General features: G+C 36.7%; 51 protein-coding genes and 4 pseudogenes. 31 read left to right on the top strand and 24 right to left on the bottom strand.

What is annotated here, in order from left to right; genetic code table 11:
- Positions 1–430: 430 nt before the first annotated feature.
- A complete protein-coding gene (locus ACIQ0C_RS10590) occupies positions 431–607 on the bottom strand; it encodes a hypothetical protein (protein WP_202316052.1) in 177 nt (58 codons plus the stop codon).
- Positions 591–2,015, bottom strand: coding sequence for a recombinase family protein (locus ACIQ0C_RS10585; protein WP_403059584.1), 1,425 nt, complete (start codon positions 2,013–2,015; stop codon positions 591–593). The genes ACIQ0C_RS10590 and ACIQ0C_RS10585 overlap by 17 nt, the downstream gene beginning before the upstream one ends.
- 247 nt (positions 2,016–2,262) lie before the next feature.
- On the opposite strand from ACIQ0C_RS10585, the gene ACIQ0C_RS10580 reads away from it, so the two are divergent.
- Positions 2,263–2,505 (top strand): peptidoglycan-binding domain-containing protein, encoded by a 243-nt coding sequence (locus ACIQ0C_RS10580; RefSeq protein WP_403059581.1) that lies wholly within the window; start codon positions 2,263–2,265, stop codon positions 2,503–2,505.
- A 297-nt stretch (positions 2,506–2,802) separates the two neighbouring features.
- Positions 2,803–3,549: a collagen-like triple helix repeat-containing protein gene (locus ACIQ0C_RS10575; protein ID WP_403059578.1), complete on the top strand. Its 747-nt coding sequence runs from the start codon at positions 2,803–2,805 to the stop codon at positions 3,547–3,549.
- Between the two features lie 170 nt (positions 3,550–3,719).
- On the opposite strand, the gene ACIQ0C_RS10570 is transcribed toward ACIQ0C_RS10575, so the two are convergent.
- The 4 genes from ACIQ0C_RS10570 to ACIQ0C_RS10555 all read right to left on the bottom strand — a co-directional run bounded on the left by ACIQ0C_RS10570 (position 3,720) and on the right by ACIQ0C_RS10555 (position 8,569).
- On the bottom strand, positions 3,720–3,929 hold the full coding sequence (locus ACIQ0C_RS10570; RefSeq protein WP_403059575.1) for a hypothetical protein: 210 nt from the start codon (positions 3,927–3,929) through the stop codon (positions 3,720–3,722).
- Positions 3,930–4,270: 341 nt separating this feature from the next.
- Positions 4,271–5,851, bottom strand: a complete 1,581-nt coding sequence (locus ACIQ0C_RS10565; RefSeq protein WP_403059572.1) for a PhoX family protein — start codon at positions 5,849–5,851, stop codon at positions 4,271–4,273.
- A gap of 383 nt (positions 5,852–6,234) precedes the next feature.
- Positions 6,235–7,080 carry a helix-turn-helix domain-containing protein gene (locus ACIQ0C_RS10560; protein ID WP_403059569.1) on the bottom strand — a complete coding sequence of 282 codons (846 nt, stop codon included), beginning with the start codon at positions 7,078–7,080 and terminating at the stop codon, positions 6,235–6,237.
- 121 nt (positions 7,081–7,201) lie between these two features.
- Positions 7,202–8,569 (bottom strand): hypothetical protein, encoded by a 1,368-nt coding sequence (locus ACIQ0C_RS10555; RefSeq protein WP_403059566.1) that lies wholly within the window; start codon positions 8,567–8,569, stop codon positions 7,202–7,204.
- Between the two features lie 343 nt (positions 8,570–8,912).
- On the opposite strand from ACIQ0C_RS10555, the gene ACIQ0C_RS10550 reads away from it, so the two are divergent.
- Both ACIQ0C_RS10550 and ACIQ0C_RS10545 read left to right on the top strand, forming a co-directional pair.
- The gene (locus ACIQ0C_RS10550) at positions 8,913–9,056 is read left to right on the top strand and encodes a phage holin (RefSeq protein WP_403059987.1); all 144 of its coding nucleotides are present in this window, start codon (positions 8,913–8,915) and stop codon (positions 9,054–9,056) included.
- 179 nt (positions 9,057–9,235) lie between these two features.
- On the top strand, positions 9,236–10,258 hold the full coding sequence (locus ACIQ0C_RS10545) for a peptidoglycan-binding protein (protein WP_483878361.1): 1,023 nt from the start codon (positions 9,236–9,238) through the stop codon (positions 10,256–10,258).
- Positions 10,259–10,586: 328 nt separating this feature from the next.
- Here the strand turns inward: ACIQ0C_RS10545 and ACIQ0C_RS10540 are convergent, their stop codons facing one another.
- The gene (locus tag ACIQ0C_RS10540; RefSeq protein WP_403059560.1) at positions 10,587–10,805 is read right to left on the bottom strand and encodes a hypothetical protein; all 219 of its coding nucleotides are present in this window, start codon (positions 10,803–10,805) and stop codon (positions 10,587–10,589) included.
- A 68-nt stretch (positions 10,806–10,873) separates the two neighbouring features.
- On the opposite strand from ACIQ0C_RS10540, the gene ACIQ0C_RS10535 reads away from it, so the two are divergent.
- The 3 genes from ACIQ0C_RS10535 (at position 10,874) to ACIQ0C_RS10525 (ending at position 14,236) form a co-directional block, all read left to right on the top strand.
- A complete protein-coding gene (locus tag ACIQ0C_RS10535) occupies positions 10,874–11,242 on the top strand; it encodes a hypothetical protein (RefSeq protein WP_403059557.1) in 369 nt (122 codons plus the stop codon).
- Positions 11,243–11,876: 634 nt separating this feature from the next.
- A complete protein-coding gene (locus ACIQ0C_RS10530) occupies positions 11,877–13,205 on the top strand; it encodes an HYR domain-containing protein (RefSeq protein ID WP_403059554.1) in 1,329 nt (442 codons plus the stop codon).
- A 791-nt stretch (positions 13,206–13,996) separates the two neighbouring features.
- Entirely contained in the window at positions 13,997–14,236 is a 240-nt protein-coding gene (locus ACIQ0C_RS10525; RefSeq protein WP_403059984.1) for a peptidoglycan-binding domain-containing protein, read from the top strand.
- A 270-nt stretch (positions 14,237–14,506) separates the two neighbouring features.
- Here ACIQ0C_RS10525 and ACIQ0C_RS10520 read toward each other — a convergent pair whose 3' ends face one another.
- The 3 genes and pseudogenes from ACIQ0C_RS10520 to ACIQ0C_RS10510 all read right to left on the bottom strand — a co-directional run.
- Positions 14,507–15,214, bottom strand: coding sequence for an SMI1/KNR4 family protein (locus ACIQ0C_RS10520; protein WP_403059551.1), 708 nt, complete (start codon positions 15,212–15,214; stop codon positions 14,507–14,509).
- A complete protein-coding gene (locus ACIQ0C_RS10515) occupies positions 15,177–15,317 on the bottom strand; it encodes an SMI1/KNR4 family protein (RefSeq protein ID WP_403059548.1) in 141 nt (46 codons plus the stop codon). The genes ACIQ0C_RS10520 and ACIQ0C_RS10515 overlap by 38 nt, the downstream gene beginning before the upstream one ends.
- 215 nt (positions 15,318–15,532) lie before the next feature.
- Positions 15,533–16,080: pseudogene (locus ACIQ0C_RS10510) on the bottom strand (helix-turn-helix domain-containing protein); the annotation flags it as partial.
- Positions 16,081–16,321: 241 nt separating this feature from the next.
- On the opposite strand from ACIQ0C_RS10510, the gene ACIQ0C_RS10505 reads away from it, so the two are divergent.
- The 3 genes from ACIQ0C_RS10505 (at position 16,322) to ACIQ0C_RS10495 (ending at position 18,989) form a co-directional block, all read left to right on the top strand.
- Positions 16,322–16,774 carry a XoxI protein gene (locus tag ACIQ0C_RS10505; RefSeq protein ID WP_403059545.1) on the top strand — a complete coding sequence of 151 codons (453 nt, stop codon included), beginning with the start codon at positions 16,322–16,324 and terminating at the stop codon, positions 16,772–16,774.
- Between the two features lie 70 nt (positions 16,775–16,844).
- The gene (locus ACIQ0C_RS10500; protein WP_403059542.1) at positions 16,845–17,804 is read left to right on the top strand and encodes a hypothetical protein; all 960 of its coding nucleotides are present in this window, start codon (positions 16,845–16,847) and stop codon (positions 17,802–17,804) included.
- Positions 17,805–18,587: 783 nt separating this feature from the next.
- Positions 18,588–18,989: a hypothetical protein gene (locus ACIQ0C_RS10495; RefSeq protein ID WP_403059539.1), complete on the top strand. Its 402-nt coding sequence runs from the start codon at positions 18,588–18,590 to the stop codon at positions 18,987–18,989.
- Between the two features lie 470 nt (positions 18,990–19,459).
- Here ACIQ0C_RS10495 and ACIQ0C_RS10490 read toward each other — a convergent pair whose 3' ends face one another.
- Together ACIQ0C_RS10490 and ACIQ0C_RS10485 are read right to left on the bottom strand one after the other, a co-directional pair.
- The gene (locus tag ACIQ0C_RS10490; protein ID WP_403059536.1) at positions 19,460–19,675 is read right to left on the bottom strand and encodes a hypothetical protein; all 216 of its coding nucleotides are present in this window, start codon (positions 19,673–19,675) and stop codon (positions 19,460–19,462) included.
- 462 nt (positions 19,676–20,137) lie between these two features.
- A pseudogene (locus ACIQ0C_RS10485) lies at positions 20,138–20,414 on the bottom strand (hypothetical protein).
- A gap of 502 nt (positions 20,415–20,916) precedes the next feature.
- On the opposite strand from ACIQ0C_RS10485, the gene ACIQ0C_RS10480 reads away from it, so the two are divergent.
- Positions 20,917–21,324 (top strand): DUF4183 domain-containing protein, encoded by a 408-nt coding sequence (locus ACIQ0C_RS10480; protein ID WP_403059533.1) that lies wholly within the window; start codon positions 20,917–20,919, stop codon positions 21,322–21,324.
- A gap of 93 nt (positions 21,325–21,417) precedes the next feature.
- On the opposite strand, the gene ACIQ0C_RS10475 is transcribed toward ACIQ0C_RS10480, so the two are convergent.
- Both ACIQ0C_RS10475 and ACIQ0C_RS10470 read right to left on the bottom strand, forming a co-directional pair.
- Complete coding sequence (locus ACIQ0C_RS10475; RefSeq protein ID WP_402838872.1) at positions 21,418–21,702, bottom strand: DUF4183 domain-containing protein; 285 nt, start codon at positions 21,700–21,702, stop codon at positions 21,418–21,420.
- Between the two features lie 325 nt (positions 21,703–22,027).
- Positions 22,028–22,247 (bottom strand): annotated as a pseudogene (locus ACIQ0C_RS10470) (helix-turn-helix domain-containing protein); the annotation flags it as partial.
- A gap of 191 nt (positions 22,248–22,438) precedes the next feature.
- Between ACIQ0C_RS10470 and ACIQ0C_RS10465 the strand changes: the two are divergent.
- From ACIQ0C_RS10465 to ACIQ0C_RS10445, 5 genes are all read left to right on the top strand, one after another.
- The gene (locus ACIQ0C_RS10465; protein WP_403059530.1) at positions 22,439–22,756 is read left to right on the top strand and encodes a hypothetical protein; all 318 of its coding nucleotides are present in this window, start codon (positions 22,439–22,441) and stop codon (positions 22,754–22,756) included.
- 88 nt (positions 22,757–22,844) lie between these two features.
- A complete protein-coding gene (locus tag ACIQ0C_RS10460) occupies positions 22,845–23,261 on the top strand; it encodes a UvrD-helicase domain-containing protein (RefSeq protein ID WP_403059527.1) in 417 nt (138 codons plus the stop codon).
- 420 nt (positions 23,262–23,681) lie between these two features.
- Positions 23,682–24,392, top strand: coding sequence for a 4'-phosphopantetheinyl transferase family protein (locus tag ACIQ0C_RS10455; protein ID WP_403059524.1), 711 nt, complete (start codon positions 23,682–23,684; stop codon positions 24,390–24,392).
- Between the two features lie 53 nt (positions 24,393–24,445).
- Positions 24,446–24,874 (top strand): MarR family winged helix-turn-helix transcriptional regulator, encoded by a 429-nt coding sequence (locus tag ACIQ0C_RS10450; protein WP_402838885.1) that lies wholly within the window; start codon positions 24,446–24,448, stop codon positions 24,872–24,874.
- Between the two features lie 119 nt (positions 24,875–24,993).
- The gene (locus ACIQ0C_RS10445) at positions 24,994–25,650 is read left to right on the top strand and encodes a carboxymuconolactone decarboxylase family protein (protein ID WP_402838938.1); all 657 of its coding nucleotides are present in this window, start codon (positions 24,994–24,996) and stop codon (positions 25,648–25,650) included.
- Positions 25,651–26,117: 467 nt separating this feature from the next.
- On the opposite strand, the gene ACIQ0C_RS10440 is transcribed toward ACIQ0C_RS10445, so the two are convergent.
- Positions 26,118–26,258 carry a hypothetical protein gene (locus tag ACIQ0C_RS10440; protein ID WP_402838887.1) on the bottom strand — a complete coding sequence of 47 codons (141 nt, stop codon included), beginning with the start codon at positions 26,256–26,258 and terminating at the stop codon, positions 26,118–26,120.
- 84 nt (positions 26,259–26,342) lie between these two features.
- Between ACIQ0C_RS10440 and ACIQ0C_RS10435 the strand changes: the two genes are divergently transcribed.
- The 8 genes from ACIQ0C_RS10435 to ACIQ0C_RS10400 all read left to right on the top strand — a co-directional run bounded on the left by ACIQ0C_RS10435 (position 26,343) and on the right by ACIQ0C_RS10400 (position 37,049).
- The gene (locus ACIQ0C_RS10435) at positions 26,343–27,941 is read left to right on the top strand and encodes an MFS transporter (protein ID WP_403059521.1); all 1,599 of its coding nucleotides are present in this window, start codon (positions 26,343–26,345) and stop codon (positions 27,939–27,941) included.
- A gap of 145 nt (positions 27,942–28,086) precedes the next feature.
- The gene (locus ACIQ0C_RS10430) at positions 28,087–29,286 is read left to right on the top strand and encodes a LuxE/PaaK family acyltransferase (RefSeq protein WP_403059518.1); all 1,200 of its coding nucleotides are present in this window, start codon (positions 28,087–28,089) and stop codon (positions 29,284–29,286) included.
- A 406-nt stretch (positions 29,287–29,692) separates the two neighbouring features.
- Positions 29,693–30,064: an iron-sulfur cluster assembly scaffold protein gene (locus ACIQ0C_RS10425; RefSeq protein ID WP_403059515.1), complete on the top strand. Its 372-nt coding sequence runs from the start codon at positions 29,693–29,695 to the stop codon at positions 30,062–30,064.
- Positions 30,058–31,248, top strand: coding sequence for a cysteine desulfurase family protein (locus tag ACIQ0C_RS10420; RefSeq protein ID WP_403059512.1), 1,191 nt, complete (start codon positions 30,058–30,060; stop codon positions 31,246–31,248). The genes ACIQ0C_RS10425 and ACIQ0C_RS10420 overlap by 7 nt, the downstream gene beginning before the upstream one ends.
- A gap of 14 nt (positions 31,249–31,262) precedes the next feature.
- Positions 31,263–31,559 carry a phosphopantetheine-binding protein gene (locus ACIQ0C_RS10415; protein ID WP_403059509.1) on the top strand — a complete coding sequence of 99 codons (297 nt, stop codon included), beginning with the start codon at positions 31,263–31,265 and terminating at the stop codon, positions 31,557–31,559.
- A gap of 22 nt (positions 31,560–31,581) precedes the next feature.
- Positions 31,582–33,360 carry a fatty acyl-AMP ligase gene (locus ACIQ0C_RS10410; RefSeq protein ID WP_403059506.1) on the top strand — a complete coding sequence of 593 codons (1,779 nt, stop codon included), beginning with the start codon at positions 31,582–31,584 and terminating at the stop codon, positions 33,358–33,360.
- Between the two features lie 15 nt (positions 33,361–33,375).
- A complete protein-coding gene (locus ACIQ0C_RS10405) occupies positions 33,376–35,931 on the top strand; it encodes a type I polyketide synthase (protein ID WP_403059503.1) in 2,556 nt (851 codons plus the stop codon).
- A gap of 23 nt (positions 35,932–35,954) precedes the next feature.
- The gene (locus ACIQ0C_RS10400; RefSeq protein ID WP_403059500.1) at positions 35,955–37,049 is read left to right on the top strand and encodes a flavin-containing monooxygenase; all 1,095 of its coding nucleotides are present in this window, start codon (positions 35,955–35,957) and stop codon (positions 37,047–37,049) included.
- A gap of 162 nt (positions 37,050–37,211) precedes the next feature.
- Here the strand turns inward: ACIQ0C_RS10400 and ACIQ0C_RS10395 are convergent.
- A pseudogene (locus ACIQ0C_RS10395) lies at positions 37,212–37,918 on the bottom strand (IS6 family transposase).
- Between the two features lie 169 nt (positions 37,919–38,087).
- Here ACIQ0C_RS10395 and ACIQ0C_RS10390 point away from each other — a divergent pair.
- On the top strand, positions 38,088–38,393 hold the full coding sequence (locus ACIQ0C_RS10390; protein WP_403059497.1) for a peptidoglycan-binding domain-containing protein: 306 nt from the start codon (positions 38,088–38,090) through the stop codon (positions 38,391–38,393).
- A gap of 65 nt (positions 38,394–38,458) precedes the next feature.
- On the opposite strand, the gene ACIQ0C_RS10385 is transcribed toward ACIQ0C_RS10390, so the two are convergent.
- Entirely contained in the window at positions 38,459–39,091 is a 633-nt protein-coding gene (locus ACIQ0C_RS10385) for an MOSC domain-containing protein (protein ID WP_403059495.1), read from the bottom strand.
- A gap of 96 nt (positions 39,092–39,187) precedes the next feature.
- Positions 39,188–39,814, bottom strand: coding sequence for a LysE family translocator (locus ACIQ0C_RS10380; protein WP_403059492.1), 627 nt, complete (start codon positions 39,812–39,814; stop codon positions 39,188–39,190).
- Positions 39,815–40,360: 546 nt separating this feature from the next.
- Between ACIQ0C_RS10380 and pdxR the strand changes: the two genes are divergently transcribed.
- The gene (gene pdxR / locus ACIQ0C_RS10375; RefSeq protein WP_403059489.1) at positions 40,361–41,782 is read left to right on the top strand and encodes a MocR-like pyridoxine biosynthesis transcription factor PdxR; all 1,422 of its coding nucleotides are present in this window, start codon (positions 40,361–40,363) and stop codon (positions 41,780–41,782) included.
- Between the two features lie 141 nt (positions 41,783–41,923).
- On the opposite strand, the gene ACIQ0C_RS10370 is transcribed toward pdxR, so the two are convergent.
- A complete protein-coding gene (locus tag ACIQ0C_RS10370) occupies positions 41,924–42,838 on the bottom strand; it encodes a LysR family transcriptional regulator (RefSeq protein ID WP_403059486.1) in 915 nt (304 codons plus the stop codon).
- Positions 42,839–43,063: 225 nt separating this feature from the next.
- On the opposite strand from ACIQ0C_RS10370, the gene ACIQ0C_RS10365 reads away from it, so the two are divergent.
- The 3 genes from ACIQ0C_RS10365 (at position 43,064) to ACIQ0C_RS10355 (ending at position 45,567) form a co-directional block, all read left to right on the top strand.
- On the top strand, positions 43,064–43,588 hold the full coding sequence (locus ACIQ0C_RS10365) for a cupin domain-containing protein (protein ID WP_403059483.1): 525 nt from the start codon (positions 43,064–43,066) through the stop codon (positions 43,586–43,588).
- Positions 43,589–43,762: 174 nt separating this feature from the next.
- Positions 43,763–44,560 (top strand): dihydrodipicolinate synthase family protein, encoded by a 798-nt coding sequence (locus ACIQ0C_RS10360; RefSeq protein ID WP_403059480.1) that lies wholly within the window; start codon positions 43,763–43,765, stop codon positions 44,558–44,560.
- A gap of 875 nt (positions 44,561–45,435) precedes the next feature.
- Positions 45,436–45,567, top strand: a complete 132-nt coding sequence (locus ACIQ0C_RS10355) for an anti-repressor SinI family protein (RefSeq protein ID WP_402838907.1) — start codon at positions 45,436–45,438, stop codon at positions 45,565–45,567.
- 17 nt (positions 45,568–45,584) lie between these two features.
- On the opposite strand, the gene ACIQ0C_RS10350 is transcribed toward ACIQ0C_RS10355, so the two are convergent.
- Entirely contained in the window at positions 45,585–46,700 is a 1,116-nt protein-coding gene (locus ACIQ0C_RS10350; RefSeq protein WP_403059477.1) for a response regulator, read from the bottom strand.
- Positions 46,701–46,789: 89 nt separating this feature from the next.
- The gene (locus ACIQ0C_RS10345) at positions 46,790–49,939 is read right to left on the bottom strand and encodes a hybrid sensor histidine kinase/response regulator (protein WP_403059474.1); all 3,150 of its coding nucleotides are present in this window, start codon (positions 49,937–49,939) and stop codon (positions 46,790–46,792) included.
- 1,413 nt (positions 49,940–51,352) lie between these two features.
- Here ACIQ0C_RS10345 and ACIQ0C_RS10340 point away from each other — a divergent pair.
- Entirely contained in the window at positions 51,353–52,678 is a 1,326-nt protein-coding gene (locus ACIQ0C_RS10340) for an FAD-dependent oxidoreductase (protein ID WP_402838913.1), read from the top strand.
- A 449-nt stretch (positions 52,679–53,127) separates the two neighbouring features.
- Here the strand turns inward: ACIQ0C_RS10340 and ACIQ0C_RS10335 are convergent, their stop codons facing one another.
- The 3 genes from ACIQ0C_RS10335 to ACIQ0C_RS10325 all read right to left on the bottom strand — a co-directional run bounded on the left by ACIQ0C_RS10335 (position 53,128) and on the right by ACIQ0C_RS10325 (position 56,358).
- Positions 53,128–53,796 carry a TetR/AcrR family transcriptional regulator gene (locus ACIQ0C_RS10335; RefSeq protein WP_402838940.1) on the bottom strand — a complete coding sequence of 223 codons (669 nt, stop codon included), beginning with the start codon at positions 53,794–53,796 and terminating at the stop codon, positions 53,128–53,130.
- A 22-nt stretch (positions 53,797–53,818) separates the two neighbouring features.
- Positions 53,819–54,985, bottom strand: a complete 1,167-nt coding sequence (locus ACIQ0C_RS10330; protein ID WP_403059471.1) for an FAD-dependent oxidoreductase — start codon at positions 54,983–54,985, stop codon at positions 53,819–53,821.
- A gap of 917 nt (positions 54,986–55,902) precedes the next feature.
- On the bottom strand, positions 55,903–56,358 hold the full coding sequence (locus ACIQ0C_RS10325; protein WP_402844239.1) for a MarR family winged helix-turn-helix transcriptional regulator: 456 nt from the start codon (positions 56,356–56,358) through the stop codon (positions 55,903–55,905).
- A gap of 86 nt (positions 56,359–56,444) precedes the next feature.
- On the opposite strand from ACIQ0C_RS10325, the gene ACIQ0C_RS10320 reads away from it, so the two are divergent.
- On the top strand, positions 56,445–57,317 hold the full coding sequence (locus ACIQ0C_RS10320; RefSeq protein WP_403059468.1) for an SDR family NAD(P)-dependent oxidoreductase: 873 nt from the start codon (positions 56,445–56,447) through the stop codon (positions 57,315–57,317).
- Positions 57,318–57,671 lie beyond the last annotated feature (354 nt).

The following is a 57,671-nucleotide window of genomic DNA, read 5'->3' as shown; positions in this document are numbered from 1 at the left end:
GGTTTTGCACCAAAATTTGCTCCGCCAATTAGTTTCAGAAGTCAAAATTTAATGTAAGTTTGGCATAATCCGCTTGGATAAGCATGAAACCCAATCTTCATCTAAAAAAAGGACTGATTTATTCAGTCCTTTCAAACAGTAGATAAACTCAATGAAAATCGAGTTTATCTACTGTTTTTTATTGGTTTTTAGATTTTGGATGTAGATTGGAAGTAGGTCCGCCCTTGGCTAGCCAGTTATTCGGCATGAGTATCGCTAATTTATTCAATCAATGAGAGTTCATCATTATAAAAAAGTAAAAAACATGAAGGGTAACCAATTCTATTTCACGGTTCGGGGTGAGACTAATCGAACCTCCTTTAAATATGGAAACGGAAATTGAGATGCCGTTCCGTGTGCTTTAAAGTCCACACAAATCGGCGCAAATCGATTAAATGAGGAACATTGCGACTATCGTAGTCACTGCTAAACCAATGGTTACCGGAAGCAGATTCCGGCGGGCAAGTTCAAAGGGACTGACGTTACATATGGCAGCGGCTGGTATCAGTGCCCATGGAATCAGGGTACCTCCGCCAACGAAAGACATTTTATCATTTTGCTGAAACAATGATAATCTCACGTGCTTTACCAGTTCCTATTTTATATTCATCTTTGGTATCAATAATTAACTGTGAAAACAAGGTAGTCATCATTTGTTTTCTTTCGTGATCAGTAGCGTATTCCCATAGTGAATGAATGTTTTCAGAAATATAAAGAATTTCATCAATTTTTACAGACTCAGTTTGTTTATACATCTTTAGTTCAGATAAAATTCTTTTTTCAATTTCTCGAAGGGAATCAGTTTTATGAATTAATTCATCTATATCAATTACATCTGCTTCAAACATTGCTTTTTGTTTTTTTAAAAGCTTTTGATTATTCTTTAGTTCTATTTCTAACTGACTAATCTTTGCTTCTGGGACATCTGTTATTTTGGTACTGCCCTTGATGTTATCAAATAGATGATCAAGATTGTCTAAAACTGTTTTTACTAAATTTTCTTCTTTAATAATATGGCTGGTGCACTTTTTCCCTGCCTTTTTCCCAGAACATCTATATGTCTTACCATTAGGGCTTTTATGACCAGACATTGAGTGACCACATCGGCCGCATTTAAGGATAGAGGAAAAATAATAATTGCTTGTTTCACGTTTCCCGCCATAAGTTCTTCTTTTATCTAATGTATCTTGTAATGCCCAAAAATCATCTCTGGATATTATACGTTCATGAATACCTTCGTAAAGAGTTTGTTCTCTAGGAGGCTTCTTATATTGTTTAAGGCTTTCATTGAAAGTGAGGTATCCTGCATAGATTGGATTATTTGCGATATCTCTAACGGTATCAACATGCCAATCGCTTCCTTTCCTTGTACTATACCCACGTTCACTAAGAACTTTTGCAATTGTATAAAATCCCGAACTTTTGCTTAGTTCAAAAATAGTTTTAACTATCATTTCCTCATCTTTATTTATTACAAGTTCCTTATTAATAACCTTATAGCCATAAGGTGTTATGCCGCCTTTCCACTTACCTAATTTCGTTTTCTTTTCCATTCCCAACCTAACCCGTTCGGCTAGGTTTTCTCTTTCCCATTGAGCTATAGCAGCTACAAGAGTAATAAATAATCTTCCCATAGCGTTTGTTGTATCATAAACTTCTGTTGCGCTTTTAAACATGCAATTGTGTTCATCTAATACTTTTAGTATTTCATAAAGGTCAAGTACTGATCTTGTTAGGCGGTCTAATCGATATACAAGTAAAACATCTATTCCGCCTTTTTTTATTTCATTCATCATTAAAGTGAATTTAGGACGATTCAAATCCTTTGCAGAATGGCCGTCATCAATGTGGATATCGACGATTTCCCACCCTTGTGAAACACAGTAAGCCTCTAATTTTTCAATTTGGGAAGCTATTGAAAATCCATGCTTAGCTTGTTCATCTGTGGAAACCCTTACGTAGATAACACATTTCATTAGAAATTACCCTCCACTTTTATCTAACTTTGTTTTGAATCTTATTTCTAAAAATATTTAAAGGATTTAGATGTATCACTATATCCTCGTGAAAAATGTAATTCCCATGTTTCTCTATGTATCGATCTAATGCCTCTTGAAGAAACTCTTCGGTTACCTCCAAAAAATCTGCTACTTCATAACGATTTGTGCAGCCATTATGATATGCATCAATAAAACATGTTAACAGTTTAATAAAAAGCTTGTTGTGGATGGGAAATGGGGAGCTAAGACTAAGGCTGCCATTGTTACTGTTCAAAAGGGTGCAAAAGGTAACCTTACATGGATCCTACAGGTTGCACTTTATTTGGAAGGGTTTAACCCTGGTTCACTTGATTCTATCTTCGGAAAAGGTACAGAATCAGCAATATCTAAATTCCAAAAAGCTAAAAGGATAACTGTAGATAAGATAGCTGGTAAAGCTACTTTTACTAAATTGTTTGCAGCATAATCAATAGCCCTTACTCGTTTTGAGTAGGGGCTATTTTTTTGTTGAAGCTCTGTTAAAGGTGTTGTTGGATTTCTTTGAACTAAAGGGGCAGTTTAGATGAACAAGGAAAGCTGGTCTAATGTTACACACAAGATACAGTGCGAAAATGCCTAACAATTCATCCAGGGAGAAACTTAATACCGGAACAAGATCGGAACGCTAGTAAAAGCTATATTTCTATTTAGTTAAAACTAGATGGACAAACATTCAAGCAATATTAAAAAACAAAAATATATTAATAGAAAGGAGGTGAATTTCATGTCATCTAATTTTAATTTTTGCTGTCCTCGCTGCTTCAATAGGATCTGTTGTTGTCCTCCTGTTCATCAAGGTCCTCCAGGTCGTCCAGGTCTCCAAGGAGTTCCTGGAATTCCAGGGCCCCGAGGACTACGAGGACCTCAAGGACCTCCAGGCCCTCCAGGCGCCCAAGGAATTCCAGGCCCTCCAGGCGCCCAAGGATTTCCAGGCCCCCAAGGAGTTCCAGGCGCCCAAGGAATTCCAGGCCCCCAAGGAGTTCCAGGGCCAGGTGGTGCTTTAGCCTATGGATCACTTTATAGCGTGTCTGGTGACTTTATAGGTGTGACCCCTGTCATTGGTCTAGGGCAGAAGATTATTTTCGACAGCAGCGGCCCCTTATTGGAAACAGCTCCTGTTGGAGTAGCTCCCTATACCGATCTTCAAGTTTTGACTGGTGGTGTATATGAAATCAGTATGGACATCCCAACTGACTTCACTGTTAATACCGATCCCCCTGCAAATAGTATTGCATTAGTGGGTTTTAGCCTGTTCGTCAATGATTCAACTCAAGTGGACGGAAGCTATTTCGAATCACTTTCTAGTATTTCAAGTCTTGTAGAAATTAGATTGAGATCATCAAACACAATTGGAAAAACCATACAGGTACGATTAGCTGAAAATGATCGACTAAGTGTCAGGGTTGTATTTTCAGTTGGAGATGTCGCATATAGGTTTCCTACGTTAGTTGCAACAAAAATCGCGAATTAACTTCAGGTGAATACAGAAGAAAAGCTACCCCAATAAGGGTACGGAAATGACTCGATGAGGAGAATTTGAGACCTTGGTATTACTGAGTTTCTCAGTTGCTTAGGCTTTTTTTATTTTTATAAAACGAAAGGGAAATGGCTGGCTGACCACATTTGAAACTATTTCATAAATTACTTTTTACAATTTTTTGGCCTAACCTTCTTAACTAACTCCGTAATATCAATATCCTCGTTATAAATCACCTGATTTATCTGAAAGTCCTTACTGGCAGCAAACTTGATTTTTATCTGCTGGACCCATTCGTAAGCCGTAATGGCTGCTGTCCAGTCAGGGTCCTTTTTAAATTCAGAATTCACAACAGGGAAACTTCCACTTTGCATGAAGTTAGCTCCTTTGGAATGTAAGTAAACCTTGATATTTATGTTCAACTTTCAACACCTCAATGACACATTAATCGAAATTATTTCATTCCTTTTCGAAAATATAATCCAGGTTATTTGCGCCAACCATTGCTTTACCCTTATTATAAGGGATTTTTACTTCGGCAAGTAAATATCCAAAAGGTTTATCACTAGTGTCGTAACCATTTACATTGGATTGACTTAACGTTGGAAAATAATAAAAGCTGACCTAACATGCAGGTCAGCTTTTTGCACTTGGATCGATACTTTGCGGGGTGTAAGCACAAGCTGAGTTTTATCATCTTAAATAACATCCTTATTTATTGCCTGGTAATTGCCACTACGGATGGTCTCGGAATATCACCAAAAGGCCACCGGCTGGTCGGATTATTAACATCCTTACTCTCTTCCCCTGGATGTTGAACAGACATAAAAAGTGTTTCACCATCTGGAGCCAGCCATGTTCCGGTTAATTCCGCCTGTACTGGCGCGGAGGCAAATTGCATAGCCTTTCCCCGACTCGGTCCCTCCGTTGGAATCATGTATAAGCCGTTGTTTCCGAATGGTTTGTAAGCTCCTTGATTAGTTTTATCAGAAGAGATATCTGTACAGACCCATAAATTCCCTGATTGGTCAAACATCAAGTTATCTGGACAGGCAAAACCGCTTTGCGGCCCTCCGGATATAAAGATTTCATAAACAAAAGAGGTACTCTCATGGTTATTGTCTTCCTCGACAAGGCGATATATCTGTCCGTAATAGTTTCCGTGCTTTGTATTATTTGTGAACGCAATAAACACAGAGCCGTCCCGCGGATGAATTTCAACATCCTCTGGACGATCAAGTGGAGTTCCGCCCACGAGCTTTGCTGCGTCACGAGTGTTGACAAGCACTTCCCCCTGTGTTTTGTATTTCTCTCTTAATTTAGGTGTTTTATCAAGATTAAGGGGAATCCACTTATTTGCGCCCATATCTGCGACATATAAAGTTCCTTTTTCCAAGAGACGGCTATTCTGTTTCCCTAGCTCAGGTCTATAAACATCATCACTTATAAATTTATATACACACTGGTCATTGGCATCATCACCACTGTAAACGACAACTCGCCCGGATTTCCCAAGAGTCATTACTGCATTCTCGTGCGAGAACCGGCCGAGCATGGAATGTTTTTTGGGGGTCGATTTAGGATCAGAAGGATCGATTTCAACCACCCACCCGTAATGAGTAGGATTCAAAGCTGGAACTCCCGGAGTTTCGGACCAGTCCTCCACAATTCCCTCATAATTCTCCTCTCCAGAAAAAGCTGTATTCCATAGTGTTTTTCCACCCGAACAGTTGGCAAATGTACCTGTAACCTTTGTAACCCCGCCAACTGCTGCATCCCCTTTTGCTGGACCGGTTAAATTGATTGGTGTATTGGCCGTAATTCTTCTATTGAATTGGGAGCCTTTTACAACTGTCCATTTCCCTTCTGATCCTTTTCGGATGTGAATGACCGATCCGCCAAGGTTGTATTTTTCCACAGCAATTTGCTGCGCTGTCCTTTTGGGGCCGCCTGGCTCTTCCTTATATCCCGTGACAAATATACTCATATCCCCTATATACTCATGATTGACCCAAAGGAGGCCCTCATTTGGGCTGCTTCCGAAATAGCAGGTGAAATCATTATTAAATCCAAAGTTTTCACCATTGCCTAAATCCTGTCCCCAGGTTGCCACAATATCGTACTTATACCCTCTAGGAAGAATCAACTGATCCTGAGTCGAAGGTCTGATTGGTCTAAACTGTGAAAACCGTGTCCCATATGGCTGCCTGTATCCTTGTTCCTGGGGCACGTATGGAACCTGCACGTTCCTGTCCCCGGCAGGATACGGATAGTAGGGATAATAGTAATTTGTCAAAACAAAACACCTCTTTCCTTAAGATACTTAGACATTAGTCCCTCTAATGTATATGTGTAATGGAAAGGGAATATGAGGACATGCTTTCTTTTAGACTAATACTTTTATTTTTACAATAGTTTTACATTACATCAGTTTACAGAATGAATTTTATTGAACTACCTTCTATATTCATTATCCTATTTCAACTATCCTGCCCTGATAGTTCCATAAGAAATCAGCAAAAACCATTAATGGAAAAAACTTGGAAGAGAATTGATTGGATTTACTAAAGGACTAATAAAAAATTCTCTTATGGAGACATAATCTTTTGTGAAATGTGCTTTATACTTTAGAGGCTAAAGGAAAAAAATATTCTGGGTGGGTAAAAACCTTTTCTGAGATTAATTAAGGTTGTCCATAAAATCAGCATCAAAGTAAAGATCGTTCATAAGCTTGTTCACAATCCCGTTGAAGTAAGCAAATTGCCCTTTATGCATTTTAACTCCACTCTTAACCTTCATAGCAAATTCCTTGAATGCTTTGGTTCCGATTTCTATTTCCTGTTTACCTGTGAATGCTCTTTTGTTAGCAGAATAATCAACCACTCTATTACACTGTTTAATTACCTTCCAAAACTCCTGTATAGTTTCAGCTTTTTTGTAGAATGAACCTACTAGATTACTAAACACACCTGGAACCCATTGAGCTACAAAATTTGCTTGTTTCAAAGAGTTTTCTGGAGAATTATCCACATGAGAGAATTGAGCAACGGCTTTACGTTTATTGTTTTTAATATTTTGTTTTAAGAAAGAAGTAGTTGTCTTAATGGCCGGACACTTCTTGGGCTCTTTCACAGGGGGCTTGCCGGACATTTCTTCTTTCACAGGTTGAATAATGATGGCATTTGCTGTTTGCATCATGTCCTTTTTTCTCTTCATAGGTATTTGGCGGATCATACCGAGGTCTTCAAGTTTCTTCATTAAACGTTGAACAGTTTTATAAGAGACTTCAAGCTCATCTGCAATTGTATTCTTACACATATAGCTCACACCAAATTGCTTGCAGCTGTGACGCTTTAATAGTTCCAGTAAGGAAATTAGTCTCGATTGTACATCTGAACGTTTAATATCTACACGAAGGATGTCCCTGTATACTCTTACCGTTTTATTTAATTCTTCTATATCTGAGAAAGAGGATAGGTTGTTATATGCTTCTTCATTAGCGATTACATCAATACGTTTCTTCATATTAAATGCTGTCTCCTTTATGGAAACAAAAAAGCAACGTTCACCATAATTGATCATGACAAACGTTGCTCCAACCCAGCACATATTGTAAAATGTGGATAAGGGTACAGCAAGTGTTTGCCTATCGTGAGTAGGCGGACGGTATAAGTAGTGGTCCAACACTATTTATACACGCTGTGCTTTTTTGTGTTTTCCGGTAGACGCAAGAAATGTTTTTAATCGACGGAAGTGTACCTCCGCCAACCCAAATCGCGGTTATTTGCCCGAGTGCAGTCAAGGTGGCGGTTCCGCTTCCGATTGCCGTGCCAAAAAGTTTGGCGACAGATCCCGCTAAAGAAATGCCTGAAAAGCCCGATCCATCCAAGCCAGTGATGGCACCGATGCCCGTTAGTGTGACGGCGGCTATTTCTTTCGTTAAAGGAACGGAGGCAGCTAAGGCGGCACCGAGGTCATTGACGATGCCGAGGGATGTTTTTGGTAAGTAGTCACCGATGATCTGATTGAATCCAGAATCACCTAAATAGAAGAATGCAGCGATCGGAATGACGGGTCCGAATACTTTGAAGCCAAATTGAAACCCCTGAATCAAATAGGCCGTTGATTTTTCAAGTCCTTGTTGTTTATGTGCGACAAGGGATAAAACCAGCAGAATGAAAACGGCTGTACCGCCAACCAACGCCGTTGCATCTCCGCCTTGCAATTTCAAAATCGACAATGCCACAACATCCAACAGAAAGGCAATCGGAATGAAAACGGCAAAAAACTTCTTTTGTGCCAGTGTAAGCAAATCTACACTGATTGTTTGATCTTGAACAAGTCCCTCATTATCCGCCGGTTGGATTCTTCCAAGCTTCATATCCCGCTTTAAAAGGATAAAGGCGGAGAGGGTGGTGACGACCCCCATTGTAATGACAAGGGGGATGCTCGCAGCGATGACATCACCGACTGGTATGGAAGCCGCATCACCCGTTAGTTTAGGGGCAGCCTGAATGATGAAATCCCCCGATAATGCTATTCCGTGACCAAAAAGGTTCATCGCCATCGCCACGCCGAGTGCAGGTAAACCAGCCCGTAAGGCAACGGGGAGCAGAACGGCCCCAAGTAAGGCAACGGCAGGTGATGGCCAGAAAAACCAGGAAATCATCATCATGACGATTCCGATCACCCAAAAGGCAAGTGTAGGATTTTTAATGAATTTTGCAAACGGTGCAATCATGACATCATTAATGCCCGACTTCGTTAAAACTGTACTCATGGCAACGATTATGGAAATGATTAATATCGTGGACATTAATTCCGTGATTGCGAAAATGAAGCTGTTGAATATCCCGCTTATGGAAGAGGCTAAACTGCCTGTAGCCACTAAAGCCAAAAGGAAAATACCAATTATGCAGATGAGGGTAGTATCACGACGTTTTACCATAAACCCGATTATCAATGCAATAAAAACAACATAAATCCAATGGAGTGCCGTTAATTCCATCTCCATGATCCGTCCCCCTCATAAATGTGCCTAGTTACAGATTATGAGGGAGGTACGGGGTGGTGAGTTGTTTCAAAAATTAAAAGGCTTATCTTATTTTCAACTTATGGTGTAGATATCGAGTTTAAGATGAGATTACTGGGTCAAAGTGTTTTTTCTTTTGCTTAAGACTTAGTTGAAATAGAGGAATGTTGTATAAGATAATGCTACAGAATCAGCTATCATCAGTACAAAGTAAGACAATATTGGTGGATTACATTCGAATTGATATAGCCATGATAGGCGGTGCACTTGGTACACTGCTTTTGTTTTTTCAATCACTCAGTTTTCAGGTTGAATGGTTCAATGAATATACGATAATACATTTACTAATTTTCTTACAGCCTTAATCCCCCTTGGTTATGCTTTATATGGAGTATATAAGAATCAATATTTAGTGACTAAAAAAGCTCAAAAACAAGAAGAAGTCTTGAAAAAGAATGGATTAAAATAAGCTCCCCATCGGGTGGCTTTTTATTTTGTAAAATTAAAAGGAGACGATTGAAATGAACTTTTATAATCTTCCACAATTAATCGATAGAATTGGCGAATTAAAGTCAAAAGGCACTTATTTCAAAGCGCACGAAAACAATTACTCACCTAGTATGGCATCATTAATTAACAAAGAAAGATTTGGGTGGTTCTGATGCTGCAAGCTTCGCGGATTACCATGTAAACACGCTGGGGTGGCATGGAGTAGGATATACATTTATTGCCGAGCCTAAGAATCTAATTAATTCTCCAAATGGTAAAAGGGCTAAGATTGTATATGCAAATGATATTGACCGAAGGACCTATCATGTAGGGAATAACAATCAATTCTCACTTGGAATTTGTGTTGCTGGTGATTATCGGTATGACACTTTGGATGAAGCTACTCTTGCAAGTATCGCAGAGTTTCACGCTGCCCTTGTTAAAGATGGAATAGGAAAATATGACAAAGCCCATAATGAAATGCCAGGTTATAGTTGGAAAGCTTATTGTCAGTATAACTACAGAGATGCTTTTGATTGGAAAGGTTCAAAAACTCCAGCCGAACCGGCACCGGCTCCTGATGTTTATACAATCCAAGAAGGTGATACTTTATGGAGCATTGCACATAAGGATGGAACAGGCGGGGTTCAAGTTGAAGATTTAATAAAAGCGAATCCTGGTATCGATCCAACTAAATTAAAAATAGGGCAGAAAATCAATTTTGGAAATGCTAAAGATGTTATTGTACAACCAGATATAAAAGAGGATAACGAAACTTCGAACAGTGGAGATGAAACAATTAGATCCATTCAAAAAACTTTAAATAGCCGATATGGAACAGACCTAATTGTGGATGGATTTAATGGCCCTAAAACCAAATCATCACTTATCAAAGCACTTCAAAATGAACTTAATAAACAATTTAATAAAAAGTTAGTTGTGGATGGAAAGTGGGGAGCTGAAACTAAGGCTGCAATTGTCACTGTCCAAAAAGGTGCAAAAGGGAATCTTACATGGATTCTACAGGCTGCACTATACACTGAAGGATATAACCCTGGATTACTTGATTCTATCTTCGGAAAAGATACTGAATCGGCATTATCTAAATTCCAGAAAGCTAAAATGTTAACTGCAGATAAGAAGGCAGGTAAAGTCACCTTGACGGAATTGTTTGCTGAATAATCAATAGCCCTTACTCGTTTTGAGTAGGGGCTATTTTTTTGTTGAAGCTCTGTTAAAGGTGTTGTTGGATTTCTTTGAACTAAAGGGGCAGTTTAGATGAACAAGGAAAGCTGGTCTAATGTTACACACAAGATACAGTGCGAAAATGCCTAACAATTCATCCAGGGAGAAACTTAATACCGGAACAAGATCGGAACGCTAGTAAAAGCTATATTTCTATTTAGTTAAAACTATATGGACAAACATTCAAGCAATATTAAAAAGCAAAAATATATTAATAGAAAGGAGGTGAATTTTATGTCATCTAATTTTTGCTGCCCTCGCTGCTTCAATAGGATCTGTTGTTGTCCTCCTGTTCATCCAGGTCCTCCAGGTCGTCCAGGTCTCCAAGGAGTTCCTGGAATTCCAGGGCCCCGAGGACTACGAGGACCTCAAGGACCTCAAGGAGTTCAAGGAGTTCCTGGACCTCAAGGAGTTCCTGGACCTCAAGGAGTTCCTGGACCTCAAGGAGTTCCTGGAACTCCAGGATTACAGGGACCTGGGTCAACCCTTTTTGTTACTGCACAACAAGGAAACTTTGTAGTTATCCCACCTGGCGCTAATGATCTTTTTCTTATGGAAGTTCAAGTAACCACGACTGAAGAAAATCAAAGGGTTAAACTAGATGGTACATTGACTATTCAAGTTGACACTGAAGGAGCTGCAACAAGCTTTCAATATCGTTTGTTATTTGATTTAATTCGCCCCCCCTTCATCACATTAGAAACTACCTCTCAGAGTGGAAATTACTTGAGAACACCTGGTGTTTTTTCAGATTTATATGAATGGCATCCTAACTTTACAAGGGTCGATGTGCCTGGACCTGCAGGTAACTATACCTATCGAGTTAGAGTTTCTGAGAGTGATACTGTCAGTCGCGTAGGTATAACCTCTATTGCAGCTCGTAACCTCGGACTTACTGCAACTGTTTATCCTCCTGCGTAAGCCTTCAGAAAAGCTTAAATTATGTTAACCGTAAAGCTGCGAAGATAATTGCTATCTTTATTTTCCCTGTATTTAAGAAATCAAAGAAAAAAGGTAGTTAGAAATTCGCTTACATTTATTCTGTTTAAGACGTTAAGAAAAGTGGGAAAAACAATAAACTTATCAAACTATAAATTTAGCAATGGTGTTTCGGCAAATAATAATGCATCTTCAGTGTACGTTTTACACTGACTTTATTGTTGTTTTTATCGTTTGCGTTCGTAAAAGTATACTTTTACGAACTTTTTTGATTGTAACTTCTTTAAAATAGACTCTGTTAAACAATGCTTTTGATTTTTCTTCTTCAACTAACGAAAAAACGCTAGTTCACATAATCAGATGTTATAGGAACCAAGCCTTTTCAGAACCCAATATATCAGGTTTTTGAAAAGGTTTTTTTAAAAAGCTCATTAACCTCCTTCATAAGCACAAACAGCTAGTCTAGTATCTTCATATAATAGAGGGAAAAAAAATGTTCTTTACTAAGGATAAATGCATCGCTCGAAAAAAGATAGATTAACAAAAATAGCCATTTTGTGAAAATATATAAAGTTTTTCCAAAATGAACATGCTGAAAATGAAAGGAGAAAAATGAATGGCTACACAAACATTTAACTTTACGGGAGCTCTTCAAACATTTCGGGTTCCAGCAAATGTATGCTCTGTGACCATTAGAGCACAGGGAGCGCAAGGCGGAGCTGGTGGTTCAGGTTTTGGTGGGATAAGTACTGGTGGTTCAGGTGGTCTGGGAGCCTCTATTCAAGGGGAGTTTTCTGTTACTTCAGGAGAGCTGTTAACTATTCTCGTTGGCGGTTTCGGTGCCGCAGGTGGTCAAGGTGCTGGTGCAGGCGGCGGTGGTGGCGGATCATTTGTTTGGCGCGGCGTGACTCCATCCTTAGCTAGTATATTAATCAGCGCTGGCGGCGGTGGTGGCGGTGGTTTCCAGAATGCTCCAGGAACTGCCGGTTCTGGTGGAGGTGGAGGTGCAACTAACGGTATTAATGGTAATAGTAGTGCTGGTGGTGCTACTGGCGGTGCTGGTGGACTTGCTACTGGAGGTGGAGGTGCTGGAGGTAGCGGTAATCTTATTATTAATGCCTCTGGAGGCGGCGGCGGTGGTGGCGCTTTTGCTGGTACTGGTGGTGCTGGTGGTGTTAGTGGTGGTGGTAGTGGCCTTACTGGTTTAGGAGGTGTTGGCGGCGGCGGCGGTGGTGCTTTGAATGCAGGCGGCGGTGGCGGAGGAGCTGCTGGCGGAGCTGGTGGAACTGGTGGAGGTGGAGGCGGTGCTGGTGGTATTGCTGGTACTGGTGGTATTGCGGCAAATGGTGGAGGGAATGGTGGTTTCGGCGGCGGCGGTGGTGGTAGTGATTCTGGTGGAGGAGGTGGAGGCTTTGGTGGTGGTAATGGCGGTAGTGGTGCTACTACTGGTGCTACCGCTGGTGGAGGAGGTGGAGGTGGTTCTTCGTTCAATACTGGGATCAATCAAGTTAACCAAAGTGCTGTTCGTTCAGGTAATGGAATTGTTGAAATTACCTTTACGCCTGATACTCAACCCCCAACCATCATCTGTTCAGGTAACATCACTCAGGATAATGACCCTGGTGTTTGTGGGGCGATAGTGAACTATCCACCGCCAACTGTAAATGATAACTGTCCTGGAGCAACAGTTGTTTGTTCCCCACCTTCTGGATCGTGCTTTCCTGTTGGAACAACTACGGTGACATGTAGAGCCACGGATGCTGCTGGGAATATAAGCGCTCGTTGTTCGTTTACAGTAACAGTAAAAGAAATAAACCCTTTTAAGCTTATTTCACATTGTAAACCTTTTAAAGATACCACATATCTTCATCATAACAAATGTGATCATAAGAAACACAATGATTGTTGTAAGAAGAAAAAACACTGCTTTGATAACTTTTGGTAGTTTGTTAAAAAAAGAGTGCCTTGATCCAGTCTTGATCAAGGTACTTTTTATTTCTAATTTCCCATAAGATGATAGGTTATTGTAGAACTGCTGTAGAAAGTTAATATAATGTTATGTTCCATTTCCTAGATTAGGAGGGTTTCAAATTGGAAAACAATTATTAACTATGGCGCAGATCGCAAAACAATTAAATCGCTTTACGGTACCTTCAGTGCGTTCCTATTGGATATAAAAAAAGGTTCTCTATAGAACACCCCCCTAAGAAAAGTACCTTTAGAAATGGCCGTTCCAAAAGTTATAAGTTCTAGAGACTTGAAAAAACACCTCAATTCCCCCTCGAAATAACCCTTCACAATGTCCGGAAGTTAGTCTAAAGTAAAATTACAGAAGTTAATAAACTTTTAGACAAATGAAAAGAGGTTATACATAATGGCGTTTATAGAATACGGACGTGTAACCACCATTGATCAATCAGATTTACAGGAAGAGAAGTTAAAAGATTATGGCTGTGAGATTTTTCTTGTGGCATAGTGCGTAAAAAGGTTTTCAACTTGGTTGTGTAAAACAAGCGTAGAAGCGATATATGCCTAATTTTCAAAAATCAACATTTCTCTCTCCCGATTTTATTTGGGGAAGGAATTTTTTTCTGTCTTTAACAAGAGCGCTTGTTGCGTTATAAAGCTGGTCTTATTGTGGAAGGATTTAATGGTCCTAAAACCTAATCAGCACTTATCAAAGCACTACAAACTGAGCTTAATAAACAATTTAATAAAAAGCTAGTTGTGGATGGAATGTGGGGAGCTAAGACTAAAGTTGCCATTGTCACAGTGGAAAAAGGTGCAAAGGGCAATCTTACATGGATCCTACAGGCTGCACTTTATTTGGAAGGATATAATCCTGGATCAATTGATTCTATCTTCGGAAAAGGTACTGAATCAGCATTATTAAAATTCCAGAAAGCTAAAAAGATAACTGCAGATAAGAAGGCAGGCAAAGCTACCTTCACAGAATTGTTTGCTTCAAAAAAATAGATGTATATTTAGGACTTGGATGGATAAAATATGGACATGTGCATCTCCAAAAATTGTTGCACACCCTGGGAAGGCCCACCCTGGGAAGGCCCTCTTTGTAGAGAGGGTTTTTTAGTTTGGTAGACCTTCTCTTAATTGAGAGGTTTTTTGTTGTGTAGGATGGATAATAAAAAATTGAATGAATAAAATATAGCTATGGACTATCCCCAATAGTACATCATTGTTAAAAGCCCTTCTCTTAGTGAGAGGGGCTTTTTTAGTATAAGTAAGTTATTGTTCGTTTAAAAAATCCATAAGTATTTTATAATTGATTTTTAATTCTTCCTCATCTGTATCAACAAGGACTTTAATTTTATCTATAATTGATTTATCAGTAATGTATTCACTTCTAATTAAACCGACAACTATTTCGGTGCAGGCTTCTCTAATGGCCATATCAGTTTCAGTCTCAAGAAAATTAATAATAATAGAAATCATTTCATCCATATCTTCGTAACTAGATGACCAAACATATAGACCTTCAATTTTATTATTTATATCCGTGCTTTTCAATAATTCTTTAGCTAGTCTAGAAGTATTTACATCTGCTACTGTGTTTGAAAAATCATCTTCATCTTCATACTCAAAAAGATTATCAATCATTTCTTTAAATGATTTAAAAATAACAGTAATTTTATTTTCTTCTATATCTATAAAAGTAATTTCAGGTTCAAGTTTATTATTTCTATAATCTAATACAATCCAGGTATGTCCATCACCGGATAAAGTAATAAAGTTTTTCTCTCTAATTCCCCATTCTTTAAGTAATACTTTTGAAGTGAAAATACCTTTATTTTTTTTAATTCCATAAAGATATTGTAAAGGTACATGGTCATCAGCCCATGAATTTTTAAAATTTACGGGCAACGCTTGATATTTGAGGTACCCGCCATTTTTAATCTTAAAGCAAATCAATATACTCTTTTGGAAATTTAACATTGAATTCTTTTTCTGCTTCTTTAATATCTTCTTCAGTCAATTTTTCTAATTCAATTTCTTCATCTATATAATCTATATCATCTTCTGCCCATATATTTTTCATTAATATTCTCCTTAAGTTAATGACTTAGATTCATTTAATAAACTTCGTATTTGCTGGTAAAACCGATCCAAAATGGAATTGCATATAATAGTAAAATACCCATTTAAAATATTCCAGGCAGAATCATTCACACAATTTATTCAATCTTTAAAACAGGTCCTATCCCTTCACCTATATAAGTAAATTCAGGCGGCTTAAAAAGGGTTGTTAGATAATCAATCCATAATAAAATCGGCATCAAAGTAAAGATCGTTCATAAGTTTGTTCACAATCCCGTTGAAGTAAGCAAATTGCCCTTTGTGCATCTTAACTCCACTTTTCACCTTCATAGCAAATTCCTTTAGTGCCGATTTCTATTTCCTGTTTACCTGTAAATGCTCTTTTGTTAGTAGAATAATCAACCACTTTATTACACTGTTTAATTACCTTCCAAAATTCCTGTATAGTTTCAGCCTTTTCATAGAATGAACCTACTAGGTTACTGAATACATCAGGAACCCAATGTGCTGCGAAATTTGCTTTTTTTAAAGAGTTTTCTTGGGTTTTAATGGCCGGACACTTCTTGGACTCTTTCACAGGGGGCTTGCCGGACATTTCTTCTTTCAAAGGTTGAATAATGATGGCATTGGCTGTTTGCATCATATCTTTTTTTCTCTTCATTGGTACTTGGCGGGTCATACCAAGGGTCTTCAAGTTTTTTCATTAAACGTTGAACTGTTTTATAAGAGACTTCAAGCTTATTTGCAATTGTATTCTTACACATTTAGCTCACACCGAAATTTGCTTGCAGCTGTGAAAGAAGAAAAAGTAGATTGAAAAGTTCGCCTTTTTTATTTATTCGTCACAAAAACGCCTTATCAATTGCAGGGTAGTTTCCTATATTTATCCAGTTGGGAATTTGTTAAGACAAAATCAGCTGCAGACATATTTCATTGTATAATTTGGTAACATTAACTTATATTTACTTTTATAGTAAAATATTAAACGGAGGGGAGGTTATTATATTGAAGTTGAAAAGGTCATTATTTATAACAGCATTAGGTTTATTAATACTAGGTTCTGCTACGGGGGCAAGTGCAGCTGAAACTGAAGGTCTGGTAAATTCGCAAGAATCATCATTTACTCAAGAACCAGATGGTACAGGTAGTACCATCTTAGCAAAGAATAAAGTTCGTATAAGTTTAAGTACATACAACCCAATTATATCGACTAATTATGCAGTCGCTAAATCATCTTCTGATAAGATACAGGACTATATTTACGCACGAGCTAAAACCTTTAATGGTGATGGTTCTTTAATCAAAACTAAATCGGCAAGTTCTACAAAGACGGACTATATTGGAGTTAAAACATTGAACGATTCAATATACTTCAGGAATGATTTTGCTATTGGGACTCATACTTTTAAACTTAAAGGGTATAAAACTGTTAATGGTCAAACAAAGGCCTATTGGTAATTGGTAGTAGAAAAATAATGAAGAGATATGCTCATTGCATATCTCTTTTAATTAGGAGAAGATTGGTTTTATGAAAAAATACTATATAGCTGCGTTATTGATATTGCTTGGGGTTCTTTACTGGTTTTATGCTTCATCTCCACCTAAAGAATTAAGATTAAGCATGTCTAATAATGATGATATTGAAAAAGAAAGCGAAGAAACGAATGCGGCTGAGTATGGTTCGGTTGGGTATGGTTTGATAGATTTGAATGGTAACCTTATCGATGAAGGAAGTGCACTTAATAGTAAAAACAATGAAGTGACAGTTGTTGCCTCAGTAGACAATGACATTGATGAGGACAGAAAGTATGCTTTACTTATTTTTGAAGATTATAAACAAGTAAATTTCAAAACTGAAAATAAGGAGCTGGAAGTAAATAAGTTTTTCTTTGAAACGAAACCTAACACCTCCATAAACTTCAAAGTTTCTGTTCCCATTCGTTCCGATTCCAGTGAATTGGCTTTTGTAATCGTTCAAAAGCCAGAGTATAAATTGAAGGAGCTCGACCTAAATAGGGCAGGGATTTTAGAACAAGTTTTAAGTATGCGGTATTCCATCAACAAAGCTGACAGCGGGAAAGATGAAAAAAAAGTAAAGCAAGTAAAACCTGATGCTATTGTAAAGGATGGATTCAATGAAAATATATCTATCACAAATAGTCAGGAAAAGTTGCAATCAATTATGACTGAAAAAGAAGGCAAGGAACTTAAGTTCTCTGCCGGAAATGAGACAAATGCTGAGATCAGATATGCAATCATAGCTTTAAAAGATTGGGAACAAGTTGCAGTTAGAGATAACACAGACGTCTTATATACCACTGTTCCACCAGAAACTAGACATCTTTTTGATTTTAATCTACCCGACGTTGAAAGAGAAAATAATTTCCAACTCATCGCCTTCCCATTTCCTTATGAAGTAAATGCTGATAATTATGAGAGTCAACAAACTTTTGGTTCCTTTAGAGTTGTTATTCAAAATAAAGAATAAGATTATTAACGGAAAGGAAGAATCAGATTGTCTACTATAATTAATATATTAGGTTTCGTGGGTACTATCGGATTTATAGTTTTTTTAGCAATAGCAAAAACTATAAAAGATAAATCTAAAAGGTAGTTGGTTTTATTAGTGGAATCACTTTCCCCGATAAGTGGTCTGGATTACCAGGCCTTTTTTTGTTCCTTACTTATACAGCATTGTAAGACGAGTCAAAAATCAAAAGGAGAATTCATATACCCTTTTACAACATGAAGTTGGTCTTTTTTATTTCCGATAAGTTTTTCATAAGCAAGGACTCCTCAAATACAGTATAAGTTCGTCTTATTAAAGTGAATTCTTCCTCAACTATCCTTCTTCTTATGTTCAATTAAAGTTGTGTATAAACTCAGCATCAAAGTAAAGGTCATTCATAAGCTTGTTCACTATGGATGAAGCTACTCTTGCAAGTATCGCAGAGCTTCACGCTGCACTTGTTAAAGATGGAATAGGGGAAATATGACAAAGTCCATAATGAAATAACTACAGGGATGCATTTAATTGGAAAGGTTCAAAAACTCCAGCCAAACGAGCACCAGCTCCTGATGTTTATACAATCCAAGAAGGCGGTACTTTATGGAGCATTGCACATAAGGATGGAACAGGCGGGGTTCAAGTTGGAGATTTAATAAAAGCGCTGGTATCGATCCAGCTAAATTGAAAATAGGTCAGAAAATCAATTTTGGAAATGCTAAAGACGTTATTGTTCATCCAGATATTAAAGAGGATGACGAAACTTTGGAAAGTGGAGATGAAACTGTCAGGTCCATTCAAAAAACCTCAAATAGCCGTTATAAAGCTGGTCTTATTGTGGAAGGATTTAATGGTCCTAAAACCCAATCAGCACTTATCAAAGCACTACAAACTGAGCTTAATAAACAATTTAATAAAAAGCTAGTTGTGGATGGAAAGTTGGGAGCTAAAACTAAGGCGGCAATCGTCACTGTCCAAAAAGGCGCAAAAGGCAATCTTACATGGATCCGGCCGCACTTTACAAGGAAGGATATAACCCTGGATCACTTGATTCTATCTTTGGTAAAGGTACTGAATCTAGCTTTATATAAATTCCAAAAGGCACGGGAAATTTCTGCAGATAAGAAAGCCGACAAAGCTACTTTCACTGAATTGTTTACTGCATAATAAAAAGCAGGAATATAAAGGATTTTAACGGTTACAATACTAATGTGAGAAGCCCTCACAAGTCACGCCAGTTTTGAAAACCTTCTCTTATGGAGAGGGTTTTTTTATGTAGGATGAATAAAAAGAAATTGTAAGGAGAAATTAAAATTAAGGTGCCAACCGACCTCATGGTACACTTCCATCTTCAAAGCCCCTCTCGATTCGAGAAGGGTTTATTATTACATGGGTATATAATTGTATTGAATGAGGCAATATAATATTAAGGCTTTTCCTTTCAAAGCACCTTTGACTTAAAAGTCCTTACTCGTATTGAGTAGGGGCACTTTTTTATGTTGGTGATTTTCTTAGTGAACTAAAGGGGCAGGTACTTCAAGAAATTCGTATTTTTTATATAAACTATATTTGGTAATATATTAAAAAAAGTGCCTTGATCAAGTACTGGATCAAAGCACTTTCCACATAACAAACTTTCAATTACCAGAAGTTATCAAAGCAGTGTTTCTTCTTACAACAAACAAAGTGATGGTCATCATTGCAGCATTTTTTCTTACAAAAATCAAAGTGATGGTCATCATCGCAGCGTTTTTTCTTACAAAAATCAAAGTGATGGTCATCATTGCAGCATTTTTTCTTACAAAAATCAAAGTGATGGTCATCATCGCAGCATTTTTTCTTACAACAATCATCGTGTTTCTTATGATCACATTTGTTATGATTTTTATATGTGGTATCTACAAAAGGTTTACAATGTGGAATAGGATTAAACGGGTTCATTTTAATCACCTCTTTTTTTATTTTCAAGTTATTTTATTCATTAATAGAAAAAAAGTTTGTACAATATAGTACAAATAGTGAAAATAAGGCTATAAAAACAGCCTAAATCTACTGGTTTATAACCGTTTTTAAGAAGTTGATAGTTTTAAACAAAAAGGGTTTGAAGTAATATTAGAAAATGAACTTCTTAAACTTTTTTAAACAATTTCCTTGAACGCACCTGTTAGTTCTAAAAGAAGGAAAAATCCACTTACATCACTATACAGCTAATTTTGTAAGGAAAAAGAGCGTTAACCCTTTTGGTCAACACTCTAAAATCGATTTAACATACATTAATAACTAATACATGACCATGCCAAGCGTAAATTTCAATATCAATCTTCATTTTCTTCTTCATATAAATCGTGTTCACCAATATAAATAGGGCCGTTTGCATAATCAATTCTGATTGGCCATTCATACGGAACGGATAAACGGCTTGCTACACTTCTCCAAAAATTTCCTGCAACCTCATGAAAGCCATATGTCTAAATTCAAGCTCTGCTGCTTTTTCCATTTCTTCTTCATTGCCTCTTCGATAATGGTTCCTGGCAGGGGTAAAATAGCGTAGATATATCTACTTCTTCTCCCGTTTCTTGTGCGGGGATCAATTTATTCCGAATCCGATTAAGCATAAAGTCAACTCCTAATGGATTTCATCTATTATATATAAGTCTATCGAGCTGCGTAAACAAAATACTCTTCATGTTCAACTAATGCACCCGACAGTTTAAGTACAATTCTTCACACAATTTCGTCTACCCCATATTTTGTAAGTTGTTCAATTTATCTAGATTTTTGTTTTTGTTCTTCTGTACTTACACGGCTTAGAGTCGTCGCCGGGAGGAGTAAAGATGGATGAAGTAGAGAGTAGGTTGTATGTATAAATGAACGGGATGAGAAAGGGATAGAAAATAAAAAGAATAGTAGCTTGAAGATAAAAAAGTGGGAAGTCGGAAAAAGCAAAAAAATGTGTATGATGTGAAAATTATAGAGGCTGTAGAACCCATACCTGAACCAATAGAAATGAATATATAAGTGTAAGGGAGATACAGAACAAATACAGAGAATTTCGGAGCATCATTATCCAAAAAGGAGGGTTTAATAGCAAGTTATGACTAAGAAATTAATCGGTTATCATAGCATGTACCAGCAACAAAAGAAAACAGGATTGTATAATAAAAATAGTTGTATATCACCAAGTCCGCCAAGAGGTTGTCCAAATATTTATCCAGTGAGGGAAAACCCAAATCCCATTAACATTTTAAAGGTAAAAACTTTTCAATATACTGCAATCTCTGACGGTATAAAAAGGGTTTATACCAATCAAGATGGAGTATTAAAATACGGAAGCTCTGGGATTCTTAATCCAAACAGCGTATCTTATATAAACTTATTTATAAATGGAATATTACAGCCAAATATAAATTACATCGTAGAACAGGGAAAACTTACATTCTCTAACGATTTACCCCTATCTGGATCCCCTATTATTCTTCAATTTGTAATAATTTATGGATAAAGAAAAAGTGGAAGTTCTTACGCATCCAATGAACAAAATGCCGGACAATCACCAATTGATTACCGGCATTTTTTCATTGGCAAATCATGAGGATTAGTTGACTACAACTTCAACAACAATTGGAGTTGCAGCATCAAGTGCATCACCACCTGGAATAGTTATAGTAGTAGTAGTAAGGGTTGAGGTATCAGCTGTTTGAATCTGAGCATTTATATATAAAATATAATAAGCAAATGACCCAGGAAATGCGGTTACAGCTGCACCTGCATCATCCGTAAAGGTTGTTGCTGCAATTGCAAAAGTCGCACCTGTACCTGTACCATCTCCTATTGTGGCAGTGAATTTTCTGGAAGCCATAAAAGGTTTAATTATTGCCATTTATATCCACCCCCTTCTTTTATAATATACGGGTTTTTTCAGACATTCCTTAAGAGCTTGTCCGTCCCCCTGTTAATTATTTTATTTCATACTTCGAATTAGGGAACGGCAAGTTCGACTTTTCTTTTGGAGCTAACCTGCCCTTTTTAGTTCCATAAGAAAATCAGCAAAAACCTTTAATAGAAAAAAATTTTGAAGAGAGTTGATCGGATTAACTAAAGGAGTAAAAAAAATTCTCTTTTGGAAACATACTCTTTTGTGTAATGAGCCTTATACTTTATTAGCTAAAGGAATAAAATAGGGCGGGTAAAAACCTTTTCTGAAATTAATTAAGGTTGTCCATAAAATCAGCATCAAAGTAAAGGTCATTCATATGCTTGTTAACAATCCCATTAAAATAAGCAAACTGCCCTTTATGCATCTTATCTCCACTCTATTACACTGCTTAATAACCTTCCAGAATTCCTGTATAGTTTCGCTTTTTCGTAGAATGAACCTACTAGATTGCCAAATACACCTGGAACCCAATGGGCTACAAAATTCGCTGATACCGCCACCCGATTTTGGTGATCCAGTTGCGCTGGCATATTGATATCCATCTTTTATGGAATAACTAGAAGATGTTCTTTTCCACCAAGATTCTACGCTCTTTAAAGAAACGTATTTCCCGTCTTTTTTCCATTCAAGTTTGTTGTACACAGTCATATAGTTAGTTGATTTGGAATTTGTGTCCCTAATGACAGTAGCTGCAAGCACTGTACCATCGGATTCTGCTCCCGCTTCATCAGTGACTAACTCAGCGTATTTTGTCTCCGTATCCACTGGTAATACTGTGCTTAGTGTAGAATTGGAAGCACTAGCATTAACTTTAAATTTTGGGTTAGATACGGTTTTATCCTCCTCAATCATTTTTACTAGCTCTTTCACAACCTTAGAGTCTTGTGTTCTTTTAACCGTAGATTCTACTTCATTAGCAGAAGACAAACTTGGACTATACATTGTTAACCCTAAAACTAATGCAGAACATAACGTCATCATTTTATCATTTATGTGAATAAAGTAATAGGACTAATTATTCATAATTGCGACAAATAGAAGGAAAAGAGGAAATATAAAGGATTTTACACGGTAACAATACGAATATGATTGAACAATTAAAAGCTTTAACACCAAAAATTTTACCACCAGGGTGTGATTTTTTTGATCAACAAAAAGAAGCAATAAGGGCGGAGGGTTCAATTGATATAGTTGCAGGTCCAGGATCTGGTAAGACTACTGTTCCAATTGCTAAGTGTGGCCTACTATTGAACAAAATAGCTAAGAGTGATAAAGGGATATGTCTTATTACGCATACAAATGTTGCAGTAGATGAGATTAGGACAGGTTTAGCAAAAATGGGGATGAATGATATAGAATACCCTAACTTTATTGGAACAATTCAGGAGTTCTTTAATAATTTTTTTGCAAAGAAAGCATTCCACATGATTTTAGGAGAAAAGAATTTTAGGGTGTTAGATGATAAAGAATATCAAGAGAAGTTTTCTGAGCTTTTTGATTAAAGGAAACCTGATTGGTATAATACGTATAATCCAAAAGTAAACAAATGGAATCCGAAAATTTTAATCACTGATGATTTTTCATACAGTATTGTTAGTGATGTAAAGAATACAATTAAGAGTCCTTTCAATCGGAGCATAGAAATCTGAAGCGAATAGGAGAACAACAACACGCTATCTATCTTTACAATGGAGCACTGGAGGTACTGTCATTTGAAAATGAAGAAAGAAAATATGTCATCACAGGAAACCTAATCGTAACCTATATACAGTGTGAAGATTGGGGAAATGCGAAGAGAATTATTGATTTAGTAAACGAGAATGAACTTTATTCGTTATCGCGAGATCACTTTTTTTACAACAAAGAAGAAGTCGAACAGAAATTTATCGAGGGAATCGATAGGGAAATAATAACGTCATCATTTGTACAGAGGGAGGATAATAGAATTGATCAAGATTTTTGCGCTTAAGATACCAGGAGAAATTGAACCGGAAATTTTTTTAAAATGGAGCACAAAAGTATCAAAAGAACGAATGGAGAAAGTAAGTCGATTCTTTCGAAAGGAGGATGCAATGCGCTCACTGTTCTCTGAACTATTAGTGAGAGCGGTCATAAGTAAAGAATTTAACATACCAAATGAAGAAATTAAATTTACTTATAATCAATATGGGAAACCGTCGTTAAAGAATTCAAAGTCTTTTTTTTTCAATGCTTCTCATTCAGGTGAGTGGGTAGTGGCAATATTCCATACAGCCCCCATAGGGATTGATGTGGAAAAAATTCGCCCTGTTGATATTCACATCGCTGAACGCATTTTTTCGGATAAGGAATATCAAGAAATTTTGAGGAAGCCAAGGGAAGAACAAGAAAACTATTTTTTTGATTTATGGAGCTTAAAGGAAAGCTATGTAAAGGCTGTGGGAAAAGGCTTGTTCCAACCTTTTCATTCGTTTTCCATAACCAAAAAAAACAACGGGGAGATTATTTTTGCATGCAATGAAAGTCCCTGTCGCTGGTTTTTTAAGCAGTATAATTTGGCAGAAGGTTATACCTTGTCAGCGTGTACTATACAGGCGCAATTTCCCGAGGAAGTAACATTAATGGACCTAGAAGCAATAGAACAAGTTATATAAGACTTTGTTATAATAAAGTTAGAATTTTACTTTTCTTATGAGAGGAAATCAATATGGACAAAAAAATGAAAAGTTGGATAGGATTTTGGTTAAAAAGGAATTATAGATCAATTTGTAATTATTTAGATCATGAGTTAGAACAATACAACATAACGAATTCACAATTAGGTGTATTGCTTATCTTATGGGAAAGTGACGGTACCAGCCAGAAAGTAGTTCAACAGACTTTAGGAATTACGCCAGCGTCAATAACTAATCTCATTAAAGGACTTGAAAACAAAGGACTTATTATTAGAAGAGTGGATCCTAATGATTCAAGGGCAAATCTTATGTATTTGACGGACAAAGGAAAAGCGCTAGAGGAAAGATGCTTGACTATTGTCGAGAAAGCAGAAGTCATAGTTCGTAAGGGGTTTTCGCCTGAAGAGACTATGATACTTCGCTTATGGCTTCAGCGTGTGCATAAAAATATTGAAATATAACAAAACGCTTATTTCCATCTGTTATAAGATTGTAAATATTGACAATCCAAAAATATTTAGATACCATAATTTATGGGAGCTAATGATTTCTATTTTTTGGAGGGATAATATTGATTAAAATGGATGATGTTTTATACAAACGGTCTAACTTGGAGCGAGTTTCTGATATTCAAAAGCTTGCGCCCAAAACAGCGAATGCTTTTTTTGGTTTTATGAATGAGGCGTTTTCTCCTGGTTTAATTGATGCTAGAACCAAAGAACTGATCGCTGTTGCTATTACGCATGTAACAGGGTGTCCTTACTGCATCGATGTTCATACAAAAAAATTCAAAGGTCACGGCGGAACAGTAGAGGAGATTTTGGAAGCAGTTATGGTTGCGGGCGTAGTAAACGCTGAGTCCGTCATTTTAAAAAGTGTGAATGCATTAAATGCTTTCAAGGGAGAAGCAAGTGATAGCCTTTATTTGAAAACTTATATGGATAAATTCAAGGAAGTTAAGACGGCGTTACCTAAGGCAGTGGAATCTTTTGAAGTATTTAATACAGATGTACTTGTTTCAGGAAATATCGATGCAAAGACTAAGCAACTTATTGCCGTGGCAGTCGCTCAAGTGACTGGATGCGCCTATAGTATTGAGGTCCATACTCAAAACTATAAGAAACTTGGTGGGGAAATGGAAGAGATTTTGGAAGCGGTTATGGTTGCGGGCGTTGCAAATGCGGGATATGTTCTCACTCACAGCGTGAATTCTTTGACGTGTTTTGAAAAGCACTAAACATTATTATAATTAAAGAAACTTGGTCATTTAGGTCGGGTTTCTTTAATTTGAAACTTTTCTTATATACGTCGGATTATCGTTTACCTGTTTCCGATAATCTGTGTCAAAAACAGACCGTAGTGTAGATTATAATTTAGAAATCGAAATAAAACTCAAATATTAACCGATTAAATAAGTTGTAAAAAATATATAAAAGGATATTATTGTAATTATATAGTTAGAAAGCTAAATAAAAGGAGGGGTAATCTTGATTGATAAATGTGTTCGTATTTTCTCGAGATTTATGCCAAAAGTATGTATGCGTTTTTTTGCAAAGTTAATGGGGAAAAAACTACAATGATATATTAAACGACTTGATATAGTCATATAGAAATTAAACTAAGAACTAGGTTTGTTTTCTAGAAAGATCGTGGAAAAAGCCCACCGAATCTAAAAAGGGTCGATGGGCTTTTTAAAATTCTTTTTTACTTTTTGTCACAAGGAATCTGCGGTGATTTCTTTGCATTCTTTTTGTTTTTTCTTTTCTCGTTTGCCCAAACAATAAAATCCGCCATGTAACACATAGGACATTTTAATTCAAATTCTTTTTTTTCTTTGTTGCTCATAACTATCACCTCACTTTATTATTTATTACAATATTAAACAAATATTACTTTAATTTCCATATAAAAATGAAAGGTGGAAATAATTTGGCTGAACTAAGCGAAAATTCATCGGGCTATGGGGGCATGAAACAAGTTTTTACTATTAGTTTAGCGCTCTTTATTATTTTCTTAGATGGAAGTATTGTAAACATTGCGTTGCCAAGCATCATCAAAGAATATAGCACTGACTTAGGAATGGCATCTTGGATAATAAATGCGTACGTCATTACTGTAGCGGTTTTTCTTGTTTTTATGGGGAAAATCGGAGATATGTTAGGGAGAGCTAAATTTTACAACATAGGCTTGGTTATGTTTATGCTCAGTTCTTTTTTTTGCGCGCTTTCCACTAATGTGGAGATGCTTATCCTTTTTCGTTTTTTTCAAGGGATTAGCGGAGCGATTGTGATACCAACCAGTATGAGTCTAGTTCGTACTGCAGTTCCTCCTGAAAAAGTAGGCTCTGCCATGGGGGTTTGGGGAGCAGTAGGTGGATTGGCGATAGCAATTGGACCTGCTTTGGGGGGAGTAATTACAGAGGTTTCTGATTGGCGTTGGATGTTTTACATTAACCTTCCTGTCATTACAATTGCTTTGTTTTTAAATAAAAGAATATTTCAACATTTAAGAGAAAAGACACAACCGCTCCATTTTGATGTTTGGGGGACAATTACATTGAGTGTTACACTCTTTGTTCTTATTTACACTGTTATTAAAGGGCCGGATGTTGGGTGGATGTCCTGGCCAATAATAGGCGGCTTTACTTTTTCCATACTAGGGGTAGGAGTTTTTTATTGGATTGAACATAAGATCTCTTATCCGTTAGTTGACTTTGAATTATTCACCAATAAGTTGTATGTAGTTGGGCTGATATCGAATTTACTAGGTGGAATTCTTTTAAGCGGTATGATGATGATTTTGCCGATCCTTCTTACGGAAGCTATGGAATTTACGTCGTTGCAAGCAGCCTATTTTATTACACCATTATCTGCAGCGATGCTGATTACTGCTCCGGTTACGGGGAGACTGATTGATCGCTTCGGTTTTTTTGTCCCTATGATAATTGGTTATATTATCAGTGTTATCGGTTTTTATCTTTTAACAAGTCTTGAAGTAAACACACCTACACTATCCATATTGTGGAGAATTGGAGTCATTGGTGTTGGGATTGCCATGATTGCAGTTACCAGTTTAACTGTCAGCACCGTTTCTGTTCAATCTTCACAGTCTTCTGTCGCATCAGGTATTTTTGCAATGGTACGAAATGTTGGAGGGGCCATTGGTGTTTCTCTTTTTGTTAGTGTGATTATGACATCCTTTAATCATTTCTCTATGGTTTCGATACAAGATTCTATTCAACAAATTCATTCAACTTCTTTGTCAACGTATGAAAAAAGTAAACTAACAGATGCTTTAAAAGCACAACAGGTATCGTTTTTCGATAGAAATTATACATCCCATTTGGAATCGCTCGAAATCAGTAAGAATAATCTGGGAGAATGGAAAAAGATGATTTCAGATTTGCGAGATCAGGAACAGAAAAATAAGGTAACTGCTATTCATTATGCATTTATTTTCGGAATGTTATTATCCATTTTCTTTAGTATTTCAGCGATGTTTTTACTAAAAAAATCATTTCGGTTATAGCTAAAAAAGAGTGATTTTGGAGATGGATTAAATTATTTCACCAAAATTCCAATTTATTATTTACATTTTTTTGAAATGCAGCTAATATTATCCTGTATTTAAGGAAAATAAATACAATACAGGTAAAAAAAGGTGGTTTTGATTAATGGGTAGTTATTTTGCTGAAGTGGTAAAAAATATGAACAATTTGGGGATTGATCCAGTAGGGGCAGTTATCTCGTCTGTAAAAGACATTTATACACGACCAGAAAAAGAAATTGAGGAAATCAAGGCACACCTAATCTATGATAATTTCAAATTTCATTACGAAAATAATGCCTATTACCGAGGCCTCTGTGATGAACAGGGTGTGACTCCTGATGATGTGCAGACATTTAAGGATCTCGTGAAAATTCCAGGGATACACGTAGCAAGATTTAAAGATGTTAACTCTCACCAATTGTTGACCAAATCTATTGCGTCTCTTGAACACGAACTAAGAAGTTCAGGAACAAGTGGTATTCCTAGTATCTCCAGACGGGATGAAGCAACCATCAACCGTACTGTATTAGGGATTTACGCTATGTATCGAGAGTTCTTCAAATTTTTTGACGGAGAAGCAATCTTCTTGGCACCATCCGCTGAGGAAATGCCGGAAATGGGGATGGTCAAAGTATTGAGCATGTTCTCTGGATTGATGGATGGAAGCCATAATGTAGTGAAGCAAGCGACTTTTGTTCCAGAAGAGGTAATAGAGTTATTAAATAGATGGGAAAGAATTCACACCAGACATCTTATTGGACCTCCGTTTATGATTGACCGACTGCTCAATTATCTAAGAGAAAATGATATCAGACTGAAACTGGATCGAAAAACAAAAGTAATTACTCTAGGTGGATGGAAAAGATATACGGGCGTTGAGATAGATAGAGAACAATTTAATAAGGAATGTGCTGAGTATTTAGGTATCAAGGAAGATCAAGTGAGAGATATGTATGGATTGGTTGAAACTAATTTTATGGCTATTGAGTGCGAACAACATGAAAAACATGTTCCCCCTTGGGTACATTTTTCTGTACGGGCCATGGAAGATCTCAGTAAAGAAGTAGAAGATGGGGAAGTAGGAAGACTAGTAATCTTAGACCCTACCTCCATATCGTATCCAGGATTTATTATTACGGAAGATCTAGTTTTTCTGTCTAAAGATGAAGGCTGCTCCTGTGGTCGAAATGGACAAAGGATCAACTATTTATTTCGAATTAAAGGGGCGGAAATCGGTTGCTGTGCCATCAATTTAGAAAAGCACATGGATGAAAATGAAAAGAGCGATGGCGGAGAAGGTTTCTCTGTGAGTTGTTTTTGTTAGCAGACTAAATTTGGATATATATAACAGGGAATGAGAAAATAGAAGCATTCTAAAGCAAGGCAGCTTATTTAGAAACAGAAAAGTCAGTAGAGTAGACTGCTTGGGAACTAAGGACTAGAGTCTCCTACATCGTTGAATGACTGAATTCAAAAATGAGGAGATGATATAAGCTTTTCCGTACAGTGGGTATTTAAAATTAGAAGAGCAAGTCCTACAGAATATCGAAAAGAAAATTAGAGATCTATTAGAAGAGAAACGAGATAAAAAACGATGCACCACTTCGCGATTGGTGCTAATCGATGCTTTCACTCATCGGTATGGATTTAGGTTTCTTGTCGCGAAGAGGTGCAAAGTTCTTAGCACTTTCCAAATAAGATGATTATGGATGAAGTAAAGGAGGCTAAAAATGTACAACGAAATTATTACAGAAAATTTTATGAATCCCCGTAATATTGGAGAGCTAGAGCATCCAAGTCGCGTTATTAAAATTGGCAACGCTGTTTGTGGAGATACTATCATCCTTCATATTGCTTACAACAATAATCAAGAAATTACGGACGTCAGATATAAAGCTTATGGTTGTGCCACATCTATCGCCACAGTCAGTGTGTTTAGTGAATTTATACAGAATAAGTGTATTTCCGATTTGTCTGCCGTTTCCGAGACAGAAATCGAGGCTTTGCTTGGGGAATTAGAGCCAAATCAAATGCATTGTCTGGATATCATGAAAGAGCTCTTTAAACAACTTGGTATACCGGAAGGGACGAATGCATGTTGAGAACGTACTTTGATTACAATGCAACAACCCCTATAGATGATAGTGTAGCAAAGGCTATGTCAAAAGAAGCATTTGAATTGTTCGGTAATCCGTCAAGCAACCATCAGTATGGAGGTAGTTCCAAGAAGAAGATAGAGAAGTCTCGTGAAGAAATCGCAGCCCTTATTGGAGCGAAACCAAATGAAATATATTTTACATCGGGAGGTTCGGAAGCTAATAACTGGGTTTTAAAAGGATGGATTGAACAATTTCGATTTGATCCCATTCATGTAATTACATCGATGATTGAACATCCTTCTGTATTAGAAGTATGCAAATACTTAGAAAGGTATTTCAACGCTGAAATCACTTATTTGGAAGTGGATAAAAATGGATTTGTGTCCGTGGATGATCTTGAACGCTCAATTCTCCCGCACACCCGAATCATCTCACTAATGATGTCAAATAATGAGATTGGAAGCATTCAGCCCATACAGGAATGCGCGAGTATTGCTAAGCGCTACGGTATCTTTTTTCATACCGATGCCGTTCAGGCTGTTGGAAGAATACGTATTAATATTGAAGAATTAGGGGTAGATGCCCTTTCATTCTCTGGGCATAAATTTTACGGTCCAAAAGGAATTGGGGGACTTTTTTTAAAAGAATCACGCGCACTTGAACCACTCCTTCATGGAGGATCTCAAGAGAATGGATTGCGTAGTGGAACGGAAAATGTGATTTCCATTGTTGGCTTGGGAGAAGCAAGTGCAAAAATACGTCAGGAGTTTAAAGAAGATTATGAAAGGATACAGGCATATAAAAATCTTCTTTTAAAGCAGCTCATAGAGCGGATTCCTCACACTTGCATTAACGGCTCAACTGATCAAGAGCATGTCTTGAATAATACTGTAAATATTAGTTTTGAAAATGTCAGGGGAGAAGCAGTTGCTGCTCTTTTGAATCAGATTTATGGTATTGCTGTTTCAGTAGGATCGGCATGTAGTTCGAACAAACAAGCTTCTTTGTCACATGTGCTGACCGCCATTGGATTATCAGAAGCACAAATCCGCTCATCGATCCGAATCAGTATTGGAAAATATACACAAAAAGATGATGTGTTTTTCCTGATTAATGCATTAGAGCATGTCGTTTCAAAGCTTCGTCGGATGATTCCTATTGAGCAGAACAATTTTGTACAACTCTAACATGAGGTGAGGATATGCAAGCAAATAAGGTGCTAACCATTGAAGATATTTCGTATGTGATAAAACAGAAAGTAATTATTGAGAATTTGGAATTAACAGGGATTACAGCGGGCGATATTCAAGATACAGAGCCTATTTTTGGAGAAGGACTGGGTCTTGAATCAGTCGATACGTTTTATATCGTTAAAGGAATCGAAAAGGAGTTCGGGATGAAAGTAGATATTAAAAAAATCAATTCTTTGAGAAAGCATTTTTATTCGGTTGCCACATTAGCTCAATACGTACTTTCACATCTTCAACAGACAAAGTAGGAAAAGGTGGAGGAAATAATACATGACAATAGTAAATATAGCTGAACAACATTCAAATCTTGTCAATTTACTGCAGTACCGTGCATTATATGATCCACATTCGTTAATGTATACATACTTAGATGACACTGGAAAGGTAGAAAGAACGTTTACCATTGCTGATTTGGACAGAAAAGCTCGTGCTATTGCCTCAACGTTGCTTGAGATGGGAAAGCCAGGGGATCACGTTCTTCTTCTTTATCCATCAGGTCTCGATTTTGTTGCAGCATTCTTTGGATGTCTATATGCAGGAATGATTGCTGTACCTACTTCGTTGCCTCATTTTCGTCGTCCTTCGGAAAGAATTCAAGCGATTGTTGCTGACTCTCAGGCTTCTATTGCTTTAACTACTTCTAAAATATCCGACGAAATCAAGAAGAATTCATCTATACTACCTTATCTATCCATCTTGAGATTTAAGGCAACAGATCTTATTTCAGATATTTCAGCTAACGAATTTCAGGAAAAAGAGATTTCTGCTGACATGATTGCTTTCCAGCAGTATACATCAGGTTCTACTTCAAAGCCAAAGGGCGTGATGGTTACTCATCGTAATTTGCTACATAATCTTTTTCTGATGGAACAAAACTTTAAACTTTCTTCTGAAACAAAAGCGGTGAGCTGGCTTCCAGCTTTTCATGATATGGGCTTGATTGGAAAAATTCTTTTGACACCTTATTTGGGTAGTCAGCTTGTTATGATGTCTCCAGTTAGCTTTATGCAACGTCCACTAAAGTGGCTACAAACAATTTCAAAATACGGTGCAACTTACAGTGGGGGTCCTAATTTTGCTTACGAATTATGTGTTCAGAAGTTTAAACCTGAGCAGGTGACTGATTTGGATTTGAGTAGTTGGCGTGTAGCTCTAAATGGTGCGGAACCGATCCGTTTAGAAACTCTAAGAAAGTTTGCGGAGTGTTATGCTCCTTATGGTTTTAGGGAAGAAAGCATCATGCCTGGGTATGGATTGGCGGAAGGTACTTTGTATGTATCTGCTTGTAGCAGGGATTATTTTCCGATTACGTTATTCGTCGATGCTGTAAAGTTAGAACAAAATCAAGTGAAGGTTGTTTCAGAAACAACAGAGGAAGCACGTGCGTTGATTGGCTGTGGTCACGTTTATACCGGACAAAAGGTAGCGATTGTTGATCCAGAAACATTGGTTAACTGTACTGATTTGCAAGTCGGTGAGATTTGGGTGTCTGGACCAAGTATATGCAAAGGATACTGGAACAATCCAGAGAAAACTGCTGAAACTTTTGAGGCTTACATCAAAGATACAGGAGAAGGCCCATTTTTACGAACAGGTGATTCAGGATTTATTATGGATGGAGAACTATTTGTGACGGGTAGAATGAAAGATTTGATTATCATTCGAGGACGTAATCACTATCCGCAGGATATTGAATTAACTGTTCAAAAGAGCAGCCCGGCTATTCGAGATGAATATGTAGCAGCGTTCTCGGTAGAGGTTGATGGGGAAGAACGATTAGTGGTAGTTGCTGAACTGAATCGTGACTACCGTCCAAGAGGCAAAAATGAAAATTTAGAGGATCAGAATGAGTCGGATGAGGCGGTTCTTTTGAAAAAAGTTGCTACTGAAGTACGCAAGAAAGTTGTGGAAGTACATGAAATTCAACTTTATAAACTCATACTGATTAAAACTGGTACAATTTCTAAGACTTCTAGTGGTAAGATACAGCGGCATGCTTCAAAAATAAAGTATCTAGAAAACAATTTTGAATCCTATGGATGTTTCTAATCTAAAAACACAGGTATGAAAGGTAAACAAATGAGTCTAAATGTACGTACTTCATCAGATATAAAGAAATGGCTAATTGAAGAAATTGCTGCTCGATTGGAACTAGTTCCAGAGGAGATCGAGACAGGGGAACCATTCATTAATTTTGGTTTGGATTCTGCGGAAGCGGTCATGTTGTCTGGAGACTTGGCAGAATGGTTAGGTCAAGAAGTTTCACCGACAATTTTCTGGGATTTTCCTTGCATTGAGGAATTAGCTATTTCATTGTCAAATGGTGATAATGAAGATTGCAAAATTAATTTTACCGCCGATAAAAAAGTACAAATATCAAAAGAACCGATTGCAATTGTAGGCATTGGTTGCCGATTTCCTAGAGCAAAAAATCCTAGAGAGTTTTGGGATTTGTTGAAGGAAGGTAAGGATGCGATTTCAGATTTCCCGATTGAACGTTTGAAGCTGATTAATCAGTATAAGGGAGAACATTTTGGGATACGTAGAGGGGGATATGTAGAGAATATTGAGCTTTTTGATTACTCTTTTTTTAAGATTACTAAAAGGGAAGCGACTAGAATGGATCCACAGCAACGTATGCTGTTGGAAGTAACGTGGGAGGCTTTCGAAGACGCGGGCATTAATCCTGAGAAAATACGTGGGACGAAGACAGGTGTATTTATTGGAACCTCCAACAGTGATTATGGACGTATGCAAATCACTCAATCGCAAGATCCTCATATTTATGCGGTTACTGGTACAGCATTAAGTATTGCTGCCAACAGGATATCATATTTTTTTGATCTTCATGGTCCGAGTATGGCAATTGATACTGCTTGTTCATCTTCTCTTGTTGCCATTCATTATGCCTGCCAGAGCATTTGGCAAGGAGATTCAACATTGGCTGTTGTCGGTGGTGCTAATCTCATTTTATCTCCGGAGATTACGTCCAGTTTTGCGAATGCAGGTATGCTTGCAGGTGATGACTGTTGTAAAACATTTGATGCTCGAGCAGATGGCTATGTTCGCGGAGAAGGAGTAGGAGTGGTAATTCTTAAGTCGTTCTCCCAAGCTATATGTGATGAAGATGACATTTACGCAGTCATTCATGGAAGTGCTGTGAATCAGGATGGACGCACAAACGGCTTAACAGCACCGAATCAACAATCACAGGAAGAAGTACTTTTAGCTGCTTATAAAAACGCTGGGATCTCACCTACAGATGTTGATTATATCGAGGCACATGGGACTGGTACATATCTTGGTGATCCTATCGAAGCAAAAGCGTTAGGAAAAGTGTTGAGCCAAGGTAGAAATGCTGAAAATTACTGTTGTCTAGGTTCGGTGAAGACAAATATTGGGCATTTAGAATCTGCTGCTGGTATTGCGGGACTCATTAAGGTAGCTCTTTCCATTAAACATAAACAGATTCCTCCACACTTGAACTTTGCTGAACCGAATCCAAACATTCCATTTGAAGAACTTTTATTACAAGTTCCAACAAAGTTACAATCGTGGCCTGATGTAAATAAAAACATAGCAGGGATAAGTTCATTTGGTTTTGGTGGAACCAATGCCCATGTGGTGTTGGGAGGGATTTTTCCAGGTAATAGCTGCACGTTTTTGGATCAGACAACCTCTGACCAACCTGTGTTATTTCCTCTTTCAGCTAAAGGAAGGGATGCGCTCGTGACTATTGCTAGTCGAATGCGTGACTATCTGTTGTATTCTTCGGCGGAGGAAGAGCGATTGGAGGATATTAGCAGCACACTTATTCATCAAAGAAAGCATCATGAGACTCGGTTGGCTGTTGTCGGGAGAAGCAAAGAAGAAGTTGCTAAGAAGCTCGAAGAATACGTGAAAAATAAAATGATAGAAAATTTAGATAACAGCAAAGAGGTAGTGTTTGTTTTTCCAACCCGGATGCCTATTTGGTCACAGGACAAAGACTTTTGGATTTTACAAGAAGCAGTTTTTCGTGAATCATTGATAGAAACAGACCGTCTCATACAAAAGCAGGTTGGCTATTCAATATGGAATCAGTTATTTGTAAATCGAAACACTACATGGGAGGGTTCATCAGAACAACTAAAGTTCACACTGTTTGCACTACAAGTAGCTTTAGTTGATTTATGGAATTACTGGGGTATAAATCCAGTATCTTTTATAGGAATCGGCTTAGGAGAAATCAGTGGTTCCTACGCAACTGGATTGTTGACGCTACAGGAGGCAATTCATAGGGTACTATCTATGGATGATAGGGCCGTACATTCAGATTATGTTAGCCTTAGCGTTGAACAACAATTGCAGACATGGGTTAGTAAAAGGGATGCCATTTACTTGGAAATTTCACCAGAACCTCTATTGGATCAGGAAAATATGGTAGATAGACTAGAAGGGAAATCAGCGCTTCTCCTGCGATGCTCCTTTCAAGATAAAACGGTTATGTTGGAGAGTTTAGGTCACCTTTACACAAGGGGATATCCGATAGAAACAATTTCGCTCAATCAAAAAAGGAGAGCAAATGTTCATCTGCCTGAGTATGCGTGGCAGAGTACGAAATGTTGGTTTGGAATCTAGATGGATTGAGGAGTATAACGATTATGATGAAAAAGATAGATATCCTAGTTATTGGAGCGGGGCAAGCTGGATTATCTTTGGGATATTATTTGCAACAACAAAATGTGTCCTTTCTCTTAATTGACAGCAGTCAAAATATTGGTGATATTTGGCGTTATCGCTATGACTCACTTGTGTTATATACACCGAGATTTTACAGTGCCTTACCCGGATTACACATTTCTGGCGATCAGTGGGACTATCCTACGAAGGATGAGATTGCGGATTATTTAGCAGATTATCAAAGACATTTTTCCATTCCAGTTTCTTTAAACACAAATTTATACAGAATGAAAAAAACAGCAACCGGATTTTTGGTTGAAACCAGCCAAGGGGAGTTTGAAGCTCAAAAAGTAGTCATTGCGACAGGTCCATTCCAAAATCCCTATATTCCCAGTATAGCTGAAAATTTATCAAACGAAATTTATCAGATTCACACGTCTTCATATCATAATCCTTCGCAGTTACCTGAAGGTCCGGTGTTAGTTATTGGAGGAGGTAGCTCAGGTGGGCAGATTGCTGTAGAATGCTCAAAAGATCGTGAAGTTTATCTTGCTATTAGTTCTAAGATTAATTATTTGCCGTATAAGTTTTTAGGAAGAAGTTTATTTTGGTGGTATGATAAATTAGGTTTGTTAAAAAAGGGGCCTGAAACAATATTAGGTAAGAGAATGAAAGGAAAACCTGATCCTATGTATGGGTTTATACTCAAAAAACTAGTCAAATCAGGCGCTATTAAAGTAAAGCCTCGCGCAATAGAAGCGATGAATGATGAAGTGGAATTTGCTGACCAAACAAAATTGAAAATCAAAACTATCGTCTGGGCCACGGGATTCATATCAGATTACAGTTGGGTTGAAATCCCAGAACTGTTTGACTATGATGGGAAGGTTATTCAAGATAGAGGAATAAGTAATGTTCCTGGGTTGTATTTTCTGGGATTGCCTTGGCAGACTTCCCGCGGCTCTGGTTTGATTGGATGGGTTGGCCGGGATGCAAAGTTTATAAGTGAACAAGTAGTAAGTTCTCATGCACAACAGGTTCAGATCAAAAAAGAAGAGACTTTTTCAGCTATGTAGATTAGTTTTATAGACGGTGTTGCAAAACGTATAATTTTTTGTTATTCCTTAAAGTTGTTGTTACTGGATATCCAGATAGCACAAAACATTCTTAATAAGGTTCTGGTGCAAATACTTCAGAAGAGGTATAAAGAGGCGAAAAGTTTCTTAGTGGAATCTATTTTATGCTGGAAGGCCGAATAGTTGATGAATGAGGCTTCTTGATTTCGGACAGACTTCTCCCCTTGGAGGGTTTGTCCTTTTTTCATCATATGCACAGCTTCTACTCCTGCAAGAATTTGTTTGGCAGTTCGAAAGGACTTTAATCCTAACATGGAACGAACTCGCTTTTTAATGAAGCGATGATCTTGATCTACGATGTTATTAAGATATTTTATTTTTCTTATTTGGATGCCTAAAGGCATCTTTTTCTCCTTCTTCAGCTCTTCAATCGCCACAGGATAGGCGGGATTCCTATCAACGGTTATCACACGAGGTATTGAAACATGAAAAGACCGCAAGGCTTTCTTAAAGAATCGCTTTGCAGCCTTGTGGTCTCTTGTTTTATTTAGATAAAAATCAATGGTATTTCCTTCTGAATCAACTGCACGATACAGATACATCCACTGTCCTTTGACTTTGATATAGGTCTCATCCACTCGCCAAGAATCGTTGGTTTTCTTAAGATGACGACGAACTCTCTTGTCCAGCTCAGGACCATATTGATGAACCCAACGCATGATGGTTGTGTGAGCAATAGAGAAGCCTCGTTCTTCCATCATTTCCACCAAATCACGAAAACTGAGATTGTACCGTAGATACCATCTTACCGTTAATAAAATAATGTCAGGCTGATAGTGTTTCCATTTAAACAAATTTTGCTTTTCCATACTGATCGTGCCCCTTTTTTAGAGTAATAGTATCAGTATGTCCAAGTTTTAGAGATTACTTGCAATTGTCTTGAAGTTTTTGCACCAGAACCAACAATACTAATGTGAGAAGCCCTCACAAGCCTCTCCAGTTTTGAAACCTTCTCCTATGGAATTGTGGATGGATTTAATGGTCCTAAAACCTAATCAGCACTTATCAAAGCTACAAACTGAGCTTAATAAACAATTTAATAAAAAGCTAGTTGTGGATGGAAAGTTGGGAGCTAAAACTAAGGCGGCAATCGTCACTGTCCAAAAAGGCGCAAAAGGCATCTTACATGGATCCTACAGGCCGCACTTTAATATCCCTGGATCACTTGATTCCATTTTTGGAAAATGTACTGAATCAGCATTATTAAAATTCCAGAAAGCTAAAAAGATTACTGCAGATAAGAAGGCAGGTAAAGCTACTTTCACTATATTGTTTGCAGTATAATTAAGAGCCCTTACTCGTATTGAGTAGGGGCCCTTTTTTTGTGTACCTACAATTTTTAAAATAAATTATAACAATTTTAAAAATCTATTTCTCCAGTCCTCTGCAAGAGCATCAACCGTCAATATTTTTTCAATTGATGTTTTATCTTGTTGTCGATGAAAAAGAATTTGTGTAGCAAATGAAACGGATATTTCTTTTGAGTCTTTTTCCACAAGATTTATTTCCGAATCGCAATTCATGGACCCCTCTACCAAAACTCTAAAAAAGTAACCAGTTAGAGTGGTTTCAACCACTTTTTTTAAAAAGTGTTTTTCTTGATTATACTTGGAGATAGTTGCACAAGGTACTCTTCCTTGGGTAACTTGAAGAATAGTATCCCCTATTTTAAATATATCGCCTATACAAACCTGTTCTTCTAACATCCCTGTTGCTGTAATATTTTCCCCGAAAGCAGGGGGAGCCAGTTTTTTTTGAAATATCTTTTCCCAATAAGAGTAATGCTCAAATGGATATAAACATACCGCACGATCAATACCACCGTGAAACTTGTGGTTTGCAACATCATCACCGACTAAACCGGATTTTTTCAATTCAACAACATGTACAAAAGATTTTCCTATTGCCGAAACCTCTTTTTTATTATTCCAATCATATTCCTTCGGTTTTCCAACGGCCAATGTAATAATTTTTCGATTCAATCCGATTTTCACATCGCTTTCATATAATTATTATAATTAAACAATGTATCTTTAGTTCAACTTTATATAGCCAAGTTTTGTCGTCCCAGATAGAATTCAATTTTTAGCTGTCATTAATTTCATCCCAAGGGCTATAAAAACTATCCCTGAAACTTTATTAAGAATATTATTAAAGGATTTGTTGTCTTTAAGTGTTTTGGTCGCTAAAGTTGAAAAATATGTTACTAATACATACCACAGCAACACTATTACAGCAAATGTTGTACCCAGTAGTAAAAACGATAATGATTCATTTCCACTATTTGCTGATGAAAATTGTGGTAAAAACGATAAATAAAACAGAATGTTTTTAGGATTAGCAACATTTGTTATTACACCTTGTAAATAATTTTTTTTAATAGATACATTAGACGTATTCTTTATACTTATTCCCTTACCTTTCGAGAGGAGAGATTTAATTCCAATGTATATCAAATAAATACCACCTATAATTTTAATTACCGTAAATAAAACAACTGATTGAGATAAGATAATGGATAAGCCGACAGTAGAAAGTATGGTATGCACAAATGCACCTGTTGCAATACCTGCAGATGCAGCTAGGCCACTTGCTCTCCCATTTGAAATACTTCTACTTAAAACGAACATAGAATCTATACCAGGTGTCGCTATAAAAATTAGTGAAGAGATTAAGAATAATGTAAAATCATGGATGCCAAACATATATCAAAGAACTCCTTTAATAAAATCTCACCTTAGACTAGCATGCATTAAAAAGGCCAATAAAAAATTTAGTTTTTAATGTGTTTGCTCAACTAATCAATATAAAGCATGTCTCTTTAACTGATAAGCCTTGAAGTCTACTGGTGGATAAACAGAGTCTATTAGAATATTGTCCCTAATAAAAGGCACAGTTTCTTAAAGTATGATGGGGTCAGAGGGAAGGGATATAGTTGAGTTTATTACTTCGAACTATTCTGTAAAGATATAGAAGTTTGTTTCTTTATCTTCTGTTGGGTATGAGCACTGTAAGGTATAAGAAAGAAGTGCAAAAAAGATTTTATAAGTATGGTCTTTTCTTTATTTAAAATGCCAAATAATAATCCTAAGATCATCTTAATTAAACAACTCTAGATAATTATTCTGTCCCTTTTAACAAATGCATCCCCCTTATAACCAATTCAGCCAATAGGTTATAATAATTGTATTGGAGTATTCTCCTTGAAAATTTCAGCTTTGGAGAAATACATATAGTCAGCAGGAGGTAATATGTTAGAGTTTATTCCCTTACTTGATAAGCACAGTAGTGTTCCTATATATGTACAGTTGTATCAATACATAAAACAAAAAATAGAAGATGGTGACATTCCCGAGGGAGCACTTTTACCTTCTATTCGTTATTTATCAGGCCAATTAAAAATTAGCAAAAACACGGTAGACGGTGCGTATCAACAATTGTTAGCAGAAGGGTATGTAGCAAGTAAGGCTAGAGTGGGGCTAGTTGTACTCCCATTAGAGCAACCCGTTCTATCTCCTTCTTTACAGGAAATTAAATATAAATCAAAAGTACCCATGGATAATAAAGAAGAAACATTCGAATACGATTTTAAGTACGGTGATATAGATGTAAACTTTTTTCCAATCCAAATTTGGAAACGCTGTTTAACTCAAGCTTTGACGGATGAACTTGAACAATTATTAAGTCCAGGAGAAAGACAGGGATATGTGGGTCTACGTGAAGAATTAGCGAATTATTTATTTCAGTCACGGGGAGTTGTCTGTTCAGAGGAGCAAATAGTTATTTGTTCTGGCACTCAACACGCAATTAGCCTTATTCTCCAATTACTTTCTAAAAACGGAGAACGTTCAGTTGCTATGGAGAATCCGAGCTATGATGGGGCGAAATCCGTTTTCAACAACCATGGATGGTCAATAAAACCTATCCGACTTGAAAAAGATGGCATAGATATAGAACAGCTAAAAAAGGTCGAGGCAAAGGTAGCCTATATTACCCCTTCTCATCAATTCCCGTATGGAATGGTGCTTTCGATCCAAAAGCGATTGTTATTATTAGAGTGGGCAAATCAAAACGGCAGCTTTATTATTGAAGATGATTATGACAGTGAATTCCGTTATCAAGGTCAACCGATTCCTTCTTTAAAAGCCTTAGATGCAAAAGAAAATGTCATTTATTTAGGTACATTCTCTAAATCTTTTTCCCCGGCCGTGAGAGTAAGTTATATTGTTTTGCCACAAAGGTTAATGGATGCATACAATCATATGTATGGTAATTACTATCAATCCGTACCGTCTATAGTTCAAAAAGGATTATATATACTTATGAATGAAGGGCATTTTACAAGCCATATACGAAAAATGAGAAAAGTATATGAAAATAAACACAAAACTCTTGTGGATGCGTTAAACAAATATATGGGGAATCATATAGAGATTATTGGACAAAAAGCAGGACTACATTTATTAGTAAATGTTAAGTATAGGTCTACAGAAGAATTAGTTAAGGAAGCTAAAAAGGTCGGTGTAAGGGTTTATGATCCAACTCTTTATGCACTGAATGATAGCGAAGTTAATTCATCATTAATCATGATGGGTTTTGGTGGAGTTTCAGAAGAAAAAATAGATAAAGGAGTTCAATTACTCAACAAAGCTTGGTTTAATGGTGACAATTAGAACAAAAAAACATAAAAAATACAATTTAATTGGGAATGTTAAAAAGGTACAACCCTTTGAGTTTTAAGGATTGTACCTTTTTTCTTTTATATCCACCCTATATTATTAAGAGTTTAATAATTAATAACATGGAGGGATTGTTTAATCAGTGTCTTCCTTAGAATTCTGAACCAAATGGAGTGAAGTCTCTCTTAACTTATTAATAAAAATACTCGTCGCAGCACTCAAGTATTTATCTTTCCTATAGATTATTCCTATATCTCGAGTAAGATTGGCGTTATGAATGGGAATAATTCTAATACGAGGATGGTTAAGGTATTCTAAGTAAGGTCTCGGCAATATAGTCAACCCGACGCTCTCAATAACCATATTAATTAAAGATTGCATGGTTGTAATTTCAAAGATTGGCGCGGGAATAAACCCCACATCTTTACAAGCATTATTTATAAGCTGTCTAATAAAATATTGCTCAGGAAGTAAGATGGAAGGTGTTGTTTGTAAGACTTCTATACCTAACGTATTTTGATTCTCTAACGGGTGTCCAACAGGCACTGCAAACGCCATTTCCTCTGTATATAAAGATACAGTTTTTAATTCATCCCCTTTCATAGGTAGAAAAACAATGCCTATATCCAATTTATTTTCTAATAGTTGTTTTAGAATATCCCCAGTACGTAATCCAAACACAGATATCTTAACAGCAGGATACAAATGATGAAAAGTGCGTAATGTGGGCGGAATAAGGTAATTTTCAACAGTTAACACGGTGCCTATAGAAATGGTTCCTCTTTGAAGACCATTTAGTTCATCTATTGAGATTTTTGCCTGTTCCAGTTCATGAAAAATGTTACGTGTATACTTCAAGAGTAATTCCCCAGATTCTGTAAGAGCCGTCTTTTTACCAATGCGATCGAATAGTGGTGTGCCAATTTCATGTTCTAATAAACGAATTTGTTGGCTTAAAGAAGGTTGAGAAATCCCTACCTTTTCTGCTGCTCTTGTAAAATGTAGTTCTTGGCACACAGCGTAAAAATATTCAAGTTGTCTTAACTCCATTCTAAAGCCTCCTGATTTAAACGGTAATATTTCCTGCATTTTCATTTCGCAAATTCATTAACAGGATTTCAATAGGAATCCTATAAACAGTCTAGGATATTACACATTTTATCATAGGTTAAACCTATGGTTATTATATAAATAATTGAATTGTACTATTGATTGAACTGTCTTAGATTATAAGTATAAATTCTTTAAATTGAAAATTTTGTGGAGGGTGATAGGATGAGTAGTCAAAGAACAGAGATTATCAACTACAGTGAGTTTTTAAAAAAGAGTAGGAAGCATGCCGTTCGAGCATGTTCATGGAAATGGAAAGACATTTATCCATTACTCAATCAATCTGTATCGGAAGACTTTCTTGAAAGTGGCCGTGGAACATTGTCACTCATTCATAATGATACAGGGGATACGTATGGAACTTCATCAACTATGAACGTAGTCGTCCAAATTTTTAAACCTGGTGAGCATAATAAAGCTCATCGTCATACTAATGTAGCTCTCAATCTAGTATTTCAGGGCGAGGGTTATAGTATCGTGGATGGAGAAAAGATTGAATGGGAAAAAGGTGATCTATTCTTAGCTCCTCCTTGGTCTGCTCATGAGCATTGCAATACTTCACAAACGGAGGATGCTATTCTTTACACGTTTCAAGACGTACCGGTACTTACTTCATTGGGCACTTGGTTTTTAGAAGAGCCGGTGGGTAGTACACCTCGTCACATAGTCAAACAAACAAAGAATAACTAGAAAATATTAGTTAATACTTTTGCCTCTAAGAATGTAACTAAACTTTAAACAACATATACACAGAATAATTTCGTCATTCAAAAATCCCTTAAATAAATGTTCTGAAGGGATTTAGTATTTGACTTTATGTACAAATAAGTTCTTGCTATGTAAAAATACTGGAGGATATAACTGATGAAAAATTTTAATGTTGCTATTCCGACTCCCTTTCATGATGATGAGAGCTTATATTTAGAAGGATTCAATCACATCATTAAACATTTAACAGATAACGAAGTAGATTCACTTCTTGTTTCTGCTACGACAGGCGAACAAAATTCAATGAGCCTTGACGAGCGTATCCAAATTATTGATTATTTTAATCAAGAAAATTTTGAAAATGTTGAACTGATGTTTGGTGTATCAGTCACAAGGACTAGAGATGCAATAAAGTTGATTAAAAAGCTTAAGGAATCTGTTTTTAGTTCTATTCTAATTCAGTTTCCACCTTACATTCAGCCGACGCAACAACAAGCTATTTCTTATATAAATGAACTGATACAACATACAACTAAAAACGTTGTCCTTTATAATAACCCTTTCCGCACAGGATTTGAGCTGAGTGCTGAATCATTAAGGGCACTTATTAACCAGAAACACGCCAACCTAGTAGGACTTAAAGAAGAAAGTGATGCCAAACGTCACCATAATACTGATTTACCAGATAATTTCATCATGTTCGCTGGTGGAGATGTAAACCTTATAGAAAAGATAAAGAATGGATGTAACGGACTTTCTAGTATGGTAGGAAATGTTTATCCAAAAGAAATCAGACAAATTTTTAATGACTTATTAATGAATAAACCAGTGGATCTTTGGAAGATAAACGAATTAATTAATGAAGTTACAAGTGGCCAAGCCATTATAAACATAAAAAATCACTATAATTCTTTAGGTATAAAGGTGGGAGCTTGTCGTTCTCCTATTAACTAACAGTAGAAAGTCCATAGAATAGCTCCATTTAATTAAAGTGTCAATGCTCATCGTTTTTATGAAGAGAAAGTAGATTATGACAAATGGTGCTATTCATTTAGAAAAACATTGTGATTAAAAATAGAGGGAATGCTTTGATTAGAGAAGCATTTCCTTTAAAAGTGCTGAGTATGAAGTGAACCCAAAAAGTTAGACACTTTATTTACTTAGGCAGCCTTGAGGGCATGAACCCGGTAATCTACCGGGCTCATGCCTTTTAACTTTACCTTGATTCAAAGGGAAAATCGGCAAGATTGCGCCCAACATTCTAGCACGTGATTTCAAGGCCGCAAAGTCCAATGAAAAATGGGTGACAGACGTCACAGAATTCCATCTAGCTGGGAGTATGGAGCAATTCAAACAAGTAGACGTTTATATTTCAAAATAGTTCCAGCTTATCTTTAACTATCCTGCTTCATTAGCTCCATGAGAAAAAAAGAGCTGCCTAAGCAACTTCCTTATTGAAGTAATGTACCTGTTAGTATGGAGGTGTATGATGAAAAGTATAATAAATTTTACTTCTCTTTTTGTCTTAATGGTGTTATTGGTCGGTCTGTGTAACACTCTAAGATATATCTCCATACCAGGAATATTACTTTTCAATTTAGCGGGAGCCTAAACCATATAGGTAAAAAATGTTTAATTTTATAATAACAAAACAAAAACCCTTAAGATTAATTAACCGAAGGGAATCGAGAGTATGAACTTAGTGAAGCTAAAAACTATTACTAATATTGATTAACGGCAGTCCATTGTGGATTTGTCTTTCTTCATTTAAGAGATTTTTAAGAGATAAACGATAAAATGAATTAACATATTTAGGGGGAATGTAGAATATGAATGATACCTGTAAAAAAAATCAATTAGATGAAGAATGGATTTCTTTAATAATTGAAGCAAAGGAATTAGGTGTGAGTATAGATGAAATAAGGGATTTTATACAATCATTTAATAATGTGGAAAGATAAAAAAACTATGGAAACGGTTATCCTATTAGTAAAGACTGATAAAGTGTAGCTAGACGTTCTCCGGGACCAATTCCTAGATCTTCCGAGAGCAATTGTTCATAATCATTATATATTTTCATTGCTTCAACATGATTTCCTTTTTGAATGAGAAGTTGCATTGTTTGCTCAATATTTCTATCCGAGTATGGTGATAGCTTTCTTTGAATATGTAGATAATGTAATGCTCTATAGCGGTCATTGTCACTATAATAATCTATTACTTTTTCCAAAAGAATAATAATGTCATTTTCTGTTTTTTGTGCCACTTCATTTGCCCATTCATAGCGGTTCCATTCCATATATGAACCGGAATAGAGTTTTAGTACTTCCTCAATGTGAAGTATATTTGATTGGTCAACCTTTTCTATATTTAAAACAGCCTCGTTGATTATAGTTAAATCGCAGTGAATCGAATCCATTGATAAAATATAGCTCTGATCTGAAAATTTAATGCAATTTGTATATCCAATTGCGCTCAAAAATTTTCGTAAATAGGATAGGGTGGTATGGAGATTGATCTTTGCTTTTTTACTATCATAATTTGGCCATAGGCTATCGATAATACGGTCACGAGGAATGTATGTATTCATAAAGGTTACAAAATATGCAAATAACTCCTTTACTTTTGCAGTTTTAAAATGGAGTAGTTCACCATCTTTCAACACCTGGAATTCATAAAAGCACTGAATATATAATGACGGATTCTCCAACTTTCGATCAACTTTATTGTCAATGATTTTTTCTGATAATCGCTGTATGGTCTTAGCTAATCGATTGGGCATAACAGGTTTTAATAAATAATCGATTGAATGTATTTCAAAAGCTTTTATTGCATATTCAGCATACGCAGTTACAAAAACAATTTGAATAGAAGGAGATAAAGAATAAATAGTTTCTGCAAAATCTAAGCCGTTTCCATCAGCCATTTCAATATCTAAAAATACAACGTCAACGGTTTGGCTCAGAATATCCTCTAGAATACTAGTTTTATCTGTATATGTATTGATAATATGAATTATAGGAAATGCCCGAAGTAAATTTGTTAAATAATCTAGTGCTAGAATCTCATCATCAACTAATATAGCCTTAATCATTCTATATCTTATCTCCTTTAGTCATATATATCATAATGCTTAAATAATCAGAAACAAAATGAGGAAAAACCGAAAGATAAGTAAATTGATTATCCCTTATCTTTTCGGATGAAAAACGTAATCGTTGTTCCTTGATTTAATTTACTTTGAATTGTTAATCCTTGCCTGTACATTTGCTCAAGACGACGATTGACATTGATTAGTCCTATTCCTTTTTTATGTTCAGACTTTACATATGTAAACAGATTTTGTTGTATATCTGGACTTATACCTTTACCATCATCACAAATTTCAACTTTTAAATCATGGGCTTCTTTTGATAGTTTTATCGAGATAGTACCCCCTCCTGGCTTCGATAAAATACCATGGTTAACTGCATTTTCGACAAGCGGTTGAATCGTTAGAGGTGGAATCATCCATTCACCGCTGTAGTTAAGCTCCCAATTAATTGTAAGACGCTCATTAAACCTTACCTTTTCAATATATAAATAAGATTGGACCAGCGAAAGTTCATGCGATAACGGAACAAGCGGTTCAGCATTATTAAAATCAAAACTTAAGCGTAAATAATTACTGAATTCATCGAGTAAAGTAAGCATTCTAGAGGAATCAGTAACTCCTAGTGCAGCAATTGAATTTAGTGTATTAAAAAGAAAATGTGGCTGAATTTGTGATTGCAACCAAGCACCTTCCATTCTTAATCGTTCCTGTATCGAATGCTTTAGGTCGATAACAACGCCAATCCGTACTCTTAATTCTAGCGAATCTATTGGTTTTACTAGATAATCGTTTGCTCCTACTAGAAACCCTGTATAAACTTCCTCAGGATTATTTTGAGTTGTTAGCAATAAAACAGGAAGTTCAGAAATAGAAAAGTGCTCTCGTATCTTTCTTGTTAATTCGTAGCCTGACATTTTTGGCATCATAACATCGGCAATAATGAGATCCCAACCTTCGTCCAACCGTTTTAAAACTTCTTCACCACTTGTTACGATTTCAATTGAATACTCTTCACCTGAGAGAATGTTTTTTAAAACGTGAAGATTCATTGGGTCATCATCAACAGCCAAAATTTTTGGTTTGATATAACCATGCTTATCCCTTGTAGATAGTGGATCTTCGGATATTGCTAACTCTTGATGGACCATGTCTTCTTGGCTGGTGGATGGAGCAAGACCGTTTTCTTCCTGTTTTCCCTCATCATCCTGTGTGAGCGGCAAGGTAAAAGTGAACATAGAACCTTTTGAAAGGTTGGATTTAACGGTTAGCGTTCCGTTATTCATAGAGACTAATTTGTGGCAAATACTCAGCCCTAACCCCAGCCCACTTAGGTCATCGTAACGCTCCTTTGTCCCTAGCTCATACGAAAGGAAAGCACGCTTCAGTTTTTCATCATCCATTCCGATTCCAGAATCCTTTATATGGATGACCGCCTCATTGTTTTTCACCTCGGCTTTAATAATAATTACACCATTCTCTGAATATTTCACCGAAATATTCAGTAAATTGAAAATGATTTGCCTGAGGTGGGTTTCATCTGTATAAACAGGCGGGAAATCCTTAGGGATCACTAGTTGAAAGTGAAGATTTTTCGAGTCCATCATAATCCTTTGAACATTAACAACAGTTCTGATGGCAGGTAGAAGGGCAAACGTTTGTTTATTCAAGTTGATTTTGTTTTGTTGAATTTTCGTCACATTAATTAAATCGTTTAATAAATAGGACATTCGCCGACCGATGACCATGAGAAGCTCAAGCTTTTGTTTGCTTTGAGGAGTAAGTCGTGACCTATCTTGGTCAATAATGCTTTGAGCCATATTGATCATCCCGTGCAAAGGATTACGAAGCTCTTGGGAAGTATTGGCTAAAAATTGATCCTTTGTAGTATATTCCTTTTGGAGCTTATCCACGAGTTCATGATTTTTGTCATTTGCGCGAAAGAATCGCATGAACCAAAATGTGGAAAAAAATAAAAGTGCAAGGGTTAAATCAACTGGATAAAAGTTAGGGTCAATCATACTAATAATCCCTAAATTGAGCGAGTGTACTCTTCCAGCAAAGGTCGACCATAGGATGCTTGAAGCCACGCTAATAGCGGCCAGCAGTAAAAAGAGGGAATCCTTCACTTTATTTACGATTACTTGAAACATAAGCAATATAATGGCAGTAAACGGTATTCCTAGTACAAATAGTAGTAATATTGACCATTCCCGTATCAATGTGATCGGCGCCATAACAATAAAAAGCCCATACACCCCGCAAAAGCCAGAAATCCATCGAACCATTTGATTTCCTTTGTAATTAGTAAATAAATACCTCACAAACAATAAGAAGAAAACGGAGAGCCCTGTGTATGACAGATATGCAAGCTTAACAAACATTTCATAATTTAATGGTACCCATTGAAGAATGAGGCGATCGTCACTAACCAAAATGGATAGGGAGGAGAGTAACATGGCCACCATAAAGTACAAAAGCTCGATTTTTTTTGGACGAATAAAATAAAGAATACAGGCATATATTCCGTGAACTAGCATGATTGAAGCCACCATCAGCTGCATTGCCAATGGTGTCCAATGTTCTCTGATAATAGCTCTTTCTGTTCCGAAACGAATCGATTTTAATAACCCGCCATCATAGATTTCATCACTGGAAGAAACAGCAATTACAAGATGAATCCATCCCGTTTCATCGGGTGTCGCCGTTATGATGGTCGGAACGAGAGAGGACTGATTCATTGGGTCAATGGAAGCAGTTCGCTGTTCGATCTTATCTCCATTTACGTATAGAATAAATGAGTCTGAAATTCGGTGTAATTTTAAACCGTACTTTTTTTCGTCGTCTTGTACATGGATCCGCATTTCGTAAGTTCCAACTTGCTCAGTTTCGTTTGTTAAAGTGGAAAGCCCCTTCCACCCGCGTGGGACTTGAATGAAGCTTTGTTCGTCCATTGCTGGTAGTTCTTTAGGTACAGCAAATATATTTGGATAAAATAACCATTCGCCATCAAGGGCAACGGTGGATTTATCAGATAATGGAAAGTGAACTAAGTCATAGACACCTTCCTCAACAAACGGTTGATTGAGTGGTAAATTTTTGATGAACCAAATGACTCTGAGGCTTGTAAGAAGTAGTATAAAAACAAAAACGATTGTTAGTATTTTTCTAACAGACATAGGTTTTCTCCCTAGAATAGCTAACCAAATTGTTTGATTACTGTTATGAAATATATTCTTCATTCTATAGGTTGCCATAATAGGAAAAAATTCGCAATATTAATACGAGAATAATAAATATTTTAGTTAATGGACTGTAATCCTTAATTTTATCAATAGGGAATTTGAACTATCAACGGGACAGTAATCCCCTATTATTTTGCGGTAAGTATTCGTACTGATAAGCAGACCTATCTTTTTTCTTGTAATAATGACCAATGTTCAAAAATGGAAAATGAAGAGTGGACTTACTCTATATATCAAGACGAAAGTCCTCGACTTCCATTAAAAAAATAGAGAAAAGTCAAAAAAAGATAAGAGACGTGATGAAGTTAGGGGATATGACGGATTAAAAGGTAATCCTGTTCGCTCATTATTAATGGAGAATGCAACAAAGGATTGTCTTTAAGGAGCTGGATATAAAGCCAGTGATTGGTTACAAGTCGACGCTCACTATGGTATGAAGTGGAACACATGTGCAATTAAAGGAACAGTTGCTAATGTCATTTTTTATAGATGAACCAGAAGAAAAATATTTATACGTCAAATGGAGGGGCTCAGTGAGAAATACTTCAATAAGGATACTGATGCTTATGAATTAGAATATACCCAAAAATTAATTCATATGGTGAAAGACTGTTTTTTTGAGATCACAGTTTTTTAAACAAACGAGTGCGTTTATTCAAGAAGGAGAAGTGCATTTTTTTGTTGAACTAAAGGAGCAGCATTCCTGTATTAACTGAAATACTAAAAAGTTTGTGAAAAAACTACTTAAACTCCCATGAAAATTAAAAAAGCTCAAAATTCACAACAAAATAGACCCAGTAAAAACGCTTTTTAAAAAAAGGCTGAGCCTTATGAGTAATCTGATTGAGTTTGGTAGATCGTTAAACAAAAACCTCCAATCATAGCATATTAAGTAAAGGCTAGCGCGACGACCAAAAAAGGATTAATCTCCCATGAGTGCTGCCCATAAAGGGCGCGACAGTCGGTGGTACACCGTGGTCGTCGGAGTCAGACTAACGGATGGGCTCAAAGGCATCATAGTTCAACGACCTTCTTCGCAGCCATTAAAACATTATCGACATAGAGACCAATGTTCATTCTCTTTGGTGAAGCGCTGATTTTTGCGCTTCATGGATGGCTAACGGGTGCGTTAGCTGAAGATCGGAGCTGTCTTTACGGCAGCTTTTTCATATGGCGCTAACGGGGCAGGATAGTTCCATAACACAAACTGGAAATATATGTGGTGATTTGCAAATTCGCTGGCGCTACTTCAAACGAATCTGTTGAATCAACAGTTCCAAGTGATAGCTAATCTTTCTACCCCTATTTTTGTTTTTTAGTTATAATAAGATCGTGCTTAAAATAGCAAAACAGTAAAAGTTTTCTGAATGCTTCAATCATGTAAATATAAAATAAAAATGGAGGAGTAAAATGCGGGAAAAGGCTGTAGTCATTGGTGGGGGGATTGCCGGTAAATTAGCTGCTAAAGCGTTGTCTCATTTTTTTCAGCAAGTCATCATCATAGAAGCAGGTCAAGAATGTAAAGAAAAAGTTCCTAGAAAAAGAGTTCCTCAGAGCTACCACCCTCACGTTTTATTGAAAAGAGGAGAAGAAGCCATTGAGATTTTGTTTCCGGGGATAGTGTCTCAATTAATAGAAGATGGCAGCATCGTCACTAATTTTACAAAAGATCTGAAGTGGCACCATTTTGGTTATTGGAAACAACGGTTTTCTGGAGAGTTTATCCTGATTCAGCAAAGCCGGCCTATGCTTGAATGGCATTTACAAAGACGGGTTGAAGAAGTTCCTAATATTACTACTCGATATGAAACAAAAACGGAACAGCTGTTAGTAAACAAGCATGACCATACCGTTCTAGGAGTCCGAGTACGTTCCTTTAAGACGGGTCTCGCAGAAGAACTGGATGCCAGTTTTGTAGTGGATGCCAGCGGTTCTGCCTCTAAGAGTATAGATTGGCTACAAGCACTTGATGTAAAAGTGAAGGAAGAAAAAGTTAAGATTCAATTGTTTTATGCAACACGCCTTTATTCTCTTAAAAGTCAAGAACATCCCGAATGGCAAAACCTCCTTATATCACCGAGCTTTCCCGATAACCCTTACGGTGCCTATATTCAAACTCTTGAAGAAAACCGATTCTCTGTCACGTTCAGCGGGTATGCTAATGCATATGCACCACACACAAATGAGGAATTTATCTCATACGCAAAAAGAATTCCTGTTCCTGATGTTCTTCGATTTCTTGAGGGAGCAGAGCCTCTTTCCGAGATTAAAATACATCGGGTTCCTTATCAAGTACGACGCCGTTTTGATCTAGCAAAAAACATTCCGGAAGGTTTCTTAATCATTGGTGATGCTCATTGCCGTTTTGACCCTCTTTTCGGACAGGGAATTTCTGTTGCTGCGGTGCAAGCTTTAGAGTTGCAATCTTCTCTTTTTCAAACGAAGAGGGCTGACAAGGGATTTGGTCAAAGATTTCATAAGAAGATTTCTAAGATTATCGACGTTCCTTGGGAAATGGCGACAACAGAGGTTCTTCGTCATCCCGAAATTAAAGGGGAGCGAACTTTTGTTCAGCCATACAAGCAGTGGTACTGCAAAAGGGTATATGAACTTTCAGCTTCTGAGCCGGAAATATATATTCGATTAGTCAGAGTAATGAATCTTATCCGAAGCCCTCTCCATCTGTTTCATCCAAAAGTACTATTCGCGATTCTTACTAATCAGCGGCATGAATGATTCTCCTGTTATAAAGGATGTAACAATTATAGATCTCTGAATACTTAATAACGTTTTCTTCTAATGCTTTTACAATAGTTATTAAGAATATACGAGAAAAAAGACTCATGATTCGTTTGTGAGTCTTTTTCTAATGAAAAAGACACTGTTAAATAATCTTGTAGATTTTCTTGTTGAACAAACGGGGGGTGTTAGTTGAAGAAAAATAAGCTCATTTGCATCCATGTTTCTATTTTCGTTATTTCATTATAGGGCGTGATTGTGGAACAGGAAAGAAAAGGGAGGATACATATTACACAAGACTAATATGTATCCCCCTTTATTTTTTAATGCTTTTTACGATTTAGGTATTGATAATTTATAATATCTTCGTCCTCGAAGGGTGCTCTGTTTTGTTCAATAGCATAGGAGAAATAAAACAAAGATACACCTCATAAAGTGCTGTGTTCTCATTTATTTTGCATTTGTAATATTCCTTGCAGGATCACCTCTAATCCCCAACGAAAACGTTCTTGTTCTCCCGAGAATAATTCCTCTTTTAAACTAGAGATTATTGGATATTCCCTAGCATCCACTGATTGGTAAGAAACGTAAAGGGAATCCATCGCAGTTCCATTCTGTTTACGTGAAGCTTGTTCGAATGCCACTGAAGTAGCATAGATAAATAGTTGATCTACTCCCCACGCTGCTGAAGTAGAATGAATTCCACCCGCATGAAGACGCTGAAGGATATATTCTATCATTGCTAATGAGTTAGGTCCTATTGGAAGTGTCGTTAAAGCAAGTTCAGCGATCCCTGGTGATTCATAGAGAGTCATTAGATAAGATTCTAGTGCATCAAATAACTCATCTTTCCAATGCCCTTGGCTATCTGACAAGACAACCTTTTCGAGTCCATAATCTAACACATACGCTCTTAACTCTTGAGCGTTTTTAACATACACATATAGAGAAGATGGACCCGTATCTAACTCTTTGGCAATTTTACGCATGCTCAGCCCAGAAAGACCTTGGTTCTTTAAAATTTCTAACGCAGTTCTCACAATAAGATCTTTGCTTAATGGATCCTTAGCAGGCCGCGAACGACGGCTAATAATCGTGCGTTCTGATTTATTCATCATTCTTTTCCAATCTCCTTTATCAAATGGTGTCATTATATTGTTTCATTAAATCCATCCATTTAACTGCGGCATTATCTGAAAAACAAAGCTTGAGGTTCGAATCTGACTCTTCGGCTGATTGGGAGGAATACACATACATTTTTTTCTCGTATCTCTGAACCGCCTGATCAACATTCTCATGCTTAACAATTGACAATGCCAATTCCGCAGCATCCCGCATTGCCAAGTTTGCGCCTTTTCCGGCAAAAGGCGACATTAAGTGTGCCGCATCGCCAATCAGAGTGACACCTGGTTTATGAATCCATTTAAGCCCAATAGGCAACATATATATACGTCTTGGGAGTATAGCTTCATCAGCAAATCGGATATAATCTTTTAGAGACTCATCCCAATCATTAAAGTATTGAAGCAGCTGTTGTTTAGCTTTATCAGGTTCATTGAACGGGATTTCACAAGTATCTAGCCAGTTGTGGTCAACTTTAAATGATAAATATACACGAATATTCCCATTTCCATTTAGCTGCGCAAAAATACTTTTATGATCAGCGATGGCAAAGAATGTTCCATGACCATTGAGCTCAGCAATACTTGGATGAGAGGTTGCTACATTTTTTATATTTAGCTCAACCATGCTGATTCCAGTATATTCAGGTACGGAATCCGTTACAAGAGGGCGAATACGTGAAAAAGCGCCATCGGCAGCTATCACAAGATGAACAGTATCAACATGCCCATTCTCAAAGTGAAGTTCATGTATGCCATTTTCTAAAGGAACGGCATGTGTCAACTTATGTCCCCATTGAATACAAGTTGAATCAACAGAATCTAATAATAACTCACGAAGTGTTCCACGATCGATTTCAGGACGCTTTCCATTATTTTTATCTGTAACTTCATCCAAATAGACTTTACCCGATTTATCTACAAGACGAAAGTCTTCTCCTTCATATCGAGCAAGCGTTTGGAATTTTTCAAATAAGCCAGCTTCTTTTAACGCCCATTGTCCGGAATTCTCATGAAGGTCTAATGTACCACCTTGTTGGCGGCTAGTTGGAGACTTTTCTCTTTCATAGACGACCGTTTTTACACCATGTTTCTGTAAAATGCGAGCTAATGTGAGGCCGCCTGGACCTGCCCCTATAATAGCAATCCGTTGTTCCTGAATTTCTTTTGTTTTCATTATCATAATTATCAACTCCTATAAATTAAATTTTAAATGCCTTGTTCTATTTATAATATAACGAACGGTGTTTGTAAAGAACAGTGTTCGTTATATTTGGTGGTAACTTTTTAAGTTCGCGTTTCTCTACTAACTAAAGAGCTGATTTATCAATTATTTTCTTAAATCTTTGTTCCGAACTAATATAAGTTTGTGAAGAAGTGTACTTAAACTAACGGGTGCGTTAGCTGAAGATCAGAGCTGTCTTTAAGGCAGCTTTTTCTTTATGGAACTATCGGGGCAGGTTAGTGCAATAAGAGGTTCGATGATTATTTTTAAGGATGTAATCTTTCTCAAGAATTACCTACTTAGATATTCACTAATGGCATAAAATAAAAACCTAAACACAAGGTACAGTGGATGTTTTGATTGCGTTGTCAGGAGCTGCTGGCGTAGCATTGTCTGGAATGATTGTGGCAGGTTCAAGTTATCTAACATTATCATTTATTGGAGGAATTTTATACCTATTACTAATTCCAGTGGTAATATGGTCTCGTGGAAGTGAAAAATAAAAAACCATTTGTTTACGAAATCATTATTTTCCTTGTTGAACTAAAAGGTGCAAGAATTGAAGAAGAAAAAAGGTTGCTGAGGCAACCCTTTTTCTTTACCGTTATTCAACTAAAGGGGCAGGTTTATCAAGGATAGATGTTTAATGTTTAGTATAAACTAATTTTAATAGGAATTAGTGCAGCGTGCATTGGTCGGAGTGCTGGTATTAATGATACACCTAAACAACTTGCGCTGGATGAATGAAAGGGGTGTAGAGGGCGTTCTAGAGTCTAGATAATATAAATCGAAGAGTAATGTACCATGCTTTAATTTAAATAAACCCTATATTAAGCTACCTTCCTACTAGAGTCCAGGAGGAGGCATTCATCTTATCAATCCTCTTTTTTCTGAATAGAAAGATTTTTAAGCATCTCAATATATTCTTTCAATTGAGAATTAGTTAAACCTGAGATAGTTTCATAAAAGATAGATTCTTTTTCTCTTATTGCTTTTGTAGTTTTTTCATGACCATGTGTGGTCAAGGACAACAATACACCACGACGATCTGTGGAGTGAGGTTCACTCATAACATAACCTCGATTTTTTAGCTGACCAATAAGTCTACTTACAGAGCTTCGATCCATGGCGGTTGATTCAGCTAAAGTGCTTGCGTTAGCAGGACCATGTGAGTATAACCAACGAACAATCAAAAAAGCTGCTGGCTGTAATGTTTCGTCAAATATAGATGCAGTTCTAACATTAAGTGCATGCGCTTCGCTTATCAACGCGTTAAGTTGCTTACCTAAATTTAGTTCAAGTTCTTTTCTAACATCAGAGTGATTACTCATAGTTATCTCCTTCTATTTAAAGTAATTGACATATATCAAATATATTTCGTTTGCCTGTTATATGTCAAGTTTATTGGGGGTTAATAATGTCTGGATATCCTATTGTTGTAATTACCGGGGCTGCCAGTGGTATAGGTCAGATTGCAGCAGTTGAAATTGCAAAACTTGGTGCAAAACTAGTATTGACTGCGCGTAATGAAGAGCGAGCAAAAATTGCTGAAAGGTTGATTAAAGGAGTTTCACCAGATACTGAAGTAGATTTCTATTTCGGTGATCTGTCCTTAATGAAAGATACACGACGGATCGGTCTTGAGATAAAAGAAAACTATCCAAAGGTTGATGTACTTATTAATAATGCAGGGAATCACGGTTTTGAACAAAGAATTACATCTGAAGGTTTCGCGGAGATGATAGCTGTAAACTACCTAACACCCTGGTTACTTACAGATTTATTAAAGGAATCTTTAATAAAAGCAGAAAATGGAAAAATCATTAATGTTGCTTCAGAATCATCACGTAATCATGGAAAGCTAAAATTGCCAGATGATTTGATTGATACTTCTCCTTTTACAGCTAAAGGATCATCAGAAGTCTATGGTAAAACAAAACTCTTAAACATAATGTTTACCTATGAGCTTGCACGTCAGTTATCTAATATTAAGGTCACTGCTAACACTCTGAATCCAGGTTTCAATAATACTGGTCTAGGAAGAGATCTCTGGTTTTCTACAATATTAGGGAAAATATTGAAACTTCTAAACATCGGAAATCCTAAAAGGGGTGCTGACCTCATCGTTCGTCTAGCAACTGAACCAAAATTTAAAAATATTACGGGTAGATATTTTACAGTAGGAACTGGTGCTGAAATTGAACCAGTATATCCTGGAAATGAAAAGCTTATGCAGCAAAGTTTGTGGAAGATTACAGAAGAATTATTACTAGATTACACAAAAAAATGAAGCTATTTTTAATGATAGATTTTCTCTAATTGGCTTTTTATTGGGATAATTTGTAGTTGTTTTATCAACAATTAGGTTTTGTTGAGCCGTATGAACAAGACATTCCTAAGAAGTTTAAATCAGAAATAAAATATGTTTTCTTATTAAGCTACCATGAAAATTAACTAACGAGTGCTTTAGCTGAAGATCGGAGCTGTCTTTAAGGCAGCTTTTTCTTATGGAACTAAACCAGCTAATAGTTAGTCAACATTTTTCAATTAAAACTTAAAATATTTCATGCTATACTAAATTTGTGCATGCCAAATAACCTTCCAATGAACCGTATTTGGAAAGTTTTGTGCTATTTAGTTATAC

The sequence above is a fragment of the Peribacillus sp. NPDC096448 genome, assembly GCF_044762675.1.
In the GTDB taxonomy this organism is placed as follows: Bacteria; Bacillota; Bacilli; order Bacillales; family DSM-1321; genus Peribacillus; species Peribacillus frigoritolerans_B.
The sequence above is the reverse complement of the archived record's forward strand: the minus strand, read 5'-3'. Positions and strand labels throughout refer to the sequence as shown.

Coding starts and splice junctions, on each gene's coding strand:
- ACIQ0C_RS10440 (WP_402838887.1), bottom strand. CDS start 26,258: ATGAGCAACAAAGAAAAAAAAGAATTTGAATTAAAATGTCCTATGTGT.
- ACIQ0C_RS10575 (WP_403059578.1), top strand. CDS start 2,803: ATGTCATCTAATTTTAATTTTTGCTGTCCTCGCTGCTTCAATAGGATC.
- ACIQ0C_RS10520 (WP_403059551.1), bottom strand. CDS start 15,214: ATGTTAAATTTCCAAAAGAGTATATTGATTTGCTTTAAGATTAAAAAT.
- ACIQ0C_RS10415 (WP_403059509.1), top strand. CDS start 31,263: ATGCAAGCAAATAAGGTGCTAACCATTGAAGATATTTCGTATGTGATA.
- ACIQ0C_RS10585 (WP_403059584.1), bottom strand. CDS start 2,015: ATGAAATGTGTTATCTACGTAAGGGTTTCCACAGATGAACAAGCTAAG.
- ACIQ0C_RS10400 (WP_403059500.1), top strand. CDS start 35,955: ATGATGAAAAAGATAGATATCCTAGTTATTGGAGCGGGGCAAGCTGGA.
- ACIQ0C_RS10365 (WP_403059483.1), top strand. CDS start 43,064: ATGAGTAGTCAAAGAACAGAGATTATCAACTACAGTGAGTTTTTAAAA.
- ACIQ0C_RS10430 (WP_403059518.1), top strand. CDS start 28,087: ATGGGTAGTTATTTTGCTGAAGTGGTAAAAAATATGAACAATTTGGGG.
- ACIQ0C_RS10425 (WP_403059515.1), top strand. CDS start 29,693: ATGTACAACGAAATTATTACAGAAAATTTTATGAATCCCCGTAATATT.
- ACIQ0C_RS10355 (WP_402838907.1), top strand. CDS start 45,436: ATGAATGATACCTGTAAAAAAAATCAATTAGATGAAGAATGGATTTCT.
- ACIQ0C_RS10370 (WP_403059486.1), bottom strand. CDS start 42,838: ATGGAGTTAAGACAACTTGAATATTTTTACGCTGTGTGCCAAGAACTA.
- ACIQ0C_RS10555 (WP_403059566.1), bottom strand. CDS start 8,569: ATGGAGATGGAATTAACGGCACTCCATTGGATTTATGTTGTTTTTATT.
- ACIQ0C_RS10490 (WP_403059536.1), bottom strand. CDS start 19,675: ATGATTGTTGTAAGAAAAAATGCTGCGATGATGACCATCACTTTGATT.
- ACIQ0C_RS10570 (WP_403059575.1), bottom strand. CDS start 3,929: ATGCAAAGTGGAAGTTTCCCTGTTGTGAATTCTGAATTTAAAAAGGAC.
- ACIQ0C_RS10410 (WP_403059506.1), top strand. CDS start 31,582: ATGACAATAGTAAATATAGCTGAACAACATTCAAATCTTGTCAATTTA.
- ACIQ0C_RS10350 (WP_403059477.1), bottom strand. CDS start 46,700: ATGATTAAGGCTATATTAGTTGATGATGAGATTCTAGCACTAGATTAT.
- ACIQ0C_RS10345 (WP_403059474.1), bottom strand. CDS start 49,939: ATGAAGAATATATTTCATAACAGTAATCAAACAATTTGGTTAGCTATT.
- ACIQ0C_RS10320 (WP_403059468.1), top strand. CDS start 56,445: ATGTCTGGATATCCTATTGTTGTAATTACCGGGGCTGCCAGTGGTATA.
- ACIQ0C_RS10360 (WP_403059480.1), top strand. CDS start 43,763: ATGAAAAATTTTAATGTTGCTATTCCGACTCCCTTTCATGATGATGAG.
- ACIQ0C_RS10420 (WP_403059512.1), top strand. CDS start 30,058: ATGTTGAGAACGTACTTTGATTACAATGCAACAACCCCTATAGATGAT.
- ACIQ0C_RS10475 (WP_402838872.1), bottom strand. CDS start 21,702: ATGGCAATAATTAAACCTTTTATGGCTTCCAGAAAATTCACTGCCACA.
- pdxR (WP_403059489.1), top strand. CDS start 40,361: ATGTTAGAGTTTATTCCCTTACTTGATAAGCACAGTAGTGTTCCTATA.
- ACIQ0C_RS10325 (WP_402844239.1), bottom strand. CDS start 56,358: ATGAGTAATCACTCTGATGTTAGAAAAGAACTTGAACTAAATTTAGGT.
- ACIQ0C_RS10535 (WP_403059557.1), top strand. CDS start 10,874: ATGGAAGTTCAAGTAACCACGACTGAAGAAAATCAAAGGGTTAAACTA.
- ACIQ0C_RS10560 (WP_403059569.1), bottom strand. CDS start 7,080: ATGAAGAAACGTATTGATGTAATCGCTAATGAAGAAGCATATAACAAC.
- ACIQ0C_RS10515 (WP_403059548.1), bottom strand. CDS start 15,317: ATGAAAAATATATGGGCAGAAGATGATATAGATTATATAGATGAAGAA.
- ACIQ0C_RS10335 (WP_402838940.1), bottom strand. CDS start 53,796: ATGAATAAATCAGAACGCACGATTATTAGCCGTCGTTCGCGGCCTGCT.
- ACIQ0C_RS10465 (WP_403059530.1), top strand. CDS start 22,439: ATGACAGTAGCTGCAAGCACTGTACCATCGGATTCTGCTCCCGCTTCA.
- ACIQ0C_RS10450 (WP_402838885.1), top strand. CDS start 24,446: ATGGACAAAAAAATGAAAAGTTGGATAGGATTTTGGTTAAAAAGGAAT.
- ACIQ0C_RS10480 (WP_403059533.1), top strand. CDS start 20,917: ATGACTAAGAAATTAATCGGTTATCATAGCATGTACCAGCAACAAAAG.
- ACIQ0C_RS10330 (WP_403059471.1), bottom strand. CDS start 54,985: ATGATAATGAAAACAAAAGAAATTCAGGAACAACGGATTGCTATTATA.
- ACIQ0C_RS10500 (WP_403059542.1), top strand. CDS start 16,845: ATGAAAAAATACTATATAGCTGCGTTATTGATATTGCTTGGGGTTCTT.
- ACIQ0C_RS10530 (WP_403059554.1), top strand. CDS start 11,877: ATGGCTACACAAACATTTAACTTTACGGGAGCTCTTCAAACATTTCGG.
- ACIQ0C_RS10445 (WP_402838938.1), top strand. CDS start 24,994: ATGGATGATGTTTTATACAAACGGTCTAACTTGGAGCGAGTTTCTGAT.
- ACIQ0C_RS10525 (WP_403059984.1), top strand. CDS start 13,997: ATGTGGGGAGCTAAGACTAAAGTTGCCATTGTCACAGTGGAAAAAGGT.
- ACIQ0C_RS10460 (WP_403059527.1), top strand. CDS start 22,845: ATGATTGAACAATTAAAAGCTTTAACACCAAAAATTTTACCACCAGGG.
- ACIQ0C_RS10380 (WP_403059492.1), bottom strand. CDS start 39,814: ATGTTTGGCATCCATGATTTTACATTATTCTTAATCTCTTCACTAATT.
- ACIQ0C_RS10390 (WP_403059497.1), top strand. CDS start 38,088: ATGGTCCTAAAACCTAATCAGCACTTATCAAAGCTACAAACTGAGCTT.
- ACIQ0C_RS10340 (WP_402838913.1), top strand. CDS start 51,353: ATGCGGGAAAAGGCTGTAGTCATTGGTGGGGGGATTGCCGGTAAATTA.
- ACIQ0C_RS10405 (WP_403059503.1), top strand. CDS start 33,376: ATGAAAGGTAAACAAATGAGTCTAAATGTACGTACTTCATCAGATATA.